The organism is Streptomyces sp. NPDC086519 (assembly GCF_040686075.1).
Lineage (GTDB): Bacteria > Actinomycetota > Actinomycetes > Streptomycetales > Streptomycetaceae > Streptomyces > Streptomyces shenzhenensis.
On record NZ_JBFBJL010000004.1, the window covers coordinates 1 to 56,363 of the forward strand.

Sequence of the window (56,363 nt, forward strand, 5' to 3'; positions counted from 1 at the left end):
ACTGCCAAGACCGGCGCCGGAGCCGACCGGGCACAGCATCCGGCCACGCCCCCGCGGGGCCCGCCTATTCCCGCCAGCGCGGCCAGCACCCCGCCGATCCCGGTCCACACCCAGCGGTCGCTCCACCAGCCGGAGGACCAGCCGCCGTCGGGCTCGATGCCGGACAGCACGGCCGACTTCGTGGACGAGGAACTGCCCTGGTCCGACCCGGACGTGACGGCGATCCCGGGCACCAGCGGCTTGGCCAGCGAACCGTCCACCGCCGCCGCGCCGCCGATGTCCTTGGAGTCCGCCTTCACCTCGGCGCTCACCGGCTGACCGAGGTCGGCCGAGGTCAGGTCCAACACGGTGAGCCGGATGTAGTACGTGCCGGGCAGCGGGTCGTCGGCCCACGGCTCCGACCAGGCCCGCACGGTACGCATCACGCAGGCCAGCTCCACCGACGTGGCACCCTGCGCCGCCGTGCGGGTCTGCGCGCCGTACTGGCAGGCCTGCCGGCGCCGCAGCCCGTCGTACACGTCGAGCTGCCAGGTCTGCGCGGCGTGCGAGCCGGGCAGCTTCACCGTCGCCTTGACGTCGGGGCGCTGCCCGGCGTCGGCCGGGAAGGACCAGTACAGGTAGTCGCCGGTCGATCCGCTCGCCGTCGCCTGCTGCCCCTGGTCGATCTCCGTCGCCGTACGGAAGGACGTGCCTGCCTGGGTGGGCGCGCCGCTGTCCGCCGAGGCGCTGGGGGAGGGGGAGGAGTCCGCGACCGCCGGACCCGCGGCCGGCCCCACCGCCAGCCCCACCGTCAGCAGGGCGGCGCTCAACACACGTGTGATCGACATCAGTTGGTCCTCCAGACCGCGATCCGCCAGCGCGACACCCAACCCCACACCAGACCCGCGAGGAAGCCGGTCAGCACCAGGGCGCCGAGCAGCCACCAGCCGCGGCCGAGGCCGAAGGAGGCGACGTCGGACGCCTGCGACGGCCCGTCCACCACGTCGACCGTCAGCTCGACCGGCAGACCGGGGCTGGTCTTCACCCCGGACGCGGCCGAGAAGGAGTTGGTCACCTGGAGGCAGACGGTCTCCGGGGTGGTGTCCTCGTCGTCGCTCTCGGCCTTCGGGTACCGCAGCCCGGTCGAGATCACGTCCGTACGCCCGAGGCCCGACGCCTCGCCGCGCACGATCTCCCGCCCGTGCACGGTCACCGCCCGCAGCAGCACCCCGTAGTCGGCGTTGACGGCCCGGTCGGCCGCGACGCTCACCGAAGCCCGCAGCTCCTGGCCCGGGTCGACGTCGACCTTGTACCAGCGCTGCTGCCCGAACTCCTCACGGTCGGTGTACAGGCCGGACTTCAGCGTGGGCGCGGACGAGCACTGGTCCGTCCCCTCGGTCGCCACCGGCGTGACCACGGGGTCCGCCGCCCGATGCACCAACTGGCCCACCCGGTCGGTCAGTTCCTCCTTGTGCTGGACGGAGGTGTACGTGCCGCCCGTCGCGTCCGCGATGCAGCTGAGCTGGTCGCGGGTCTTGGCGTCCGGCACCAGGCCGAGGGTGTCGATGGTCAGCCCGACGCCCTTGGCGGCGATCTCGCGGGCCACCTCGCACGGGTCCAGCGGCTGGCAGGTGTCCTCGCCGTCGCTGATCAGGACGATACGGCGGGTCCCGCTACCGCCTTGGAGGTCGTCGGCCGCCTTGAGCAGCGCGGGGCCGATCGGCGTCCAGCCGGTCGGCGTGAGCGTGGCGACGGCGGTCTTCGCCTCGGTGCGGTCGAGCGTGCCGACCGGGTAGAGCTGCGCGGTGTCCTTGCAGCCCTCCTTGCGGTCGTTGCCGCGGTAGTTGGCGCCCAGCGTGCGGATGCCGAGCTGGACCCCCTCGGGCGTCGCGTCCAGCACCTCGTTGAACGCCTGCTTCGCCGCGGCCATCCGCGTCCCGCCGTCGATGTCCGCCGTCCGCATGGAACCGCTGACGTCCAGCACGAGCTCCACCTTGGGAGCGGCCTGTTCGGTCTCGTCGGCGACCGCCTGGCCGGGGAACGCGATCCCGCCCGCCAGGGCGGCGAGCAGAGCGCAGACTCCTGCCGCCAACCGATGTGTTCTGATCATCGGCGGATCCTATTGATCAAAGGTGCCGGGCTCCAAAACGAGGTCCGGACCGGTGAACAGGAGTGACCGGCATGGTCAACGCAGGGCGGCGAGCGGGTTCGGCAGTACCGCCCACTGGTCTCCGGGCACCTGCGGGGACAGCCGCATCAGGGTCAGCGCCTTGGCCGGCAGCGGGCCTTCGAGGAGGGCCGTCAGATCGGGGGTGGCCGGCAGATGCGGTACGGCCGCCTCCAGAGCCGTCGCCAGGGCCGGTCCCGAACCCGCCGTGCCCGCCAGCGCGCCCGCGACCAGGGAGCCGAACAGCTTGCGGCGCAGCGCCGTCTCGTCGTCCGTGACCAGGCGGCCGGTCAGTCCCGGCGGGGTGATGCCGTGGCGGGTGAGACGGGCGGGGCTGAGGCGGATGTCGGCCAGGTCGCGGTAGACCAGGCGCAGCGGCGCGCCGCTCTCGGAGAGCACGACCAGGAGGTTCTGGCCGTGCGCCTCCAGGGCCACCCCCAGGTCCAGCAGCCGCAGGCCCACCGTCAGGGTGAGACGCGTGAAGTCGGCCAGCCAGGACGCCGATTGAGGCAGAGCGGTGGTGGCCAGGGCCGCCACCGGGAGGACCTGCTCCCCCGGTGCCGCGTACACCTGCGGCGACTCGCGCAACAGGGCCGCCAGATCAGGGGAGTCGGCGGTCGCCGCGCCCAGCGTGCGGGTGATGTGCAGGAGTCCGTCCGTCCGGGACGCCAGGTCCGTCGCGAACGACGACAACGTCATCGCCGCGCCGACCGAGTACGCCGAGATGTCCCGCACGGAGGAGGTCAGCCGGGCGCTGAGCGCGGTCTTCACATGCGGTCCACCGGGAAGCGCGAGGGTGCGCAGGGACATCAGCGGGTGCGCGTCGCGCCAGGGCCGGGCGGGGCCGCCCTTGAGGACGTGGGCGCTCTGCCAGGGGTGCACCGGAATCAACAGCCGCCCCCCGTCACGGAGTTCGTCCGGCCAGTCACCGGTCAGCAGGCACTCCCCGGCCGCGACCGGAACCGTCCCCAGCCGCACCACCGGCCGGTGCTCCGGCCCGTACGCCAGCTGCTCGACCGCCGAGAAACCGGGCCGGGAACGGCAGTTGGGGTGGAAGGGGTGCCCGTCGACGACCCGCTGCTCCCACTCCCAGTCGTGCTCCGGCCACTCCTTCCCGGAAGACTCCTGATCGGCCCGCGACAGCGCCGTCGACGCGACGCTGTGCCCGAGCTCGGCCGCGAACCCGTCCGCGTGCGGCCACCCCAGGGCCGTCATCAGCCGTGCCGGATCGTCGTACGCCACCGAGTCCAGACGCACGGCGGTCGCATACGCGCCGGTGGCGTACGGATCCGCCCGCGGGCCGTGCAGCGCCCGGCCGTCGGCCAGCCACAGGGCCAGGCTGTGCGCCCCGCGCACCCGGCGCGCCACCCACGGCAGCGGCTCGTGCGCCAGCGCCCGCCACAGCCGGGTCAGCACCGCCGCCCGCGCACCGGGCAGCTCGGCCGCGTACCGGTCGGCCAGGTCCGGCCGCGCCTCGGCCAGCTCCGCGGCGAGCCGGGTCTCGATGGGTGAGGGACGGTGCACGGGAGAGCTCCTCGGAGACGGGTACGACGGTCATGATGACCCGTGACAAGCGACATACTGATCACGATCGGACTGTGTGGACACAGAGAACGAATGGAACGCGTGGACCTCATGCCCCTCGGCGACACCGTCGGCGAACGTGCCGACGCGTACGCTGCCGCGCCCCTGCTCAACTGCCTGCTGCGGGAGGTGGCCCAGCCGCTCCCGGACAGCGGGCAAGGGGCGTCGCGGGTCTACCGGCTGCCCGGCGGCGGACGGCTGCTTCGGGTGCGCGGCGAGCGCCGGCCCGCCGCGCCCGAGGTGTACGCGGACGGCGCCTGGCACCGCATCGGCCACGCCGAACTGGTGAAACTCGTCGCCGAGGAGCTGCGCGGCCACACCGGCCTGTCCAACGGCGACCTGCCGGCCGAGATGATCGACAGCCGGGACGCGGTCGCCGCGCTGCTCACGGCACGCGCCCGGGCGACGGCGCCGGACGACCCGTATCTGCGTTCGGAGCAGTCCCTCATCACCGGCCATCCCTACCACCCCGCCCCCAAGGCGCGCGGCGGCGGCCCGGTCACCGCCTGGCTGCCGTACGCCCCCGAGGCGCACGCCCGGTTCCCGCTGGTGCTGCTCGCGGTCCGCGAGGACGAGGTGGCGGAGGAAGGCGACACGGCCGCGCTGGACGCACTGGCCGCCCCGGCCGCCGTACCGCGGGGCTACCGGCTGCTGCCCGCCCACCCCTGGCAGCTCGACCTGGTCGCCCGCGACCTCGCCCCGGCCTTCGCCGACGGGCGGCTGCTGCGCCTCGGCGAGACGGACTTCGTGACCTGGCCGACGGCCGCGGTCCGCACGGTGTACGAGCCGCGGCGGGACCTCTTCCTGAAGTTCAGCCTGGACGTCCGGATCACCAACGACGTCCGCCGTCTGTGGGCGCACGACCTGCGAAAACTGCGCCGTACGGACGCCGCCGCCGGCGCCGCGTTCACGGCGATGGACGGGCCCGCCGGCTGGCTCGGCGACCGCGGCTACCGCACGGCCCGCTTCGCCTTCGAGGAACTCGCCGTGCTGGTCCGGGACGGGCTGCGCGGGCCGCTGCTGCCGGGAGCCACCCCCCTGCTGGCCGCCGGCCTGGTGGAGGGCTTCGACGGCGACCCGCTGGCCACGGCGCCGGAGCCGGGTGCCTGGTGGGAGGCGTATCTGCGGGCGGTCGTACCCCCGGCCCTGACCGCCTTCGCCGAGCACGGCGTCGTCCTCGAAGCGCATCTGCAGAACACCCTGGTCGCCGTCGACGCCGACGGCATGCCGGTGCAGGCGCTGTACCGGGACGCCGAAGGGGTCAAGCTGCTGGCCGACGTGGACCGCGCCGCCGGCTGGGAGCGGCTGGTGTACTGCCTGGTCGTCAACCACCTGACCGAGGTGGCCGCCGCGCTCGCCGAGCACCACCCCGGCTTCGATCCGTGGCCCGCGGCACGGCGGGAGCTGGCCCGGCATCCGCTCCCGGAGGCGACCGGCCTGCTGACGTCCCCGACCCTGCCCGGCAAGACGAACCTGCTGCTGCGCTGGACCGGTGCGGACGGCGCCGACGCGCGCTACCTGCCGCTGCCGAACCCCCTGGCCCGGAGCGGCGAGGGCACAACGGCACCGGGCCGGGATCACGGCGCCTGAGGAGAGGCCAGGGGCACGCGCTTGCCTCGCGGGGGCGGCCGGGGGTGCGGAAACGGCCGTCAGAACGCCTTCGGCCGGCAGGGCGAATATCCGGAGCCGCCGAGCGGCGGAATTACCCCGGTAAATGGCGGGGGCCGGCCCTGCGGCTCTCCATGATCTCGTGCCAGGTGGCGGAATTTGCCTGAGAGGCACATTCCCTCACTCCGTGCCGGGCCCGGCACGGAGTGAGGGTTCCGTAACTCCGCTTTAGTCCGGATGACTTGGTTCGGTAATCGCCGCTGGCTGAAGTGGTGGTCACACGCAGCGGCGAGGTGCGAAGACCTCGGCGCCAGGCATGGAGGATGTCATGCCCGAGATGTATTTCGATGTGCGCTGGCCCGACGGTGGCATCCAGCGTTGCTATTCCCCCTCCACAGTAATCGAGGACTACTTCACGGTGGGCACCGAGTACGAAGTGGCCGACTTCCTGGAGCGGAGTCGGACGGCGCTCGGAATCGCCGGTGAGAGGGTACGGGAGAAATTCGGTTTCTCCTGCACCGGCGCCTCAGGTCAGCTGGAGCGGATCGAGGAGACGGCACGCGTCCGGGCCTTCCCGGCCGACGGCAAGGTCACCGTCGAGGCGCTCCTCGACGCCGACGGGAGCGCACGGTGACCCCCGCACCCCGGCTCTCGGGAACCCACTACACGGTGGCCGTGGTCGGCGGCGGCCAGGCCGGCCTGTCGGCGAGTCACTGCCTGGGCGAGCGCGGCGTCGACCACGTGGTGATCGAGGCCCATCGGGTCGGGCACGAGTGGCGCGAGCGCCGCTGGGACTCCTTCTGCCTGGTGACCCCCAACTGGCAGTGCAGGCTGCCCGGCCACCCCTACGCGGGGACCGACCCCGACGGCTTCATGGTCCGCGACGACATCGTGCGCTACCTGGAGGAGTACGTCGCCGCCTTCCAGCCCCCGCTGGTGGAGGGCGTGTCCGTGACCCGGCTGCGCCGCGCGGCGAGCGGAGTCTTCGAGATCGGCACCACCGCCGGGGAGTTCACCGCCGACCAGGTCGTCGTGGCCACCGGCCCGTACCACACCCCGAAGCTGCCCCGAATGGCCGAGCGGCTGCCCGTCGGCGTCGCACAGCTCCACTCCTCCGGCTACCGCAACCCCGACCAGCTCCCGGACGGCGCGGTCCTCGTGGTCGGCACCGGCCAGTCCGGCTGCCAGATCGCCGAGGACCTCCACCTCGCCGGCCGGCAGGTGCATCTCGCGGTCGGCAGCGCGCCCCGGGTCGCCCGCTTCTACCGCGGCCGTGACTGCGTGGCCTGGCTGGACGACATGGGCCACTACGACAAGAGCATCGACGGCTTCGACGACGCCGACGCGGTACGCCTGCGGGTCAACCACTACGTCACCGGGCGCGACGGTGGCCGCGACATCGACCTGAGGGCCTTCGCCCGCGACGGGATGCGCCTGTACGGCCGCCTCAAGGACGTCGAGGGACCGGTCCTGGAGTTCGCCGACGACCTCAGGACCAACCTCGACCACGCCGACGCGGTGGCCGAGAGCATCAAGGACGCCATCGACGCGTATATCGAGGCCCATGGTGTCCAGGCGGTCACCGAAGCTCGCTACCGGCCCGTATGGCAGCCGGACGGGCAGCCGGGCGCCCTCGACCTCGCCGAGGCCGGTATCACCTCCGTCGTCTGGGCCACCGGCTTCACCCGCGATCACCGCTGGATCGAGATTCCCGCCTTCGACGGCCGCGGCTACCCCATGCACTGGCGGGGCGTCAGCAACGTCCCCGGCCTGTACTTCCTGGGCCTGCCCTGGCAGTACACCTGGGGTTCGGGCCGGTTCGAGGCGGTGGGCCGGGACGCCGGGTTCCTCGCGGACCACATCGACGCCTCGCGCCGCCTGGCCGACGTGTGCGGCACCCTCACCGGCGCGCCCAACGCCCTCGCGGCCGCCCTCCCGATCGGCTGACGGCCATGGTCTTCGACGCCCACCGGCACATCGGTGTCCTGCCCGCCTACCCCTTCTACGGCGGGCCGCCCGTCAACCCCGACACCACCGCCCGCGCCACCATCAGGCAGTTCGTCGCCGACCTGGACGCCGAGGGCACCGAACGCGCCCTGGTCATCCCCAACTACGGCGTCCCCGACCCGGCCGTCGCCTTCTCCTTCAACGAGCTGGCGATCGAGGCCGCCCAGTCCGACGACCGGATCCGCGCGGGCCTGTGGGTCTCGCCGCGCCCCGAGGACGAGCAACGCACCGGCCAGGCACTGGCGTTGGCGGGCGAGCCCGGCGTGAAAGCGCTCAAGCTGAGCTTCCTGCTCGGCGGCCGCCCCACCGACCCGGCCTGCCGTCCGCAGCTCGACCGGATATTCGCCACCGCTGCCCGGCACGACCTGGTGGTCCACGTCCACACCTCTCCCGGCGCCGCCTCCGACATCGACGAGGTCGGCCACCTCGTCGACTGGTACGCCGACCGGGTTCCCGTCCATCTCGTGCACTTCGGCGGCGGGATGAGCGGGCACATCAAGCTCGCCGGTGCCCGTTTCTTCGACTGGATCGCCGCCGGCAAGCGCGTCTACACCGACCTCTCCTGGGCCATCGGCTTCCTGCCGCTCTGGCTCGCCCGGGAGATCGAGCAGCGCGGCATCGGCCACGACCGCGTGCTCTTCGCCAGTGACCAGCCGTGGGGCGACTTCACCGGCGAATACGCCCGTCTCGCGCAAGCCACCGGCGGCGGCCGACTCGCCGACCTCGTCTTCCGCGACACCTTCGCCGCCCTCTACGACTGACCGCCCCCTGCCCAACCCCCGCCTCGCACAAGGAGCGAACCATGTCCCATGCCGCCCAGCTCAGCGACGTCGAGCAGAAGTCACTCGACGAGATCCCGCACCCCTCCCTCCCCGAGGGCTCCAGCATCTACGGCTCCACCAAGGTCTTCCCCGACTACCAGGCCGAGGACGGCGAGACCTACTTCACCCTCGTCCACGGCATCGCCCACGAGTCGTCCGTGTCCTTCGTCGCCGTCCTCCAGGCCACCCGCGCCCTGCGCAAGGGCTTCGAGACCGCCATCTACTTCTACGGCCCCGGCTCCCTCAACTGCCTGGCCACCCGCGGTTTCCCCACCGTCGGCAACTCCGCCTTCCCCGGCGAGCACAACATCAACAACCAGCTCAAGACGTTCATCGCCGAAGGCGGCAAGGTCTACTGCTGCCGCTTCGGGCTGTCCCTGCACGGCGCCCGCGAGGAGGACCTCATCGAGGGCGTCATCCCCACCCACCCCCTCGACGTCCAGGACGCGTTGATCCACTACGCGCGCAAGGGCGCCGTCATCAACTCCACCTACCAGCTGTAGGGAGACCGCCATGAGCACCGGCACCGGAACGACGGTGGATGTGCGGATCACGACCCGCGCCGAACTCGCCCTGCACGGAGTGGCGTCGGATGCCCCCGTACGGCGGCCGGACGGCGCGGGGCCGAGCGACGACGGCCACGTCCTCGTCGACGGTGCCGGTGCCGCGCTTCCCCGCAACCCCGACAGCCCCTACCGGGTCCGCGACGGCAGGGTGTGGCTCGGTGACGAGGACACCGGCCTCACCCTCACCGCCGTACAGCGCCCGAGGTTCTACGACCTCACCACGGCCGACGGCATCCCCTACGAGCACATCGCCCGCCTGCACGGCGCCGACGTCCTCGCCACCACGGTCGTCCAGACCTGCGTCCGCTACGCCGAGTCCGACCGCTGCCGGTTCTGCACCATCGAGGAGTCCCTGCGCGCCGGCGCCACGGTGGCCGCCAAGACACCGGCGCAGCTCGCCGAGGTCGCCGAGGCCGCCGTGCGGCTCGACGGGGTCCGGCAGATGGTCATGACCACCGGCACCACCACCGGCCCGGACCGCGGCGCCCGCACCCTCGTACGCTCGGTGCGCGCCGTACGCGAAGCCGTCCCCGGTCTGCCCGTCCAGGTGCAGTGCGAACCGCCCGCCGACCTCGCCTGGATCCGCGCCCTGCACGACGCCGGCGCCACCGCCATCGGTATCCACGTCGAGTCCCTCGACGACGCGGTGCGCCGCCGCTGGATGCCCGGCAAGTCGACCGTCCCGCTGTCCGCGTACGAAGCCGCCTGGGACGAGGCGGTACGCGTCTTCGGGCCCAACCGGGTCTCCACCTACCTCCTCGTCGGCCTCGGCGAGGACCCCGACGAACTCATCGCGGGAGCAGCGGACTTGATCGACCGGGGGGTGTACCCCTTCGTCGTCCCCTTCCGCCCGATGCAGGGCACCCTGGCCGCCCGCGACGGCGTCGCCGCCCCGAGCGCCGAACTGCTGCGGTACGTCACCGAGGGCGTCGCCGCCAAACTGCGTGCCGCCGGGATGCGCGGTGCCGACCAGAGGGCGGGGTGCGCGGCCTGCGGAGCGTGCAGCGTGCTGTCGACGGCGGGCGGGTGAGGGGAGTGCTCCTCGACGGATCCGCGGCATCGGCGGCGGCCGAAGGGCCGTACGACATCCTGGCCCTGCTGGGCGACCGCAGCACCCTTGCCCGCGCGGCCTCCTTTCACGTCGAAGAGGCGCGCACGCGGGGCGAGCTGGCCGACTACCGGCGGCTGCGGCAGGACGTGTTCGTCCACGAACAGGGACTCTTCGACGGCCATGACCTGGACGATCGCGACACCGACCCGCGCACGCTGGTGCTGGTCGCCAAGGACACCGCGGGCACGGTCCTCGGCGGGGTCCGGCTGGGACCGGTCGACGACGGTCCGGACCTCGGCTGGTGGGCGGGCGGCCGGCTCGTCGTCGCACCGGGCGCCCGCGGCTCCTGGGGCATCGGTGCCGCACTGGTGCGAGCCGCGTGCGCGCGCGCCGAAGCGGCGGGCGTACTGCGCTTCGAGGCGACCGTCCAGGTGCGGGGCGAGCCCTTGTTCCGGCGGCTCGGCTGGCGTTCCGTGCGCCCGACCGAGGTCGCGAACACGCCGCACCTGCTGATGCGCTGGCCCATCGGCCGGATCGCGGAGCAGGCGGCGGCCACGAAGTCGGCCCTCGGCCCGCTGCTCACCGCCCCCTTCGGACCGGCGGGCCGCGAGGGCGCCCCGGACCCGGCCGGCGCTTCCCTCCGGGGCGCGTCGCGGGCCGTCCTCGGCGGGGCGGGGTTCGTCGGCGACGACGGAGCGCCCGTACCCGGCACGGACGTGATCGCCGCCTGCGACGCGATCGTGCCGTCCATGGTCGAGCGCGACCCCGAGTGGGCCGGCTGGTGCGCGGTCCTCGTCAACGTCAACGACCTGGCTGCGATGGGTGCTTCACCCCTCGGCCTGCTCGACGCCCTCGGCGCACGCGACGCCGCGCACGCCGCACGGATACTCGGCGGTCTCCTCCGGGCGGCCCGCGCCTACGCCGTCCCCGTCCTCGGCGGCCACACCCAGCTCGGCGTTCCGGCCGCCCTCTCCGTGACCGCGCTGGGCCGGACGGCGCATCCGGTGCCGGGCGGCGGCGGACGCCCGGGACACGAGGTGCGGCTGACCGCCGACCTCGGCGGTGGCTGGCGCGCGGGATACCGGGGCCGCCAGTGGGACTCGACGAGCCACCGCCGTGCGAACGACCTGCGCGCCATGACCGGCGCGGTGGCCGCCGCCCGGCCGGCCGCCGCCAAGGACGTGTCGATGGCGGGCGTCGCCGGCACCCTCGGCATGCTCGCCGAGGCGAGCGGCTGCCGGGCGGTGCTCGACGTGGCCGCCGTGCCGCGGCCGCCCGAGGCGACCGTCGGCGACTGGCTGACCTGCTTCCCCGGCTACGCGATGCTCACCGCCGACGCACCGGGCGCCCCGCCCCTGCCCGCCGGACCGGCCACGGGCGCCGTGTGCGGCGAACTGACCACAGGAGAAGGCGTCGGGCTGCGCTGGCCCGACGGCGAGATCACCGAAGCGGTCACCTCGACGGTGACCGGGATGGGAGCCGCATGAGCACGCTGCGGATGGCGGCCGTCGCCGCCGAGTTCAGCCGGGACCTGGAGGAGGACTTCCGCGTCGCCGAACAGCTGATCAAGGAGGCGCGGGAGCAGGGCGTACGGCTGCTCGCGCTGCCGGAGGCGTGCCTGGGCGGATACCTGCTCAGCCTCGACGACGCCGCGGAACTCGACGAGGGCCCGCCCGCCCTCGCCCTCGACGGCCCCGAGATCCGCCGACTGGCCGCCCTGGCCGGGGAGATGACGGTCGTCGCCGGCTACTGCGAGGCGGACGGGGACGGCAACCGCTACAACAGTGTCGTCTGCGTCTGCGGCGACGGCGTACTCGGCAACCACCGCAAGGTGCACCAGCCACTGAGCGAGGACGCGTCCTACGCCTCCGGGGACCGGTTCCACGCCTTCGACACCCCGGTCGGCCGGATCGGCATGATGATCTGCTACGACAAGGCGTTCCCGGAATCCGCGCGGGCACTGGCACTGGACGGCGCGGAGATCGGAGTGTGCGTGTCGGCCTGGCCGGGCGCGCGGACCAACGCGGCCGCCAACCTCGAAGAGGACCGCTGGAAGCGCCGCTTCGACCTCTTCGACCGGGCCCGCGCCCTGGAGAACCAGATCGTGTGGCTGTCGGCCAACCAGGCGGGCACCTTCGGGTCGCTACGCTTCGTCGGCAGCGCCAAGGTCGTCGACCCCGGCGGCGACGTCCTCGCCGACACGGGCGTCACGGCCGGCATCGCCGTCGCCGAACTCGACGTCGCCCAGGCACTCGGGACCGCCCGCCGGTCGATGGGGCACCTGCGCGACCGGCGGCCCGAGACCTACACGTACGCAGGAGCAGTCACCGCATGAGCACGATCCGGATCGCGGCCGCGGCCGCCCACTTCGGCCGCGACCTGGAGTTCGACCTCGCCCGCATCGCCAAGCTGATCGACGACGCGCGTGCCTGTGGTGCCGGACTGCTCGTGCTGCCGGACGCCGCGCTCGGCGGCTACCTCGCCGATCTGCGCCACCCCGACCCCGAGGCCCTGCCCCCGGCCCTCAAGCCCGACGACCCGCTGATCCACCGGGTCGCCCGCCTGGCCGCCGAGCTGGTGGTGTGTGTCGGCTACTGCGAGGACGCGGGCGACGAGCGCTTCAACGCGGCCGTCTGCGTCAGCGGCGACGGCGTCCTCGGCCGCCACCGCAAGGTCCACCTCCCGGCCGGGGAGACCGCCGCCTACACGCCGGGCGACCGCTTCGACGCCTTCGACACCCCCGTCGGGCGCCTCGGCATGCTCATCGACTACGACAAGACCTTCCCCGAGTCCGCCCGCTCGCTCGCCCTCGACGGGGCCGAGGTCCTCGCCTGCCTGTCCGCCTGGCCCACCTCCATCACCAACCGCGCCCCGCGCATGGCCCAGGACCGCCAGGCCAGGCTCTTCGACCTCTACGACCAGGCCCGCGCCGCCGAGAACCAGCTCGTCCTCGCCTCCTCCAACCAGACCGGCGCCATGGGCGGCATGCGCTTCCTCGGCCAGGCCAAGGTCGTCGGCCCCGGCGGCGACATCCTCGCCCGCACCTGGACCAAGGCCGGCCTGGCCGTCGCCGAGATCGACGTCGCCGCCGAGATCGACCGCGCCCGCCGGGTCCTGCGCCACCTGGACGAGCGCCGCCCCACCGCCTACCGCGAGCACCCGTCGCCCGCCGGCCCTCCGGGAGCAGCCTCGTGAAGATCGCCCTGCTCAGCTACTCCACCAAGCCGCGCGGCGGCGTCGTGCACACCCTCCACCTCGCCGAGGCCCTCGCCGCGCTGGGCGAGGACGTGACGGTGTGGACGCTGGGCCGGGGCGGCGACACGGGCTTCTTCCGGCCCGTCTCCCCGGCGGTACGGCTGCGGATCGTACCGTTCGCCGACGGTCCGGCCGACGAGACGGTCGGCGGGCGCGTCGTGCGCTCCATCGCCACCCTCCGCGACGCCTTCGACCCCGCCCCGTACGACATCGTCCACGCCCAGGACTGCATCAGCGCCAACGCCGTCGGCCGCTGCGTCCGCACCGTCCACCACATCGACCACTTCACGACGCCCGAGCTGGCCGCCTGCCACGAGCGGGCCATCGTCGAGCCGTACGCGCACATCTGCGTGTCCGCGGCGGTCGCGGACGAGCTCCGGACGGGCTGGGACCTGACGGCCGAGGTGATCCCCAACGGCGTGGCGTACGAGCGCTTCGCGACCACCGATGCGACGGCACGGGCGAGCCTGCGCTCCCGCCTGGGCCGCTACATCCTCACCGTCGGCGGCATCGAACCGCGCAAGGGCTCCCTGGACCTGCTGGAGGCGTACGCCCTGCTGCGCGCCGACCACGGCGACGTCCGGCTGGTCATCGCGGGCGGCGAGACCCTCTTCGACTACCGCGACTACCGCGCCCGCTGGGAAGCCAGGGCGGCCGAACTCGGCGTGGAACCACTCGTGCTGGGCCCGGTGCCCGACGACGAGCTGCCGGCCCTGGTCGCCGCCGCGGACGCCTTCGCCTTCCCCTCGCTCAAGGAGGGCTTCGGCCTCGCCGCCATGGAGGCCCTCGCCGCGGGCGTCCCCCTGGTCGTACGGGACCTGCCCGTCCTGCGCGAGGTCTTCGGCCCGGCAGCCCACTTCGCCGCCACGCCCGGCCGGCTGGCCACCGCACTCGGCCACGCCCTCACGGCCGAGGACCCGGCCAGGCGGGCCGCCGGACGGGAGCTGGCCGCCGCTCACACCTGGGCCGAGGCGGCCCGCCGCCACCAGGCCCTGTACCGCTCTCTGCGCTGACCGGACGCGTCACGCTCACGGCCTTCGTGCCGGACGTGTGCTCCTTGGCCGGGGCACCCCGGACGAGGAGCGCTACGACGCGAAGCGCGGCGCAGGCCCGACGGCGGCCCGAGGCCGCCCACCGGCTCGCCGGCGATCACCCTCGGTTACTATGCTCACTTCATACCGGAGGCCGGAAGCCGGATACCGTGGATTGCAGGACTGAAGGGTCGGGTGGCCTGGGGAAATGATGAGAGAGGTCATCGCGACCCGCTACGTCGAGCCCCTGCGCTCCGGCGGCTCCGTCCCCGGCGTCGTGGAGGCCGACGACGACGGCACCTACGTCGTGAAGTTCACCGGATCCGCGCAGGGCCGCAAGGCGCTGGTCGCCGAGGTGATCGTGGGGGAGCTGGCGCGGGCGCTGGGGCTGCGCTTCCCCGAACTGGTCCTGGTCCACTTCGACCCGGCGATCGCCGACTCCGAACCGCACCAGGAGGTCCGCGACCTGCACGCGGCCAGCCGCGGCCGCAACCTCGGGATGGACTTCCTGCCGGGGGCGCGGGACTTCACCCCTGAGGTCGCGAAGACCTTCCGGGTGGATCCGCTGGAGGCCGGCCGGGTCGTCTGGCTCGACGCCCTGACCGTGAACGTCGACCGTACGGTCCACAGCTCCAACCTGATGGTCTGGCCGACGCTCGGCGTCGCGCCCCCGCACCTGTGGCTGATCGACCACGGCGCGGCCCTCGTCTTCCACCATCGCTGGGACGGCACCGACCCGGCGAAGGCCTACGACTTCAGGCACCACGCCCTCGGCCACTACGGGCCCGACGTGCGGGCGGCCGACGCCGAGCTGGCGCCGAAGGTGTCGAAGGAACTGCTCCGGGAGATCGTCGCCGAGGTCCCCGACGAATGGCTCACCGAGGACTTCGCCACGCCCGGCGAGGCGCGCGAGGCGTACGTCGACCACCTGTACGCGCGTGTGCGGGCCTCCGAGGCCTGGCTGCCCACCGACTTCCCCAGCCGGGAGGAACTCGCCGCCGAGGAGGCCCTCCGGGCGGAGCGCACACAGCAAGGCCGGCCGAAGTGGCTGAAGCGGGTGCCCGACCTGCACGGGAAGCCGGCCGCGGAACAGGATTGGTCGGTACACCTGGGATGAGTGACAGCGGGCGTGTCGAGATCGAGTACTGCACCCAGTGCCGCTGGCTGCCGCGAGCGGCCTGGCTGGCGCAGGAGCTGCTGACCACCTTCGAGACCGAGCTGACGGAGCTGGCGCTGAAGCCGGGCAAGGGCGGCGTCTTCGTCGTACGGGTCGGTGACGAGGTCGTGTGGGACCGGCGCGAGCAGGGCTTCCCTGAGCCCACGGCGGTGAAGCAGGCCGTACGCGACCGAGTGGCCCCGGGGAAGTCCCTGGGCCACTCGGACAGCCCTAGCCCCTGAGCTGCTGGTAAGCGGGCAGTGTCAGGAAGTCCGCGTAGTTCTCGTCGAGGGCGACGGTGAGCAGCAGGTCGTGGGCCTGCTGCCAGTGGCCGGCCGCGAAGGCCTCCTCGCCGGTCTCCGCGCGGATCGCGGCGAGTTCCTCGGCGGCGATCTTGCGGGCCAGCTCCGGCGTGGCCTTCTCGCCGTTCTCGAACTCGACACCCGCGTTGATCCACTGCCAGATCTGCGAGCGGGAGATCTCGGCGGTGGCCGCGTCCTCCATGAGGTTGAAGATGGCCACCGCGCCGAACCCGCGCAGCCACGCCTCGATGTAACGGATGCCCACCTGGACGGCGTTGACCAGACCCGGGTAGGTCGGCTTCGCCTCCAGCGAGTCGATCGCGATCAGGTCGGCGGCCTCGACGTGGACGTCCTCGCGCAGCCGGTCCTTCTGGTTCGGCCTGTCGCCGAGGACCCGGTCGAAGGACTCCATGGCGATCGGGACCAGGTCGGGGTGGGCGACCCAGGAGCCGTCGAAACCGTCTTTCGCCTCGCGGTCCTTGTCGGCGCGGACCTTCTCGAAGGCGACCTTGTTGACCTCGGCGTCCCGGCGGGACGGGATGAAGGCCGCCATGCCGCCGATCGCGTGCGCGCCGCGCTTGTGGCAGGTGCGGACGAGGAGTTCGGTGTACGCCCGCATGAACGGGGCCGTCATGGTGACCGCGTTGCGGTCCGGTAGGACGAACCTGGGCCCGCCGTCACGGAAGTTCTTCACGATGGAGAACAGGTAGTCCCAGCGCCCGGCGTTCAACCCCGAGGCGTGGTCGCGCAGTTCGTAGAGGATCTCCTCCATCTCGTACGCGGCGGTGATCGTCTCGATCAGCACGGTGGCGCGGATGGTGCCCTGCGGGACGCCGACGTGGTCCTGCGCGAAGACGAACACGTCGTTCCAGAGCCGGGCTTCGAGATACGACTCGGTCTTCGGGAGGTAGAAGTAGGGTCCCTTGCCGAGGTCGAGCAGCCGCCGCGCGTTGTGGAAGAAGTAGAGACCGAAGTCGACGAAGGCGCCGGGCACCTGCTCGCCGTCGACCTCGACGTGCCGCTCGTTCAGGTGCCAGCCACGCGGCCGCATGACGACCGTCGCCAGCTCCTCGTTCGGGCGCAGGGCGTACGACTTGCCGCTCGCCGGGTCCGTGAAGTCGATGTTCCTGGTGTAGGCGTCGATCAGGTTCAGCTGGCCCAGGACGACGTTCTCCCAGGTCGGCGCGGAGGCGTCCTCGAAGTCCGCCAGCCAGATCCGGGCGCCCGAGTTGAGGGCGTTGATGGTCATCTTGCGGTCGGTGGGGCCGGTGATCTCGACGCGCCGGTCGTCCAGGGCCGCGGGGCAGGGGGCGACCCGCCAGGAGTCGTCCGCGCGGACGGCGGCGGTCTCCGGGAGGAAGCCCAGGGTCGAGGTGCGGGCGATCTCGGCGCGGCGCTCGGCACGGCGGGCGAGGAGTTCGGCGCGGCGCGGCGAGAACCGCCGGTGCAGCTCGGCCACGAAGGCGAGCGCCGCGTCGGTGAGGACCTCCTCCTGCCGGGGCAGGGGCTCGGCGTGGACGATGGCCGGCGGAGACGGCGCTGGTGCGGACATGAGCTGTCACTTCCTTCAGCGATGGCACCGGGTGCCAGTCGTTCCGGGGGGAGCGAGGCACGCCCGATCAGGGGTCGGGCGCTCCTGAACAGTGGATACTAGTTTCCTCATCGTGGAAGTTCAATGGTTTGTTGACGTCGAGAGACTCTGCGTCGAGCCAACGTGGCGCTCGGTACCGTTCACTCCAGGTGGTCCAGGTCCGCTTCCGTGTCGATGTCGTACGGCTCGGCCACATCCCCGCACTCGACGAGCGTGATCGCGTCCGCGTGGGCCTTGAGATAGGCGCGGGCACCCCGGTCCCCGGTCGCGCTCGCGGCGATCCCCGCCCAGTGGGCCGAGCCGAGGAGGACGGGATGCCCGCGCACCCCGTCGTACGCGGCCGACACCAGTGACGACTCGTCCCGGAAACCGGTGACGACCCGCGCGACGGCCGCCGAGCCGATCCCCGGCTGGTCCACCAGCGACACCACGGCTGCCCGCACCCCCGCCCCGGCGAGCGACTCCAGTCCCACCCGCAGCGAGGACCCCATGCCCGCGGCCCAGTCCGGGTTCTCCACGACCACACAGCCGCCCAGCTCGGCCCGCTCCCGCACGTCCTGCGCGCGGGCCCCCAGAACCACGTGCACCGGCCCGCAGCCGCCCGCGCGCAGCACCCCGACCGCGTACTCCACCAGCGGCCGCCCCCGGTGCGTCAGCAGCGCCTTGGGGCGCCCGCCGAGCCGTCTGCCACCGCCGGCGGCGAGCAGCAGCCCGGCGATCCGGTCACACGTGTCCGTCATGCGTCCTGCATACCCGACGCCGGAGCGGGCGGCCGCCTCCGAAGGGCTGAAATTCGGTCCGCGCTGTAGCGCTTTCCGCACGGAAGGGCGTTTACTGACCGGCGTCCCCGGGCGGCCGACCGCCGTCCTGGGACGCCTGCGAGGGGGGGGGAGAGCTGTGTTGCGGAGCTTGGGACAGAGGCCGGTGACCGGCAGCGACGAGGATCCGAGGGTGACGGAACTGCGCACGGCGGTCTCCCGGCTGCGCCGCGAACTGGCCGGCCATCCGGCCGAGTTCCCGGACCGGGCGATAGCCGAGGAGGAACTGGCGGCCCTGGCCGCGATGGCCGCGGGCGGCATCCCGGAGATCCCCCGCCTGCGCCGGTCGCTGTTACTGATCGCGGGCGCGATCGGTTCGATGAGCGCGCTGTCGCGAGGCCTGTCGGACGTGCGCCAGGCGGTGGACCTGTTCGGTGAGACGCCGAGACCCTGAGCGCCCCGTAAGGGGCGCGGAGCGCTCTTGAGGTGCGGCTCCGCCGCGCGGGCGCGACCGGCCTCGACACGACCCGCACCCGCCCACGGCGGGGCGGGCCCTGCCGCTCAGGCTCCCGAACTCGCCAACGCGTGGGACAACTCGACAGCCACCTGCTGCAGCACCGGCACGATCTTCGCCACCGCCGCCTCCGTGACCCGCCCCGCGGGCCCGGAGATCGAAATGGCGGCCGCGGTCGGCGAACCGGGCACGGACACCGCCAGGCACCGCACCCCCATCTCCTGCTCGTTGTCGTCCACGGCGTACCCCAGCCGCCGCACCTCCGCCAGGGCGTCGAGGAACCCCTCCGGAGTGGTGATCGTCTTCTCGGTGGCCGCCGGCATCCCGGTCCGCCCCAGCAGCGCCCGCACCTCGGCGTCCGGCACGTCCGCCAGCAACGCCTTTCCCACGCCCGTGGAGTGCGGCAACACCCGCCGCCCCACCTCGGTGAACATCCGCATCGAATGCTTCGACGGCACCTGCGCCACGTACACGATCTCGTCCCCGTCGAGCAGTGCCATGTTCGCCGTCTCCCCGGTCTCCTCGACCAGTCGCGCGAGATACGGCCGCGCCCAGGTGCCGAGCAGCCGGGCCGCCGACTCGCCGAGCCGGATCAGCCGGGGCCCGAGTGCGTACCGCCGGTTCGGCTGCTGCCGCACATAGCCGCAGGCGACCAGCGTGCGCATCAGCCGGTGGATCGTCGGCAACGGCAGTCCGCTGCTCGCGGACAGTTCGCTGAGGCCCACCTCGCCGCCCGCGTCCGCCATCCGCTCCAGCAGATCGAAGGCGCGCTCAAGGGACTGGACCCCGCCGCCGCTGGACTTGGCGGATTCGGTGGTGCTGGCGTCGGACGTCGGCACGGCGCGTTCCTTTCGGGACTGGCGGGAAGGCCAGCAGCCTACCCGGCAGTCGGTTGACTCCCTGGTCGCACATCACTACGTTCTGCTTGCCGGAATGATAATTCCGCTTTGTGGAAACGTCCAGGATGGGTGCCTGTGGGGTCGGGAGGGGGCGCCCTTGACGGCGCGGGGGCGGGAGTGAAGACTCCTTCAACAGAACGTTGAACTCCGTTACGTGGGTGTAAATCCCGTTTCCCGGAAGTAACCGGAAGCAGAACGGCGCAGAGAGAGGGGTCCGGGTGCCCGACGCTGAACTGGTGCTGCGCTCGACGCGCGTCATCACCCCGGAGGGAACGCGGGCCGCCTCGGTCGCCGTGTCCGCCGGGACGATCACGGCCGTACTGCCCTACGACGCCCCCCTCCCGGCCGGCGCCCGCCTGGAGGACTTCGGCGACGACGTCCTGCTGCCCGGCCTGGTCGACACCCACGTCCACGTGAACGACCCGGGCCGTACCGAGTGGGAGGGCTTCTGGACCGCCACCCGCGCGGCGGCGGCCGGCGGCATCACCACCCTGGTCGACATGCCGCTCAACTCCCTCCCGCCGACCACGACCGTCGACAGCCTCCGCGTCAAACGCGCGGTCGCGGCCGACAAGGCGCACATCGACGTCGGATTCTGGGGCGGCGCGCTGCCCGGAAACATCAAGGACCTGCGCCCGCTGCAGGAGGCCGGTGTCTTCGGTTTCAAGGCGTTCCTGTCGCCGTCCGGCGTGGACGAGTTCCCCCCTCTCGACCACGAGCAGCTGGCCCGGTCGCTGGCGGAGATCGCGTCCTTCGACGGCCTGCTGATCGTGCACGCCGAGGACCCGCACCGGCTGGAAACCGCCCCGCGGCGGGGTGGCCCGAAGTACGCCGACTTCCTCGCCTCCCGCCCGCGCGACGCGGAGGACACGGCGATCGCCCAGCTGATCGCCCAGGCGAGACGCCTGCACGCGCGCGTGCACGTCCTGCACCTGTCCTCGTCCGACGCGCTGCCGCTGATCGCGGCGGCCAAGGCGGACGGCGTCCGCCTCACCGTCGAGACCTGCCCGCACTACCTCACCCTCACCGCCGAGGAAGTCCCGGACGGCGCCAGCGAGTTCAAGTGCTGCCCGCCCATCCGGGAGGCGGCCAACCAGGACCTGCTCTGGCAGGCGCTGGCCGACGGCACCGTCGACTGCGTGGTCACCGACCACTCGCCCGCCACGGCCGACCTGAAGACCGCCGACTTCGCGACCGCCTGGGGCGGCATCTCGGGCCTCCAGCTCAGCCTCGCCGCCGTATGGACGGAAGCCCGTAAGCGCGGCCACGGTCTGGAGGACGTGGTCCGCTGGATGTCGGCCCGCACGGCCGCGCTCGTGGGCCTCGACGACCGCAAGGGCGCCATCGCGGCGGGCCGGGACGCCGACTTCGCCGTCCTCGCGCCCGACGAGGCCTTCACCGTGGACCCGGCCGGCCTCCAGCACCGCAACCGGGTCACCGCGTACGCCGGAAAGACCCTGTACGGCGTTGTGAAGTCCACCTGGCTGCGCGGCGAACGCATCGTCGCGGACGGCGAGTTCACGCCCCCGCGGGGCCGCCTCCTCACCCGCACCCCGTGACCTGCCTCTCTCCCGCACCCGCACCGGCCGACACCCGGAAGGAAGAACCTCTTTGACGGCGATCCCGACCTTCACCGGCGCCGCGCCCCCCTACTCCGGCGGCGACCCGTACGCCGACTACCGCACCGCCGACTTCCCCTTCACCCGGTACGCCGACCTCGCCGACCGGCGGCTCGGGGCCGGGGTCATCGCCGCCAACGACGAGTTCTTCGCCCAGCGGGAGAACCTGCTGACGCCGGGGCGGGCCGAGTTCGACCCCGAGCACTTCGGGCACAAGGGCAAGATCATGGACGGCTGGGAGACGCGCCGCCGCCGCGGGGCCTCGGCCGGCCACCCCTGGCCCACCGCCGAGGACCACGACTGGGCACTGGTCCGCCTCGGCGCTCCCGGGGTCGTCCGCGGGATCGTCGTCGACACCGCCCACTTCCGCGGCAACCACCCGCAGGCGGTGTCGGTCGAGGGCACCTCGGCCGCCGGCTCCCCGTCCCCGGAAGAACTGCTCGGCGACGACGTGAAGTGGACGACCCTCGTCCCGCGCACGCCTGTCGGCGGCCACGCGGCGAACGGCTTCGCGGTCTGCCTGGAACAGCGCTTCACCCACCTCCGCGTCAACCAGCACCCCGACGGCGGCATCGCGCGCCTGCGCGTCCACGGCGAGGTCGTCCCCGACCCCGGGTGGCTCGCCGCGCTCGGCACCTTCGACGTGGTCGCCCTGGAGAACGGCGGCCGGGTCGAGGACGCGTCCGACCTCTTCTACTCGCCGGCCACCAACACCATCCAGCCGGGCCGCTCCCGCAAGATGGACGACGGCTGGGAGACGCGCCGCCGCCGCGACCAGGGCAACGACTGGATCCGCTACCGGCTCGCCGCCCAGTCCCAGATCCGCGCGATCGAGATCGACACGGCGTACCTGCTGGGCAACAGCGCGGGCTGGGCGTCGGTGTCGGTCCGGGACGGCGCGGACGGCGCGGACGCCGACTGGCACGAGATCCTCCCGCGCACCCGCCTCCAGCCCGACACGAACCACCGTTTCGTCCTGCCCGACCCGGTCGTCGGCACCCACGCGCGCGTGGACATCTACCCGGACGGCGGCATCTCCCGCCTCCGCCTGTTCGGAACGCCGACGGCGGCAGGAGCGGCGGCCCTGACCACGACCCACCGCGCACTGTCCTGACGTTCCCTCCCGCGCACCCACGGTTCGGGTGGGCGGGCGAGGGGAACCGCCGGACCGTCGGCTACGTTCTTCTGCCGTGACTCTTCAGCAAGAAATCGTCGGCAACGCCATGCAGATGGCGGTCGTCAACCTGCACCCCGGCCAGACCGTCTACTGCGAGGCCGGCAAGTTCCTGTTCAAGACGACGAACGTGACCATGGAGACCCGGCTGAGCGGACCGTCGGGCAACGGCGGCCAGCCGCAGGGCGGCGCCGGTGGCATGGGTGGCATGCTGCGCCAGGCGATGGGCACCGCCATGCAGGTCGGCCAGCGCATGCTCGTCGGCGAGTCGCTGGCGTTCCAGTACTTCACCTCCCAGGGCGGCGAGGGCACCGTCGGCTTCGCCGGTGTGCTGCCCGGCGAGATGCGCGCCCTGGAGCTCGACGGCGGGCGCGCCTGGTTCGCCGAGAAGGACGCCTTCGTGGCGGCCGAGTCCACCGTCGAGTTCGGCATCGCCTTCCGGGGCGGCCGCACCGGCATGAGCGGCGGCGAGGGCTTCATCCTGGAGAAGTTCACCGGCCACGGCACGGTGATCATCGCCGGCGCGGGCAACTTCATCGACCTCAATCCCGCCGACTTCGGCGGCCGTATCGAGGTCGACACGGGCTGCGTCGTCGCCTTCGAGGAAGGCATCCAGTACGGCGTGCAGCGCGTCGGCGGCCTCAACCGCCAGGGCATCATGAACGCGGTCTTCGGCGGCGAGGGCCTCTCCCTGGCCACCCTGGAGGGCAACGGCCGGGTGATCCTGCAGTCCCTCACCATCGAGAGCCTCGCCAACGCCCTGAAGAAGGCCCAGGGCGGCGACAAGCAGGGCCCGACGGGCGGACTGTTCTCGACCAACGCGGGCTGAGCGCACACCGGAGGCCGGCCGACCGATGACGAAGCCCCGGCACACCGGCGGCCGGGGCACCGCGGCGGGCGTGGCCGTCCAGTCGTACGACATCGCGGGCCGCCCCGAGTACGGCTCGTACCGCGCCGAGGCGCACGCCTGGCCACGGTGCTGAGCCTCCCTGCGGGGCGACACTCTGTCGCGTAAGCGATAGAGTGCAACAGTCGCAAGGACGAATGACGATCCGGGACGGCCGGAGCCGGAGCCGGAGCCGGAGCCGGACCGCCGGGCACCCCCCGGTGTGAGCCCGCAGGAGGACCGGTCATGGCAGCCCAGACGCGCAGTCCGCGTGAGCGCTACCGGGAACAGACCCGCTCGGAGATCAAGGAAGTGGCCGTGCGCCAGCTCGCCGCCGGCGGCGTCGAGGGCGTGGCGCTGCTGCGGATCGCCAAGGAGATCGGCCTGTCGGGCCCGGCGCTCTACCGCTACTACGCCAGCCGCGACGACCTGCTGGCCGAGCTGGTCCTGGACGCCTACACGGCCGCGGCCGAGGCCGTCCACGCGGTGGACACCGACGGTGGAGGGCGCGCGGCACTGCTCGCGCTGACCAGGGCCTACCGGGCGTGGTCGGTGGCCCATCCGCACCTCTACCTGCTCATCCAGGGCACCCCGGTGGCGGGCTTCACGGCGCCGCCGGAGACCGTGATGAAGGCCCGGTCGGTCCTCGGGCCGTTCCTGTCGGTCTTCGCCCAGGGCCGGCCGCTGGCCGGTCTGGACCCGCTGCTGGCGGAGTTCCAGGCCTGGCTGCGCGACGAGCCCGAAGTCGCCGCGTGGGTCCAGCAGTGGACGGGCCTGTCCGCCACCGATCCGGCGGCGGCGGTGGCGCTGACCGGCGCCGTCATGGCCTGGCCGCAGTTGCACGGCACGGTGGGCCTGGAGGTCGCGGGCCAGTTCACGGGGATGGGCCACAGTCCCGCCACCCTGCTCGACGTGCAGACGGCCATCCTGGCCGACGCCTTCCAGCTCCGCTGACGGCCGTCCGGCACGCCCGCTCTGACGAGGACCTTTCAGCCCTGTCGGCAACCGCCGGCAGGGCTTTTCCGTGGTGTGCCTAGCGTCGACGGTGACACCGACAGCCGACAGCCGACAGCCGACAGCCGACAGCCGACCGCCGGCCCCTGCCGTCGCGGTGGGGCGCGGCCCTGCGCCCGCGCTGTTGGTGACCCCGTCACGCCGGTTAGACACTGTCACTATTGCGTGCCGCCATCGCGATTGCTAGGGTTCATTCTCGTCAGAGCCTCTCGCTGAAGCGATGCGGGCCAATCCATCCGGGATGTCACGGAGGTCGCCATGAGCGCCGAGCAACTCACGCGGGTCGTTCTGCCGGGCAAGGTCGAGCCGGAGGGGCTGCTGATCCGTCACGGGGCGGTCCCGGTACCCGGACCGGGCCAGGTCGTGATCCGGATGGAGGCGACCGGTATCTCCTTCGCGGAGCAGCAGATGCGTCGCGGCAAGTACTTCGACCAGCCGCCGTTCCCCTTCTCGCCCGGCTACGACCTGGTCGGTACCGTCCACGCCACGGGCCCCGGCGTCGATCCGGACCTGACCGGAACCCGGGTCGCCGCACTGGTCAAGGTCGGCGGCTGGGCCAGCCACGTCGCCGTGGCCGCGGCGGACGCGGTGCCGGTACCCGACGGGGTCGACGCGGCCGAGGCGGAGACCCTCGTCATCAACGGGCTCACGGCCTGGCGGATGCTGCACCGCATGGCGCGCGTCAAGGCCGGCCAGACCGTCCTGGTGCACGGCGCCAACGGCGGTGTCGGCTCCGTCCTGGTCCAGCTCGCCCGGCTCGCCGACGTGAAGGTGATCGGCACGGCCTCCCCCCGCCACCACGCCGCCCTGCGGGAGCGGGGCGTGGCCCCGGTCGACTACCGGTCCGAGGACGTCCCGGCCCGCGTGCGCGAGATCGCCCCCCACGGTGTGGACGCCGTCTTCGACCACGTCGGCGGCCGCGGCATTCTCGACTCCTGGCGGCTGCTGGCCCCCGGCGGCACCCTCGTCTCGTACGGCTCCGCGTCCACCCGGGACGTCGGGGGCTCCAAGATGTGGCCGGTGCTCAAGCTGGTCGGCCGGCTGATGCTCTGGAACGCGCTGCCCAACGGGCGCCACGCCTACTTCTTCAACGTGTGGGCCGGGGCCAGGAGGAAGGACAGCTTCCGGGCCCGGCTCCGCGCCGACCTCACCGAAGTCCTCGACGTCCTGCGGCGGGGCGACATCGACGCGCCGATCGCCGCCCGGATGCCGCTCGCCCGGGTCGCGGAGGCGATGCGGCTCGCCGAGTCCGGCACGGTCGCCGGGAAGGTGATCCTCACGCCGTGACGGCAGCACCGCGAACCGCGTCGCCGTGCCGCCGCCCTGTGGGGCAGGAGATCCGGGCCGGCGGGACACGGGACCGGCACCGGTGGTCGGGCGACCGGTGCCGGTACGCGTGCGACGGATCCGTCCTCGACCGGTGGTCGGCCGATCGGCCGGGTCTCACTCCGTGTTGTGGGGGGTGCGCGGGGCGAGGGGCCGGGCGCCGGTCCTCAGCAGCCGAAGTCGATCAGGTCGAACGAGGCGTAGTGATCGGCGGTGTAGTAGTCCTCCTGGGTCTGCTCGCCGGTGATGATGCGGCGTGCGCCGCGCGTGGAGGAGCCGGGTGTGATCACGGTGTACTCGTGGTAGTAGCCGGACGGCTCGCTGGGCAGGAGGCCCTCCTGGTTGCGGAAGACGGTCCCGTCCTGTGAGTACGGGAAGGGGCCGTCCGACGCGATCAGGTCCAGCGTGTCGTACGCCTGCGAGGGCAGGTCGCTGTAGCAGATGCTGCCGACCGAGGTGGCAGCCGCGTCCGCCGTGGAGACGGCGACGGTGCCGCCGACGAGGAGGGCGGACAGAAGGGCGCCCGCGGCGCCGATGCGGGTGATCCGTGGGGGGAATCTCATGGCTCCATGATGACGCGCGTAGAGTGTGGCATGTCAATGACAACTCCGCAGAATTTCCCGTCAAGTCCGATGAGTTTTCGCGGAGTTAACCGAACGCCTGGTGGCCTCAACGGCCCCACGATGGGCGGGGCCGGGGGCATCGAGATCGTCGCCGCGCGATGGGACGCTCCCGCGTGGCCGCGCCGGCCTCATCGGGTGCGCAGGCTCCGGTGCGCTGGTGGCCGCCGTCCGCGGCCGGGCACGGCCGGCCCGGCCGCGGACGGGAAGGGGTCAGGCCGGCTGGTCCGGGATCTCCGCGAGTGCCACCGGCCTGCGCTCGCGCCGGGAGATCTCACAGGCCTCCGCGATCCGCAGCGCCTGCAGCGCCTCGCGCCCGTCGCAGGGGTTGGCCAGCTCGCCGCGCACCACGTCGACGAAGGCGCACAGCTCGGCCTCGTAGGCCGGCCCGAACCGCTCCAGGAAACCGGGCCACGGCTTGTCCGCGGGCGGCGGCCCGGTCGGCTCGGTCGAGGCCACCGGCGTACGGTCGTCCAGCCCGACCACCACGGTGTCCCGCTCGCCGGCCAGCTCCATCCGCACGTCGTATCCGGCGCCGTTCAGCCGGGTCGCCGTCGCCGTGGACAGCGTGCCGTCGTCCAGGGTGAGCACCGCCGCGCCCGTGTCGACGTCCCCGGCCTCGCGGAACATCGCGGGACCCGCGTCCGAACCGGTCGCGTACACGTCGACGACCTCGCGGCCGGTCACCCAGCGCAGCACGTCGAAGTCGTGGATTAACGTGTCCCGGAAGAGCCCGCCGGACAGCGGCAGCCACTCCGGAGGCGGCGGCGACTGGTCGGAGGTCAGCGCCCGTACGGTGTGCAGCCGCCCGAGCCGGCCCGAGCGCACCGCCTCCCGCGCACCGGCGTACCCCTTGTCGAAGCGCCGCTGGAAACCCATCTGAAGCACCGTTCCGGCCGTCTCCACCTCGGCCAGGGCGTTCAGCGTGCCCGGCAGGTCGAGGGCGATCGGCTTCTCGCAGAAGACCGGCAGCCCGGAGCGCGCCGCCCGGCCGATCAGGTCGGCATGGGCGGAGGTGGCGGCGGTGATCACCACCGCGTCCACGCCCCACTTGAAGATCTCGTCCGTGCCCGGTGCCGCCGTCTCCCCGAGCCGGTGCGCCAGATCCTGGGCCCGCTGGGGATCCACGTCCGTGAGGATCAGCGATCCGACCTCGCGATTACGGCTGAGCGTGTTCGCGTGAATGGTGCCGATGCGGCCCGTCCCGATGACCCCGATGCGCATGGGAACAAGGTGCTGGTGCACCCCGCGCGCTGTCAATCCGTATGTCCGGACAATCGAACTACACAACTTCCCGTCAACCCGTCACGGGGATACGCTCGGCCCCGTGCCGAAACCAGACGTGGACCCGACCGTGACGCTCGACCTCCATGTGGACCGGAGTTCCCCGGTGCCGTTGTACTTCCAGCTCGCCCAGCAGCTGGAAGCGGCCATCGAGCACGGCTCGCTCACCCCCGGCAGCCTGCTGGGCAACGAGATCGAGCTCGCCGCTCGGCTCGGCCTGTCCCGCCCGACCGTCCGCCAGGCCATCCAGTCCCTGGTCGACAAAGGCCTCCTCGTCCGCCGCCGGGGCGTCGGCACCCAGGTCGTGCACAGCCAGGTCAAACGCCCGCTGGAACTCAGCAGCCTCTACGACGACCTGGAGTCGGCCGGCCAGCGTCCCGCGACGAACGTGGTGGTCAACACCGTCGTCCCGGCGTCCGCCGAGGTCGCGGCCGCGCTCGGGGTCGCCGAGGAGACCGAGGTGCACCGGATCGAGCGGCTGCGGCTCGCGCACGGCGAGCCCATGGCCTACCTCACCAACTACCTGCCGCCCGGTCTGCTCGACCTGGACACCGCCCAGCTGGAGGCGACCGGCCTGTACCGGCTCATGCGGACCGCCGGGATCACCCTGCACAGCGCCCGCCAGTCCATCGGCGCGCGCGGCGCCACGGCCGCCGAGGCCGAGCGGCTCGACGAGCCGGAAGGCGCCCCGCTGCTCACCATGCAGCGCACCACCTACGACGACACCGGCCGCGCCGTCGAGTTCGGCGACCACATCTACCGGCCCACCCGCTACTCCTTCGAGTTCCAGCTGCTCGTACGGTCCTGAAGACGCCGCCGTCCTGGTCGTAATGTCCGGACAACGTGACCGTGCGCGTGCCGACCGCGGACTGAAGGCGGAGGTGACCTGGACTCTCGACGCCACCAGCCGGCACCCGGCAAGGGCGCGCACCCTTCCTTATCTCCCCCGAACGGCACCCTTTCTCACGGTGAGGCACAATCGAGCCCGATGAGCACCTACCGCGACCTCACCGCCCCCATCGGCTCCCGCCGAGCCCCGGTTCTGCGAACCGTCGGCACCCGGGAGCGCCGGTCCCACCTGACGGCCCCGCGCGTCCCCACCGTCGGTATCGACATCGGCGGCACCAAGGTCATGGCGGGCGTCGTGGACGCCGACGGCAACATCCTGGAGAAGCTCCGCACGGAGACCCCGGACAAGTCCAAGAGCCCGAAGGTCGTGGAGGACACGATCGTCGAACTGGTCCTGGACCTGTCCGACCGGCACGACGTGCACGCCGTCGGCATCGGCGCCGCCGGGTGGGTGGACGCCGACCGCAACCGCGTGCTGTTCGCCCCCCACCTGTCCTGGCGCAACGAACCGCTGCGCGACCGCCTCTCCGGCCGGCTCTCGGTCCCCGTCCTCGTCGACAACGACGCCAACACCGCCGCCTGGGCGGAGTGGCGCTTCGGCGCAGGCCGCGGCGAGGACCACCTGGTCATGATCACGCTCGGCACCGGCATCGGCGGCGCGATCCTGGAGGACGGCCAGGTCAAGCGCGGCAAGTACGGCGTCGCCGGCGAGTTCGGCCACATGCAGGTGGTGCCCGGCGGTCACCGCTGCCCGTGCGGCAACCGCGGCTGCTGGGAGCAGTACAGCTCCGGCAACGCGCTGGTCCGCGAGGCCAAGGAGCTGGCCGCGGCCGACTCCCCGGTGGCGTACGGGATCATCGAGCACGTCAAGGGCAACATCAACGAGATCACCGGCCCGATGATCACCGAGCTGGCCCGCGAGGGCGACGCGATGTGCATCGAGCTGCTCCAGGACATCGGCCAGTGGCTGGGCGTCGGCATCGCCAACCTCGCCGCCGCCCTCGACCCGTCCTGCTTCGTGATCGGCGGCGGGGTCTCCGCCGCCGACGACCTGCTGATCGGCCCCGCGCGGGACGCGTTCAAGCGCCAGCTGACCGGCCGCGGCTACCGCCCGGAGGCCCGTATCGCGCGCGCCCAGCTGGGCCCCGAGGCGGGCATGGTCGGGGCCGCCGACCTCGCCCGCCTGGTCGCCCGCCGGTTCCGGCGCGCCAAGCGCCGCCGGGTCGAGCGGTACGAGCGCTACGAGCGGTTCGCGGAGGCCCGCCGTACCCGGGACACCGCATGACCGCTGCGCTGCCCCGTCAGGCCGCGTCCCCGGAGGAAGGGCGGCGCCGGCCCGAGACACCGGGGCACAAGGCCCGCCGCCGGGGGCTCACCCTGCTCATCATCGTGCTGCTCATCGGCGTACCGGCCGGCTATCTGGTGATCTCCGCCAACCAGAGCCGCAACAGCGGCAAGGACAAGGAGTCCAAGTACTCGGCGATCGGCCTCACCATGGGCTGGCCGTCGAAGGTGCAGCGGCGCCTCTACCAGGTGCCGGTCCCGCACCCGGCCGACACGATCGCCTACTACGAGACGAACAACTGGAAGACCAGCCGCCTCTACGTCCAGTTCCGCACCAACAGCGCGGGCCTGGACAGCTTCCTTGAGGGCATGGGCATCAACCGGGACGCGCTCAAGAAGGACGACATCAGCATCAGCTCCCGGGACCAGAAGATCTCCGGCTGGAAGTTCACCGGCCCCGGACCCTGGTCGGGCCTGACCCGCAAGCAGAAGAACCCGGCGCCCACCCAGGACGTGGTGGTGAACACGGCCGACCCGAACTACCCGATGATCTACGTCGTCTCGCGCACCGTTCCGTGAGCCGCCGCCCCGGCCGGTCGCCGGGGCCGACTGTCAGACCCCGCCCGTACAGTCGAAGACGTCTGATCCGACATGAGGGCGGGAGGTGGCAGAACGTATGAGCGGCACCACGGCCGAGGCCGACGTCGGCGTCCCGGTGCGCCTGGCGGCGGTCTACCTGCCCGCCGACCTCCCCCGCCAGGGCCGGATGGCGTTCTGGGACCCCGAGGGGGACCCGCTGCCCGGCACCGCGACCGAGGAGCTGACGGTCGTACGCCGGCACGGCGCCACCGGAGTCCGCCGCCGGCAGGTGCCCGCGCTCACCCTGCCGCTCGCCGACGCCCTCCCGCTGCTCGTCCGGGCCCGCCGCGACCCGGCCGCCCATCCCGCCACCGCCTGCTGGGGCGCGGCCGCCCTGCACGCGCTGCGGCTCGCCGCCCGCGGCCGGCTGCTGCCCGGCCTCACCCCGGCCGGCCACGACGCCTGGCGGGCCGGCCCCCTGGAGCCCGCCGACATCGCCCACCTGCGCGCGGTGGCCGCCGCCCTGCCCGCCGAGGGGCACGCCGTCCCGCTGCCCGGCCCCGGCCCGCTCCTGCTGCCCCAGCCGGAAGCGCTGATCCGTTCCTTCCTGGACGCCGTCGCCGACACCCTGCCCCGCACCCCGGCCGCCCCGCACACCTCGGGCCGGCCCTTCGCCGCCCGCGAACCCCAGCGGCTGCCCGACGCCCACGAATGGGCTGCGGAGGTCGCCGCCGGCATGGACGCGGGCGTGCGGATCTCACTGCGCCTGGACCTGTCGGCGTCCGACCTCTTCGACGACGGCGAGGGCGCGCACCGCGCGGGAGCGGCGATCGTCCAGGTGCACAGCCTGGCCGACCCGACCCTGGTGACCGACGCGGCGGCGCTGTGGGCCGGCCGGTCCGACGCGGCCTTCGGCCCCCGCGCACGGGTGGACGCGGCGCTGGCCGTGCGCCGGGCCGCGCGGGTGTGGCCGCCGCTGGACCGCCTCGCAGAGCAGGACGTGCCGGACGTGCTCGCGCTCTGCGAGGAGGAGCTGGGGCAACTGCTCGGGGTGGCGGCGACCAGGCTCGCGGCGGCCGGGGTCGCCGTGCACTGGCCCCGGGACCTGGCCCAGGACCTGACCGCCGCGGCCGTGGTCCGGCCCGCCCCCGGCTCGGCCACCGACGGCACCGGCTTCTTCGAGAGCGAGGAACTGCTCCAGTTCCGCTGGCAGCTGGCGCTCGGCGGCGATCCGCTCAGCGAAGCCGAGATGGACGCCCTCGCGGAGGCCCACCGCCCGGTCGTACGGCTGCGGGACCGCTGGGTGCTCGTCGACCCCGCCCTCGTCCGCAAGGCCCGCAAGCGCGAACTGGGCCTGCTGGACCCGGTCGACGCGCTCTCCGTGGCGCTCACCGGCGAGGCCGAGGTGGACGGCGAGCGGGTCGAGGCCGTCCCCGTCGGCGTCCTCGCGGCCCTGCGCGACCGCCTCACCGCCGGCATCCGGCCGGCCGAGCCGCCCGCCGGTCTGCACGCCACCCTGCGCGACTACCAGCTGAGGGGCCTGGCCTGGCTCGACCTGATGACCTCCCTGGGCCTCGGCGGCTGCCTCGCCGACGACATGGGCCTCGGCAAGACGATCACCGTCATCGCCCTGCACCTGAAGCGGGCCCGTACCGAGCCGACCCTCGTGGTCTGCCCCGCCTCGCTGCTCGGCAACTGGCAGCGGGAGATCGCCCGGTTCGCGCCCGGCGTGCCGGTCCGCCGCTTCCACGGCCCCGACCGCACCCTGGACGGCCTCACCGGCGGCTTCGTCCTCACCACGTACGGCACCATGCGCGCCACCGCCGCCAGACTCGCCGACCAGCCCTGGGGCATGGTCGTCGCCGACGAGGCCCAGCACGTCAAGAACCCCTACTCGGCCACCGCCAAGGCACTGCGTACCATCCCGACCCGCGCGCGCGTGGCCCTCACCGGCACCCCCGTGGAGAACAACCTCTCCGAACTCTGGGCCCTCCTCGACTGGACCACCCCCGGACTCCTCGGCCCGCTCAAGTCCTTCCGCGCCCGGCACGCGCGCGCCGTCGAGAACGGCGGGGCCGACGAGAACGGGGCGGCGGTGGCCCGGCTGGCCCGCCTGGTCCGCCCCTTCCTCCTGCGCCGCAAGAAGTCCGACCCGGGCATCGTCCCCGAACTCCCGCCGAAGACGGAGACCGACCACCCGGTCCCGCTCACCCGCGAGCAGGCCGCGCTGTACGAGGCGGTGGTGCGTGAGTCGATGCTCGCCATCGAGACGGCGGACGGCATCGCGCGCCGCGGCCTGGTGCTCAAGCTGCTCGGCGCCCTCAAGCAGCTCTGCGACCACCCCGCGCTGTACCTGAAGGAAGAGACCGGTGCCGAGGGCCTGGCCGCCCGCTCCGGCAAGCTCACCCTGCTCGACGAGCTGCTGGACACCGTGCTCGCCGAGGACGGCTCGGCGCTCGTCTTCACGCAGTACGTCGGCATGGCCCGCATGATCACCGCACACCTCCAGGCCCGCGCGGTCCCGGTCGACCTCCTGCACGGCGGCACCCCGGTCCCGGAGCGGGAGCGCATGGTGGACCGCTTCCAGAGCGGGGCGACCCCGGTCCTCGTGCTGTCCCTGAAGGCCGCGGGCACCGGCCTCAACCTCACCCGCGCCGGCCATGTCGTCCACTTCGACCGCTGGTGGAACCCGGCGGTGGAGGAACAGGCCACCGACCGCGCGTACCGCATCGGCCAGACCCAGCCGGTCCAGGTGCACCGACTGGTGACCGAGGGCACCGTCGAGGACCGTATCGCCGAGATGCTGGAGTCGAAGCGGGCCCTCGCCGACGCGATCCTGGGCTCCGGCGAGTCCGCGCTGACCGAGCTGACGGACCGTGAGCTGTCCGACCTGGTGTCGTTGCGGAGGACGTCATGAGCGGCGAGGGCGAGCAGCGGCCCGGGGACGCGGCACGGCGTGCGCTGCGGGCGGCGCGGGAGCACGGGCCGGAGACCGGGGGCGACGGGGCGGCTCCGGGTGGGGGAGCGGGGGAGCGCGCGGAGCGGGCGCCCAGGCCGGGGGACGCCGCGCGGCTGGCGCTGCGGGCGGCTGCCGCCGCGAAGGAGGCGGAGCAGCGGGATGCCGAGGCCGAGCCCGGGGGCAGGCCCGAGGCCGGTCCCGAGTCCCGCGCCGACGCCGACCGGGCGGACCAGGCCGACACCGGCGCCCGCGCTGCCGTCAGGCCGGGCAGTCGTCCCGGCGACCTCGCGCGGGAGGCGCTGCGGGCGGCGCGTGCGGAGGCGAGGCGAGCCGAGGAGGCGGCTGCGGCGCAGGCTTCGCACCAGTCACCGGCCCGCCCGGCACGGCGATTTCCCTCGCCGGCCCCGGCGACCGCGGCACGCGGTCGCACCGCCCGTGACCTTCAGCAGTTCCTGGCGACCGCGTTCCGGATGCCGAGGGACGAGGCCGAGCTGAACGCCGCCGAGCCCGACGCGGGGCCGAACGCTGTCGAGCCTGAGGTGGAGTCGAATGCTGTCGAGCCGAACGCTGTCGAGCCCGACGCGGGGCCGAACGCTGTCGAGCCCGAGCCCCGGTCCGCCACGGCCGCCACGGCCCGTCCGGAGCCGAGCGCCCCGGCCTCAGCCCCGGCTCCGGGCCCGGCCTCAGCTTCGGGCCCGGCCCCGGCCTCAGCTTCGGGCCCGGCCCCGGCCTCAGCTTCGGGCCCGGCCCCGGCCTCAGCTTCGGGCCCGGCCCCGGCCTCAGCCTCGGGCCCAGCTCCGGCCCTGGCTTCGAGCCCGGCCCCGGCCTCGGGCTCAGCTCCGGCCCCAGCCCCCTCCGCGGCGCCTCGCCTCCCGCGCACCATGGCCACCCCGCACCGGGACGGCGAACTCCGCCGCACCTTCGCAGCCCTTCCCTCCCTGGTGCCTCGCGACCCCGCCGGCGCTTCCGGCTTCGCCGAGACCTGGTGGGGCAACGCGTGGGTGCGGGCGCTGGAAGAAGGGGCGTTGGACGTCAAGCGGCTTGTGCGCGGGCGGGGTTACGCCGAGCGCGGGCACGTGGACGCCATCACCGTGACCCCCGGACTGGTCCTGGCGTATGTGCAGGGCAGCCGGCCCCGGCCGTACCGCGTGCAGGTGCGGCTGCGGACCTTCGGCGAGGACGAGTGGGAGCGGCTGCTGGAGGCCGCCGCCGACCGGCCCGCCGACATCGCCGCGCTGCTCGACAAGGAGCTGCCGCAGACCCTCGTCGACACCGGGGTGCCGTTGCTGCCCGGGCCAGGTGAGCTCGACCCCCGGTGCAGCTGCCCGGACTTCGGTCACCCCTGCAAGCACGCGGCCGCCCTCTGCTACCAGACCGCGCGGCTGCTGGACGCCGACCCGTTCGTGCTGCTTCTGCTGCGCGGCCGCGGGGAGCGCGAGGTGCTCGACGCGCTGTCCCGGCGCAGCGCCGCCCGCGCGGCCCGGGAGCGGCAGCCGGTCTCGCTGCCGGGCGTCCGGGCGACCGAGGCTTTCGTGCCGCGTCAACTCCCGCCGCTGCCGCCTCCGTTGCCGGTACCGGCACATCCCGAGCAGCCCCCCGTCTATCCGGGGGTGCCCGGCGGCCCGGACCCGTTCGCGCTGGACCAGCTGGCCACCGACGCGGCGGCCCGCGCCCACGCCCTGCTCGCCACCGGACGCGACCCGGTCGGCGCACTGACCCTCTGGCAGGACGCGGTGCGGCTCGCCGCTGCCCGCCCGGGGTCCGGTCTCACCGCGTCCACCCGCGCCCTCTACGCCACGCTCGCGGACGCCGTCGGCCGCGCCCCGGGCGACCTGGCGCGCGCGGTCGCCGCCTGGCGGCAGGGCGGACTGGAGGGGCTGGCCGTACTGGAAGAGCCCTGGGACCCGCCGGCCGGCCGTTTCGACCGGGCCCGGCCGCTGCTGCTCGCCGCCGACCTCCCGGCCTTCCGGCCGTGGCGCAACCACCTCACCCACCCCGGCGGCCACCTCCAGCTCCGCTTCGGCCGGGACGGCCTGTGGTACGCCTACGAGTCGGAGCCGGGCCACGACGACTGGTGGCCCAGAGGCACCCCCGACCTCGACCCGGTCGGCGCACTGACCGGCCTCGGGGCGTCGGACGAGTTGTAGGGGGCGGAACCGTGGGCGCGCCGAGCAGCAGTGCTCAGGAGCCGAGCAGCAGTGCTCAGGAACTGCTCATGGCAACGCGGCACCCCCGCCCGGCTTGTCACGCCATGCGGTGCCGCCGGAGACCCGGCGGACGTCACGGGTGTTCCCCGCACGGCACCTCACACCTCCTCGGCCGACACGGCGACCGGGGTGCCCGCCTCGATCGTGCGGCTGACCGTGCACAGCCGGTCGTGGGAGACGGCGACCGCCCGGGGCAGGATCGCGCGGGCCCGGTCGCCGGCCGCGCCGTCCGGGAAGGCGACGGAGAAGGCGGCCGCGAGGTCCGTCATCCGGTTGCCGTCCTCGTCGCTCACCTTGTGGCCGCTGACGGTGACGGTGAAGGCGGTCGGCTCGACGTGCCGGCTCGTGGACACGTCCACGTCCGCCGCCGTACAGCCCCCGATCGCGGCGAGCAGCAGCTCGACCGGGGTGAATTCCGTGCCGTCGCCGGTACCGAAGGTGATCGTGCCGCCGCGGGCGTTCGTCGCGGTGAAGCGGCCGGTGCCGGTGCGCTCGACCGTGACCAGACGCAGGGAGTCCTCTTCGCTCATACCGGCGAACCTAAGGCAGCCCGGCCCTCAGCGCAGGATGTTGACGGCCCGCGCCACCACCAGGACCACCGTCACCAGGGAGACGGAGGACTGCAACATCATCAGCATCTTGGCCCAGCGCGACAACGGCATCACGTCGGTCGGGCTGAACGCGGTGGAGTTGGTGAAGGACAGGTACAGATAGTCGAGAAAGCCCGGCTCCCAGTCGGGCGGCGCCGTTTCCGGATTCTGCATCTGCACGAAGAGGAAGTCGGGAAACTGGTGTTGGCCGAGGACCCGTGCCATCGGCCCGCCCCGGTCCCACTCCCAGTACCAGAGGGCGAACACGATGATGTTCGTCAGCCAGATGCCACCGCCGGTCAGCAGCAGCGGCCCGGCGTCCATGCCCTCGCTGCCGTTCACGAGCCCCACCACCAGCCGGACCGCCGCCCAGCCGTTGGCCAGGCTGATCACGCCCATCAGGACCAGCCCCAGCACCCGCAGCCACCGGGTGCGGGGCTCGACCCGCCGGGGGTTGCCGGCGATGAGGCCGGCCAGCAGCACCACCTCCAGGACGGGCAGGGCCCAGTAGGGCTGGGGGGCGAGCCGGTGCGGCAGCATCAGCTGGAGGGCGATCGCCACGAAGATCACGGCGGTCACCGCCCACCGCGGCTCGCCCTGTGTCGCCCGGCGCCACGCCGGCACCACATCGCGCTCGCCGCTCTCCAGCAGCCCTTCGATCCTGGCCAGACGGCTCTCGGCATCGGACATTCGGTCGGTCATGGCCACGATTGTCCCGAGACCGTCCGCCGACACACCGACCGGCCCGGCCGTCAGCCGCCCGAGCGGAGCGCGGTTGCGAGCCGAGGGCGCGGAAAACGGATGCCGGCTCCTGTGCCCGGTGCCGGAAAGGCGCGCCGTTCCCGAGCAGCATGAGCGGCACATCGACGACGAGCGAGCGCCGACAGTGTGGGAACGCACCAGCGTTCGAGCAGATCGGCACCGCGACCTGTGCCTGCGTTTGCGAGCCGGGGCTCTCTCGCAGAACGGCGGTGTCGAGCCGTCCGGCGCGGGAAGGGCAGCGATCGACCGGCGCTCGCGCGAGCGCACCCGTCGGGGTCCCGGCCGGGCGCCGCATGGCACACTCGGTCAGGACGTCACAGGTGGCGGCAGCGGGAGGTAGCACCTTGCTGACATTGGATCTGCACCCGGTCTTCCGGAACAACCGTGACATCGAACTCTCGCTGCGGCAGATCGTCTTCCAGGCGAAACGCACGGGGGAGCCCGTCGTGCAGATCATTCACGGAAAGGGCACCGGGCAGCTCAAGGGACGCGTCCTCGCCTTCCTCGGCCAGAGGCACATCAGGAAGCTGTACGACCGTGTGGAGATCGACACGGTGAACACGGGCCGGATCCTGGTCCACTTCACGCCACTGACCTGACTCCCACGCCGACGGTCAGGCCCTTTCGCCGACGAGAAGGGCAGGCGAACCCCGTACGTGCCGCATCGACGGCTTCCACCCGGAGCGACGAACACCTGCCGAATTGCAAAATTTCGCAATTGGCTAGATGCTGTGTTTACCGTGTCTGTAGGTAGTCGGGAAGTCGAGGAGCCGTGTCCGTTCCGCTGTACCAGGCCAAAGCCGAGTTCTTCCGGATGCTGGGGCACCCCATGCGGATCCGGGTGCTGGAGCTCCTGCAGGACGGGCCGATGCCGGTCCGGAACCTGCTCACAGCCATCGGGGTGGAGCCTTCGGGCCTGTCGCAGCAACTGGCGGTGTTGCGCCGCTCGGGCATCGTCAGCGCCCGGCGCGAGGGCTCGACGGTGGTCTACGCGCTCGCGAGCGGGGACGCCGCCGGCCTGCTGGGTGCCGCACGGCGGATCCTGACCGAGGTGCTGGCCGGGCAGAACAAGCTGCTGGCCGAACTCCGGGAAGCCGAGGTCGCCGCGCGATGACGTCCGTGTTCACCCGGGTCCGGGGCCGGATCGCCGCTCTGCTGCCCGGCCGTGCCGACCTGGCGGAAATGGGCCGTGACCCGCGCCGGGACCTCCTTGCGGGGCTGACCGTGGCCATCGTCGCGCTGCCGCTCGCGCTTGGTTTCGGTGTCTCCTCGGGGCTCGGCGCCGAGGCGGGGCTCGCGACCGCGGTTGTCGCCGGTGCGCTCGCCGCGGTGTTCGGCGGTTCGAATCTTCAGGTGTCCGGGCCGACCGGTGCGATGACCGTGGTGCTGGTGCCGATCGTCGCGCAGCACGGGCCGTCCGGGGTGCTCACGGTGGGCCTGATGGCCGGCGTGATGCTCGTCGTGCTCGCCCTGCTCAAGGCCGGCAAGTACATGCAGTACATTCCCGCGCCGGTCGTGGAGGGCTTCACGCTCGGCATCGCCTGCGTGATCGGCTTGCAGCAGATTCCGAACGCGCTCGGGGTGCCCAAGCCCGAGGGCGATCGCGTACTGGTGGTGACCTGGCGGGCGGTGGAGGAGTTCGCCGGATCCCCGAACTGGACCGCCGTCGGCCTCGCGGTCGCGGTGGCCGTGGTCATGCTGGTGGGTGCCCGCCTGCGCCCGACCGTGCCGTTCTCCATCGTCGCGGTGATCGGGGCCACCGTCGTGACGCAGGTCGCCGGCCTGGGCGCCGCCAAGCCGATCGGTGATCTGCCGGCCGGGCTCCCGGCTCCCTCGCTGTCCTTCCTCGACCCCGGGGCGCTCGGCTCCCTGCTGGCCCCGGCCGTCGCGGTGGCGGCACTGGCCGCACTGGAGTCGCTGTTGTCGGCCTCGGTCGCCGACGGCATGACGGTGGGGCAGAAGCACGACCCGGACCGCGAACTGTTCGGGCAGGGCCTGGCCAACATCGCCGCCCCGCTGTTCGGCGGGGTACCGGCGACCGGCGCGATCGCGCGCACGGCGGTCAACGTCCGTACCGGCGCGAGCTCCCGGCTGGCCGCGCTCACCCACGCCGCGGTCCTCGCGGTGATCGTCTTCGCCGCCGCCCCCCTCGTCTCCAAGATCCCGCTCGCCGCGCTGGCCGGTGTGCTGCTGGCCACCGCCGTCCGCATGGTCGAGGTCGGCTCCCTGCGCGCCATGGCCAGGGCCACCCGCTCCGACGCCCTGATTCTCGTGCTCACCGCCGTCGCCACCCTCGCGCTCGACCTCGTGTACGCCGTGATCATCGGCCTGGCGGTCGCGGGCGCGCTCGCACTGCGCGCGGTGGCCGTGCAGGCGCGACTCGATCAGGTGCCCCTCGACCGCGGCGACCACAGTGCCGAGGAGCACGCGCTGCTCGCGGAACACATCGTGGCGTACCGGATCGACGGCCCGCTGTTCTTCGCCGGCGCCCACCGCTTCCTTCTCGAACTGACCGAGGTCGCCGACGTGCGCGTGGTCATCCTTCGTATGTCCCGGGTGACCACCATCGACGCCACCGGGGCCCTGGTCCTCAAGGACGCGGTGGCGAAGCTGCACCGGCGCGGCGTCGTCGTCATGACCTCCGGCATACGTCCGGGCCAGCGGCAGGTCCTCGACTCCGTCGGCGCGCTGGAGCTGCTGCGTCTGGAGGGGCGCGAGTACGCCACCACGCCCGAGGCCATCCAGGGCGCCCGCTTCTACCTGGAGAGCGCCGGTGTCGTGCCGCCGTTCCCGGCCCGCACGTCCCGGTCCGTCATCGAGGATGCGGAGGAGACCGCCGGATGAGCACTGCGCCCGCCCTGCTGCGCATGGTCGAGGTCTCCGGTGCCGAGGCCCTGTGGCTGCTGGAGGGCAGCGCGCTGGGCCGGCTGGTGTACAGCCGGCGGGACCTCACCGTCGTCCGGCCCGGCCGGCATCGGTGGGAGTACGGCCGCCTGGTGGTACGCGCGCCCGCGCCGGCCGCCGCGGTCCCCGCCACCGCGACCTACCAGGTGGACGAGGTCCGCGCGGCGACCGGCACCGGCTGGAGCGTCACCGTCGCCGGCCCGGTCGACGTGATCACCGATCCCGACGAGGTCGCCCACTACCAGCGCACCCTCGCCGGCTGGAGCCACGGCCCGCACGACACCCTGCTGCGCCTGCAACCCAAGACGGTGAGCGGATTCCGCCTCGCCCGTGCGGAGACCTGATGAACACCCGGCTCGAAGCCCTGCCCCACCGGCACGTGCTCACACTGCCCACGTTGCCGGCCGCGGTCCGCACCGCCCGTCAGACCGCCGAACAGGCTCTGAACGAGTGGGGCATCAGTGCGCGCCACCCCACCATCGGTCCGGCCCTGCTGATCCTCAGCGAGCTGGTCACCAACAGCGTCCGGCACGCCGCGGGACTCTCTCCGCAGATGACCGTGATCTTCGCGGCCGGTGGCGACTGTCTGGCCTTCGCCGTGCACGACCGCCACCCCTGTCAGCCGCCTCTCTACGGTTCGGTCACCGGCACCGGGACGGGCGGCCTGGCCACCGTCATGGAACTCACCCTCGGCCTGGGCGGCACCGCGATCGTGCGGGCGGATGCCGACGGCAGGGGCAAGAGCATCTGGATCACCCTTCCCTTATGAACCCCTTCTTCCGAACCGACAGGCGGCGCCGCGGCGGGAAGCCGATCCCGCGGGAGCCTGCCGCACCGCCTCCAAGGTTTCCGATCTTGGCAATTGGCGAGGTTGTAATATCTTCTGTCGGGTGGTCCGGGTTCTCGTGCGCGGATTCGGCTTGGCCGATGCCGCAGGCGAGGATGGGCCGCATGGGTGTGACGAGTGGGCGGATGCGACGCAGCGAGGACCGGCCGGCACGGCCGTGCTGCTCAGCCGGGAAGGGGACGGCACGATGAGCACGCCGCTGTACCAACTGAAGGCCGAGTTCTTCAAGACGCTGGGGCATCCCGCGCGTATCCGGGTTCTGGAGCTGCTGAGCGAGCGCGAGCACGCGGTGGCGGAGATGCTGCCCGAGGTGGGCATCGAGCCGGCTCACCTGTCGCAGCAGCTCGCGGTGCTGCGCCGCGCGAATCTGGTGGTCACCCGCAAGGAGGGCTCCACCGTGTACTACTCCCTGGTCAGCCCGCAGATCGCCGAGCTGCTCCGCGTCGCCCGCACCATCCTGTCCGGAGTGCTCGCCGGGCAGGCCGAACTTCTCGCCGACCTGCGGGCCGCTCAGACGCCGGCGAAACCGCCGTCGTAGCGACGGCCCTCGACCGGTGGCCGCCCGCAAGATCCGCGACACCGGGCAGGGTGGCCGAGGCCGCCCCGCCCGAGCCGGAGAGGGAACAGAGCCGAGCTCGCGGCGACCTTCAGCCCCGTCCGCGACGCCGAGCGGTGACCACGCGTCCCGGCGGCGCCCCGGCCGGCGGTCTCCGCGCCTCGTCCCGGCCCAGCCCAGCCGTGCGGACCCGAGGCGGCGTACCGGCCGTCATGACGGCTCCTGCGCCACCTCGTCCCGTACCCGCTCGGCGCCGGCGGGCCACAGCACCTCGACGTCGATACCGTGACTGCGCGCGTACGCCACCAGGTGCGCGGTACGGTCACGGCCGTTGGACGCGGTGCCGTCCCAGATCGCCAGCACCCGGGCGCAGGCCCGCAGCAGCCGCTCGTCGGCGCCCACACAGGCGTCCCGGTCCGCCGGGTCGTACTCCAGCAGCCGCACCTGCTCGGACAGCAGCAGCAACTCCCCGGCCGCCCGCCACTCCCGCTCCCGCAGCAGCGCGGGCACCCGGTTCAGCGTGGGCACCACGGTCACCAGCGCCAGCCCGGCCTGTTTCGCGGCTCGTCCGAACGCCACCGGCAGCCCCTGCCCGACCCGGACCAGACCCGTCCACCCGGCCTCCGCACACCGGGCCAGCCGCGCGCGCAGCTCTTCCTCCAGCAGGGCCAGGGTCCAGGGCGCGAGATCCTCATGCCCCACCACAGCAATCAACCTCGGCAGTCCTTTCTCCCTCATGCACGCCACTCACCGCACCTGGCCGAGCGAAGAATTCCGCACGCCGCGCCCAGGCCGGGCCGCCCAGGAGGAAGCGCCTGGGCGGCCCGGCCGCGGGAGAGGAACGGCCGTCCGCCGGCCGGTCCCCGCCACAGCTTCACCGGTGTCCCAGCGGTTGAACAGGGCCGTTCGGCCCCAGGCTCGGGGCGAGGACGCTCTGCTCGGGGGCGCCCGGAACCCCGGCGACGTGGCTATTTGTGCGCGTGCTCGCCGAGATAGAAGAGCAGCCACACGAACCCGGCGAACAGGTGAGTGCCGAAGATGTAGAAGCCCGCCCGGATCGCGACACCGCGCTCGATCCGCCACTCACGGTCCCTGACCTTCCCCCCGTCCTTCGTGTTCCCGGGCTGCTCGGCCGCCTCGGCTCCATCACTCACGATGCCGTCTCCCTGTCCTGCGCTCTGCATGTCCACCTGGCCTGTGACGGCATGCGAACCGGTGCCCACTCCTCACCGGGCCGCGTCCGCGGACCGGAGCTCTTCCAGCAGCTCCTGCTGGCCGGCCAGCAGCACGGACAGGATCCGGCGTGCCGCCGCCAGCAGGTCGGCCACGTCCCCGCCGGCCAGCTCGTACACGACGGTGGAGCCGGTCCGGGTGGCGGTGACGATCCCGGAGCGGCGCAGCACCGCCAGCTGCTGCGACAGGTTCGACGGCTCGACCTCGATGGCGGACAGCAGGCCGCGTACGGGCTTCGGCCCGTCGTGCAGCAGCTCCAGCACCCTGATCCGCACCGGATGCCCGAGCATTCGGAAGAACTCCGCCTTCGCCTCGTACAGCGGAACCGGCATCCCGATCACCCCTCGTGCGGTTCTGCCGACTCGACGTCGAGCCCGTGCCTGCGGGCGAACCGCACCGCGTCATCCAGCTCGTCCTGCGCGACCGCGACCGCGTAGGGGTCCTCGGCCTCCCGGGCGGCCGCCAGAGCGGACCGGGCCGCCCGCACCCGCGCCAGCAACGCCTCGACGACTGTTCCCACCCCGACCTCCACTCCGTGATCATCTGTCTGTCAACGCAACTAACCAATTGAAGAACTCTTCAATTATAGGACGGCGAGCCCCAACCGGCCCGTCCCGGGCACCGTCTCGGGGGCTCCACCCATGGCGTCGCCTCGTCGCCTCCGGGGATCAGCAGCGCGGTGGGTGCCGGTGGCCGTCGCCGAGCGCCTTGGACCACCGTCGTCACGGCATGGCCAGCCGGACCGCAGTGACCTTGTACTCGGGGCAGGACGTGACGGTGTCGGCGTGGTGGGACGTGAGGCGGTTCACCCCGCTCGCGGGGAAGTGGAAGGAACAGAAGACCTGGCCGGGAGCCGTCTGTTCACTGACGCGGGCGACGAGTCCGGCCCGGCCGTGCCGGCTCTCCACCGCGACCGGGACGCCGTCGCGCACACCGTACCGGCCGGCGTCGTCGGGGTGGACGTCGAGGAAGTCGACCGGATCGAGAGCGAGGTTTCCGCCGCGCCGGGTCATGCTCCCGGAGTTGTAGTGCGCCCAGCGCCGGCCGGTGACCAGGAGCAGGGGGTAGTCGTCGTCCGGTTCCTCGCCGGGCGGGAGGTAGGGGACGGCGGCGAGGCGGGCCCTGCCGTCCGGCGTGGCGAACCGCTCCGTGTACAGCTTGGCCTCACCCGGCCGGCCGGGGTCGGGGCAGGGCCACGGCACGGCGCCCTCGCGGTCCAGCCGGTCGTGGGAGAGACCGGCGAAGACCGGCGCGAGGCGGCCGCACTCGGCGAGCGCCTCGGCGGGAGTCGCGCAGCCGAGGTCGGTTCCCATGGCGGCGGCGAGGGCGCGCACGATGTCGAAGTCGGTGCGGGTCCCTCCGGGGGGCGGCACGGCGGGGCGGACCCTCTGGAACCGGCGGTCGAAGTTGACGAAGGTGCCGTCCTTCTCCAGCCACGAGGCGGCGGGCAGCACGGCGTCGGCATGCCGGGCGGTCTCGGACAGGAACAGCTCGTTGCAGACGACGAAGGGGCAGGTGTCCAGGGCTCGGGTGACCCGGTTCGTGTCCGGATCGGTGGCGCGGACGTCCTCACCGATGACCCACAGCGCCCGCAGGTCCCCGGCCCGTGCGGCGGTGAACATGTCCGGGATACGGAGTCCCGGCCGCTCGGGCACCCGTATGCCCCAGACGTCCTGCGCCCGCGCACGGACGGCCGGGTCGGTCACCTTGCCGTACCCGGGCAGGACGTCCGGCAGCGCGCCCATGTCCGAGGCGCCCTGGACGTTGTTCTGACCGCGCAGCGGGTTGACCCCGTACCCGCGGTCGCTTCCTACGGCGCCGCGCAGGATCGCCAGGTTGGCCAGGGCCCGCACGCCGTCGGTGCCGTGCAGGTGCTCGGTGACGCCCAGGCCGTAGACGATGGCCGGCCGCTCGGCCCTTCCGTACCGGCGGGCGGCGGCGACCAGGTCCGCGGCCGGTACGCCGGTGAGCTCCGCGACCCGTTCGGGCGGGTAGCCGGCCAGCAGCGCGGTCAGTTCCGGCAGTCCGGTGGCCCGCTCGCGCAGGAACTCCTCGTCGGTCAGCCCCTCGGCGAGCAGGATGTGGGCGAGCCCGTGGAAGAGCGCGACGTTGGTGCCGGGGCGGGGCCGCAGGTGGACGTCGGCGTGCCGGGCGAGGCCGACGGTGCGCGGGTCGGCGACGATCAGCGCGGCGCCGTGCAGCACGCGGTTGAGCAGTCGCGCTCCGACGACCGGGTGGGCCTCGACGGGATTGGCCCCGACCACCAGCAGACAGTCGGCCCGCTGGACGTCGTCGAAGCTGTCGGTGCCGCCGGCGAGGCCGAAGGACGCCGTGAGGCCGGCGGCCGAGGGGGAGTGGCACAGGCGGGAGCAGTTGTCGACGTTGTTGGTGCCGAGGACGACCCTCATGAACTTCTGGATCAGGTAGTTGTCCTCGTTGGTGGCGCGGGCGGAGGAGATGGCCGCCACGGCGTCGGGGCCGCCGGCGTCGACGGCCGCGCGCAGTGCCCGGGCGGTGTGGGCCAGTGCCTCGTCCCAGCCGACGGGTTCCAGGACGCCGCCGCGCCGCAGAAGCGGCCGGGTGAGCCGTTCGGGTGAGGTGCGGAAACCGTGGGAGAAGCGGCCCTTCACGCATGCGTGCCCGTGGTTGACCGGGCCGTCCCGGGCGGGCAGCACCGCGGCGATCCCGCCCTCCCGGACGACCACGTCGAGGGCACAGCCCACGCCGCAGTAGCCGCAGGTGGTGCGCGTCGGCGCGGCCGCGGGACGGATGCCGGAGGTGAGTCCGCGCGCGGGCCCCGGCTGGGTGATCGCCCCCGTGGGACAGGTGTCGACGCAGCCGCCGCACGCGACGCAGTCCGACTCGGCCCAGGGCCCGCCGGTGCCGGGGGCCACGACCGTGTCACCGCCTCTGCCGACCAGGGTGAGGGCGAAGGTGCCCTGCACCTCGGAGCACATCCGCACACATCGGCCGCAGGCGATGCACAGGTCCCGGTCGAGACGGACGTACGGGTGGGAGTCGTCCCCGCCGCGGCCTCCGGCACCCCGTGCCGTCTCGGGGGCGATGCCCATGGACCGGCAGATACGGGCGAGTTCGCCGGGGTTGCCGTCGGCCAGTGCCCGGGGCGGCAGAGCGGAGGCGATGAGTTCCACCGCGTCCCTGCGCAGAGCGTCGAGATCGGCGGTGGCGGTCTCGACGCGGACGCCGGGGGAGACGGGTGTGACACACGCGGCCACGACGCGGCCACCGGCCCGCACCAGACACGTACGGCAGGAACCGGCAGGGCTGAGCCGGTCGTCGGAGCACAGCGCGGGCAGCTCGACCCCGGCCGCCAGGGCGGCCGAGAGCAGGGACGTGCCCTCGGGCACCTCAAGCCCGGTGCCGTCGACCTCGATGCCGACCGCGGTCACGGGTCCCATCCCGCCGGCCGGTCCTCTCCGTAGGCGCGGGCGAGGCTGCGCACGGCCGGTGGGATCCGGCGCCCGAACGCGCACAGGCTGGCCTCGGCCAGCACCCGGGACAGCCGCGCCCACTCCCGGTCCGGCGGCGCGCCACCGGATGCCCACTCCAGGCCGCGGCGCGAGCCGACCCGGCACGGAGAGCACGCACCGCAGCTCTCGGCCGCGGCGAACTCCCAGACGTGCCGCAGCACCTCCCGCGGGGCTGTGCGCCGGTCGAAGGCGACCAGGCCGGCATGGCCGAGGGAGGCCCCCCGGGCCGACAGCCCCTCCTCCGACAGGGGGACGTCCAGTGCGTCCGGGGCGAGGAAGCCGCCCAGTGGCCCGCCGACCTGCAATGCGGCAAGGACGGCCCCGTCCTTGAGACCACCGCCGAGTTCGGTGACGATCCGCCGCACCGGTGTGCCGATCTCGACCTCGTGGCAACCCGGCCGGGCGAACCGTTCGGAGAGGCAGACCAGTTTGGTCCCCGTCTCGGCGGGTGTGCCGCGCCGGGCGTAGGCCGCGCCGCCGCGCCGCACGATCCATGGGACGGCCGCCAGCGTCTCGACGTTGTTGACCACGGTCGGCGCGTCCCACAGGCCGTGCTCGGTCGGATACGGAGGCCGGGCGCGGGCGCAGCCACGACCACCCTCCAACCCCGCGATGAGCGCCGTCTCCTCACCCGCGACGTAGGAGCCGGCGCCCGCGACGATCCGAATGTCCAGGCCGACGGCCGTACCGTGCACCTCCGGGCCGAGATGGCCCCCGGCGTACGCCTGACGCACCGCTTCGCGCATCCGCGCCAGAGCGGCCGGGTACTCGGAGCGCACCAGCACCACGCCCCGGCGGGCACCGCACGCGAAGCAGGCCAGGGCCAGCCCCTCCAGCACCCGCCCCGGGTCGGCCTCCATGAGCAGCCTGTCGGCGTACGACCCCGGATCGCCCTCGTCGCCGTTGGCGACCACCACGCAGTCAGGCGCGCGGCCGACCGCTTCCCACTTCGCCGCCACCCGGAAACCCGCGCCACCGCGTCCCCGCAGCCCCGACACGGCGACCTCCCGGCGGACGTCCTCCGCCGAGGCCGTCGTGACGGTCTCCGGCCACACCCGCCACGCGGACTCACCTGCCAGCACACCTCCCAGCAGGACCGGATCGCCGGTGTCGTCGCTCGCGGGGATCACCGGCGCCCAGGGCGGCTCCCGCGCCGCGAGCTGGGCGGCGAGGCCGGGACCTGTGCACGGCACGTCGCCGTCGAGCGCCGCGGGCCCCGTGTAGCAGTAGCCGAGACAACGGACCTCCTGCACCGAGACGGCACCGTCCGGCGAGCAGGTGCCGGGCGCGACCCCGAGCTCGTTCGCCACGTCGACGAGGTGCCGTCCGCACTGCGCCGCGAAGCACGCCGTCGCGGCGCACACCCGGACGTGCCGGCGGCCGTGCGGGGCCGCGAGGTCGGCGTAGTAGGCGGCCGGTCCGAGTCCGGCGGCGCCGGGCAGTCCGGCGCGGGCCGCCGTGGACGGTGCCCAGACCTCCGGGCCGTCCGAGGTGGCGGCCCGGGCCTGGGCCAACGACTCGATCAGCTCGTCTCCGGCCCGTCCGTGCCGGCCCGCCAGGGCCCGGAAGGCGTCGAAACGGTCGGCAGGGCCGACAGGAACCATGTCTTCATCGTGGTGGCGGCCCGACGAGACCGCATCCCGGCCCACGGCTCCCGGCCCACGGCACCCCTTGTCATCGGGCGGCGATGAGCGTGAACGGGGCCACCGGCCCCCTTTCTGAAGGCCGGGCGCGGCACAGGCGCTCGGGACAGGCGGCATCCTCGCTCAGCTCATCCGCGAACCGCGGTCACTGCGACGAGACGCGATGCCGACCCGTTCATGCAGGGCTTCCTCGGCCGCCGCGCCCCTTGCCGAGCCGTCTCGCGGCCGCTCTCGCCGGCAGCCGTGGTCCTGGAGCGTGCCGAGGACGACTGCGCCACGAAGCGGCCGTAGCGGGCCCCTGGAGACGCTCGCAGGGAGGCCACGGTAGGTGCCAGGTGGCCCTGGCAGCGGCCGTCAAGCCCCATGGCGGCGCGGGACGGCCGGGGTGAGCCTGGAGAAGGCGGGGCGCTGACATCTGGAGGCGGGAGACATGGTGACGAGTGGGCTGGTGGTCGTGGGCGTGGACGGGTCGGCATCGAGTCTCGTCGCAGTGGATGCGGCGGCCCGGGAGGCTCGGCTGCGCGAGGCGCGGCTGAGGGTGGTGCATGCGTTCGTCTGGCCCGCGATGCACGTGCCCATGGGCCCGTCGTCACTGGGCCCGCCGGAGGGCGGCATCCGGAACATGGTCGAACACCTGGTCGCCGAGGCAGTGGCTCGTGCTCGGGCGGCGGCACCGGAGGTCGATGTCAGTCATGCCGTCGTCAACGGTGAGCCGCTGACGGTCCTGGAGGCCCAGTCACGTGCCGCTGAGCTCGTGGTGGTCGGATCCCGGGGGATGGGCGGGTTCGTCGGGCTGCTGGTGGGGTCGACGGCGGTACATCTGGCGGCCTACGGCCGGTGTCCGGTGCTGGTGGTGCGTGAGCAGCCGAATGCCGCCGGGCCGATCGTGCTGGGTGTGGACGGCTCGCCCGCTGGTGAGCGGGCGGTGGATTTCGCCTTTGCCGAGGCGGCGCTGCGCAGGACCGGCCTGGTGGCGCTGCACGCCTGGACCACGTGGAACGCGCCGCTGCCTCCCCCGCAGGAAGCCTCGACGCCGTACGCGAATCCGCCGGGGGCACTGGCCCAGGAGGAGGAGCGCCTGCTGTCCGAGGCGCTCGCGGGCCGCCGGGAACGGTACCCGGAGGTGGCCGTGGAGCACAGAGCGGTGCACGGCAGGACACGGGAGACGCTGATCGAGGCGAGCCGGTCCGCCCAACTGGTGGTGGTCGGCGCGCGGGGGCGTGGCGGGTTCGCGGGGCTGCTGCTGGGGTCGGTCAGTCAGGCACTCCTGCATCACGCGTACTGCCCCGTCACCGTCGTCCGCGGCAAGGAGTGACCGTGTCTCAGCAGCCTCCCGTCACGGCCGGCCCCCACGCCCCGCCGGCGCGGACACCCCCGCAGCTGGTGGCGGACGCCTGCCGGCGGGAGGCCACCGAGGTGGCGGACCTGCTTCGCGTGGACCCGGCCACGGGCCTGACCACAGCGGACGTCGAGCAGCGGACCGGCGAGTGGGGGACCAACGAGTTGGCGGAACCGGCCCGCCGACCGCAGTGGCTCCGCCTGCTGGACCAGTTCCGCAGCTGGCTGATCGGCATCCTGCTGGTCGCCGCCGTAGTCGCCGGAATCATCGGCGACGTCAAGGACGCCCTCGTCATCGCCGTCGTCCTCCTCGTCAACGCCACCATCGGCTATCTGCAAGAACGCCGCGCCGAGCACAGCCTGGAAGCGCTGCGCCTGATGCTGGTCCCCACCGCGCGGGTCCGCCGCGACGGCCAGGTGAAGGTGACTGCGGCCGGCGCCCTGGTACCCGGCGACGTGGTCCTCCTGGAAGCCGGCGACCGAGTCCCGGCCGACGGGCGGCTGATGATCGCAGCCTCCGTGGAGGCCGCGGAGGCCGTGCTGACCGGCGAGTCCCGGCCGGTCGCCAAGACGGCCGCGCCCAGCACGGCCGGCGGCGACGAGCCCCTGCCGGTCGCCGAGCGCACCGGCATGCTCTTCATGAACACCGCGCTGACCCGCGGCCGCGCCGAGATGGTCGTCACCGCCACCGGCATGGGCACCGAGGTCGGCACGATCGCGGAGGCGCTGCGTACGGGCAGCGAACCGCCCAGCCCGCTGCAGGTTCAGATGGACAGCCTGGGCCGACGCCTGGCCCTGGTCAGCGGCGTCGCCGTAGCCGCCTACGCGCTGGTCGCCCTCATCCGCGGCGAAGACCTGGCCGACCTCGCGCTGCGGGCGGTGGCCCTGGCGGTCGCGGCGATCCCTGAAGGACTGCCTGCCGTTCTCGCACTCACCCTGGCCATGGGCGTCTACCGCATGGCCCGCCACGGCGCCATCGTCAAACGCCTGGCCGCCGTGGAGGCGCTGGGCTCGGCGACCGTGGTCTGCAGCGACAAGACCGGCACCCTGACCCTGAACCAGATGACCGCCCGCGCCCTGTGGGCCGCGGGGCGCCTGTACGACGTGACCGGCGAGGGCTACGACACCGCCGGCACCGTGCGCTCCGCCGACGGCCGGCACACCGCGGAACTGCACGACGCGGTGCGGCCGTTCGCCCTGTGCAACGACGCCCGCCTCACCCGGGACGGCGTCATCGGCGATCCCACCGAGGCGGCCCTGCTCTTACTGGCCGCCAAGACGGGCCTGGACATCGAAGCCCTGCGCACCGGTACGCCACGCCACGGCGAGGTGCCCTTCGACCCGGCCGCCAAGTACATGGCCACCTTCCACACCGACGCCGACGGCCGCACCCGCGTCCACGCGAAAGGAGGCGTCGACGTCCTCCTGGAGCGCTGCACCCAGGTCCTGACCGGACACGGCCCCGCCCCACTCGACGCGGAGCGCCGCCGTGAGGTCACCGACGCCGCCCGGCGGATGGCCGACCAGGGCCTGCGCGTCCTCGGAGCCGCCACCGCGGTCACCGAACAGCCGCACCCTGACGAGGTGACGGGGCTGACCCTGACCGCGATCGCCGGGATCACCGACCCGCCCCGCCCCCAGGCCCGCGACGCCGTCGCCCTCGCCCGGGCCGCCGGTGTCACCGTCAAAATGGTCACCGGGGACCATGCCGACACCGCCGTCGCCGTCGCCCGCGAACTCGGCATCGCCGGGCACGTCGTCACCGGCACCGAACTGGCCCGGATGAGCGAGCAGGACCTCGCGGACCGCATCGAGGACATCGGCGTCTTCACCCGCGTCGCCCCCGAGCACAAGGTCACCATCGTCCGGGCCCTGTCCGAGCGCGGCCACATCGTGGCCATGACCGGAGACGGTGTCAACGACGCCGCCGCCCTGCGGGCCGCCCACATCGGCGTCGCCATGGGCATCACCGGCACCGACGTCGCCAAAGAGGCCGCCGACATGGTGCTCACCGACGACGACTTCTCCACGATCGTCCACGCGGTGCGCGAGGGCCGCTCCATCTACGACAACATCGTCACCTTCGTCCGCTTCCAGCTGTCCACCAACATCGGAGCCATCCTCACGCTGCTCGCGACCGTGCTGGCCGGACTGCCCGCACCCCTGTCCGCGATCCAGCTGCTGTGGGTCAACATCATCATGGACGGGCCGCCCGCCATGGCCCTCGGCATCGATCCCCCACGGGCCGACGTGATGCGTCGCCCGCCCCGCCCGCCCGGTGAGCGCATCCTGAACGTCCGCCGCCTGGCCGCCGTCAGCCGCTCCGGCGCGGTCATGGCCGTCGGCACTCTGGCCGTCTTCGCCGCCGCCCGTCACCTCACCGGTGCCGCGACCGCGGCCACCATGGCCTTCACCGTCTTCGTCCTCTTCCAGCTCCTCAACGCCCTGACGGCCCGCAGCGAGGACGGTCCCGTCCTGGGCCGCCACCAGCTGCACAACCGCATCCTGTGGATCTGCCTGGCCGCGGTCCTCACCCTTCAGGTCATCGCCGTACAGGTGCCGTTCGCCCAGGGCATCTTCGACACCGTCCCCCTCAGCCTCGCTCAGTGGGCGATCTGCCTGGCAACAGCCACCACCCTGCCCCTGACCGAACACGCCTGGCGCGCCTTGCGGACGGCGTCCGCCGGCCCGGCCCACGAACGGCCCGCGCCCAGGGGGATCGGGGCAGACCGGATGCGGCCGCCGGGCGAGGCCGCGACGGTCGGCGGACAACAGGGGCGCCGTCCGGGCGACGCACCACACTGCCCGACGGCGGCGCACCCGGGTCGGCGCCGACCCGGCCCCTCCTGACGAGGCTTCAGCACCCGATCACCGCGCCCGCAGCGACGTGGGTGCGGACCTTGGTCCAGACGCGCTTGCGGCACACGCAGTCACCGCTTCCGGGGGACGAGGACGGGCTGAGCACGCACGACCGACCCGCACATCATCCGCTTCCGTGGCGAGGTGACTCCAAGCCCTGCCCGGATGCCGGACCGAGGCGTCCGGGGTACCGCCGTGGATTCACGACGGCGCCCTCGGACGTGCTGATCGTCGGCGCGGGACCCGGGCGCTCGCTCGCCGCGCCCCGGTCGACGGGTGATCGCCCGGCGGCTTCCGCGCCGCCGTGCGCCCTGGTGACGGATCCGGCGGCGGCGAGCTGGTCCGGCCCGAGACCGACGATCAGGTCGCACGCCTCCGGGGCGGTCTGCCGGCCCCGGCTCCCGCCGCCGCGGCCACGGACGTTCCTCGGTGTTCTTCGAAGCGGGCGGGCGGCGGCCGGTGCCTCCGGTCACCGCCCGCCCGCGGTGGATCAGACCTCGGCCGAGGCCATCAGGGCGAGCCACGCGCCGTAGCCGCCGAGCAGGTCGGAGACGTCGGTGCGGCCCTTGTGGCGCAGCAGGCTGGCCGCGATGGAGGAGCGGTGGCCGCCCGCGCAGTGCACGACCAGGGGCCGGCCGGCCGGTATCTCGTCGATACGGCGGGCCAGTTCGGCCAGCGGGATGTGCGACGACCCCTCGATGAAGCCCTCCTCGCGCTCGGCGGCGTTGCGCACGTCCAGGACCAGCGGAGGCTCGGCACCGTCGAGCAGCCGGCGCAGCTCGTCGGCGGTCAGGCGGCTGGCCTGTGCCATCTCGTCGGCCAGGGCGGGGAAGGCGCCCTCGGGTTCGCGCAGGTAGCCGCCGACCTTGTCGAAGCCGATCCGGGCGAGCCGGGTGACGATCTCCTCCTCGCGGTCCTGCGGCGCGATGACGACGACCTCCTGGTCGGGGGCGACGACGGTGCCCGCCTGCTCGGCGAAGCGGCCGTCCGCGGGCACGTTGACCGAGCCGCGCAGATGGCCGGGAGCGAAGTCCTGCGGCGAGCGGGCGTCGACCACGACCGCTCCCGCCGCGCGCCGCGCCATGAACTCCTGCGCCGACAGTGGCCGGGGCGCGGCGGCCGCGTCGAACAGGCCGTGCTCCTTGCGGTTGAGGATGGCGTCGTAGACGAAGTAGGCGGGCGCGGACGGCTGGCCTGCCGTCACCAGCTCCACGAACCGTTCCTCGCTCATCGGCCGGCAGGCGTAGTTGGTGGCGCGCTGCTCGCCGATGGTGGACTGACGCTGCGTGGAGAGGTTCTTGCCGCAGGCGGATCCGGCGCCGTGGGCGGGGAAGACCCGCACGGCGTCCGGGAGGGCCATCAGTTTGTTCTGGATGGTGTCGTAGAGCATCGTGCCGAGTTCGTCCGCGGTCACGCCGATCGAGGCCAGCAGGTCGGGGCGGCCGACGTCGCCGATGAACAGCGCGTCGCCGGTGAGGACCCCGTAGGGGACCGCGTCGTCGGCGTGCTCGTACACCAGGACGCTGATCGACTCCGGCGTGTGGCCCGGCGTTTCGAGGATCTGGAGCTGGACGTCGCCGAGGCTGACGCGCTCGCCGTCGGTCAGCTTGCGGATCGGGTACTCGGCCTCGGCACGCTGCCCGTAGCCGATCCAGGCGCCGGTGCGGTCGGCGAGTTCCAGGTGCCCGGCGAGGAAGTCGGCGTGGAAGTGGGTGTTGACGACCGCCTCGATGGTGAAGCCGTGGGCGGCGGCGTCGCTGAGGTACTCGGAGACGTCGCGGCGCGGGTCGACGACGACGGCCCTGCCGGTGGTCTCGTCGGCGATCAGGTACGACGCCTGGGAGAGGCAGTCGAGGTAGTACTGGGCGAAGAACATGGTCGGGTGACCTCCATGTCGGAAAGGCTGTATTACCCCAGGGGGTATGTGGAGGGGTCTGGTCCGCCCTTGCCGAAGGGCTGGGGTGGTGGCCGGCCCGGGCGGGGGATGCCCGGGCCGACCGGTCAGAGGCGGCCGGTGAGCATGCCGTGCCAGTACACGGGCGGCAGGCCGTACCGCTTGAACGCCCACATCGTGCGCCGCTCCTTGAACGGGCTGATCAGCGGGAAGCTGGGGGTCGGGTTGAGGTCGTAGTCGAACTCGGCGAGCAGCATCCGGTCGCGGGCCGTCACCAGCGGACAGGACGTGTAGCCGTCGTAACTCCTGGACGGGGAGCGGCCGTTCATCACGTCCAGCAGGTTCGCCGCGACCACCGGCGCCTGCTTGCGCACGGCCGCGCCGGTCTTCGAGGTGGGCAGGTTCGCCACGTCGCCGAGGGCGAAGACGTCTGTGTACGACGGGTGCTGGAGGGTGTGCTTGCCGGCGGCGACGAAACCCTGCGCACTGGCCGGGTCGGCGAGCGGGCTCGCCTTGACCCAGTCGGGGGCGCTCTGCGGCGGCACGGCGTGCAGGAGGTCGTAGCCGATGGTCTCCTTCGTGCCGTTCGCGTGGTCGGTGATCGTGACCTCGCGGCCGTCGCCGTCGACGGCGGTCATCTCCGAGCGCAGCCGCACCTCGATGCCGTACCGGTCGGCCACCTTCTCCAGGACCCGTGACCAGGCGGGCACCTTGAACAGTGCCGGATCGGGGACGACGAGAATGATCCGGATGTCGTCGAGGACCTTCTGCCTGCGCCAGTAATCGGCGGCCAGGTAGGCGATCTTCTGCGGGGCGCCGCCGCACTTCAGCGGAGACGCCGGGTGCGTGAAGACGGCCGTGCCCGAGCGCATCTGCTTGATCAGTTCCCAGGTGCGCGGGGCGTACTCGGGTGCGTAGTTGCTGCTCACCCGGTCGTGGCCGACGGCTTCGGCGAGGCCCGGCACGCCGTCCCAGTCGAGTTGGAGGCCGGGCGCCATGACCAGGTGCTCGTAGGTGAGTTCGGCGCCGCCGGACAGGGAAACCGTGCGGGTCTCGGGGTCGACCGCCAGGGCGCGGCGGCGGATCCAGCGCACGCCGTCCGGTATGACCGAGGCCTCGGGGCGGCGGGTGGCGCCGAGGGGGGCCTGGCCGCCGCCGACCAGGGTCCACAGGGGCTGGTACCAGTGGGTGTCGGACGGTTCGATCACGGTGATGTCGGTGACGCCGGCGCGCCGCAGGCGGGCGGCGACGCTGATACCGGCGCTGCCGCCGCCGACGACGGCGATTCGGTGACGACCGGAGATCGGGGCGTCGGAGGGAGAGGGCGTTGCGGCCAAGGCGGGGCTCCTTTCCGGCTGGCCGGTGTGCGGGGGCGGGCGGAGGTCAGGCGGCGTGCTCGGGCGAACCGATCGCGACGGGGCGGCCGCCGCGAGCCCAGGCGCTGGTGCCGCCGGTGACGGAGTAGGCGTCGATGCCGTGGGAGTCCATCCAGTCGGCTGCGGTCCTGCTGCGGTTGCCGCTGGCGCAGATCACGTACACCGGCTGTCCGGCGGGCAGTTCGTCGTACCGGGTGGGCACGGTGCGCAGCGGCATCAGCCGCGCGCCGGGGACGTGCCCGGCCGCGTACTCGTCCGCCTCCCGTACGTCGACCACGAGCACTCCGTCGGCCCATGCCGCCGCGAACACTTCCTGGGTCACTTCGCGAGCCACTTGGTTGCCTCCTCAATTACCCCCGGGGGTATCTCTCCGGCGAGAGTATGACCGTGGGTAGAGAGGCGTCAAATACCCCTAGGGGTATTTGCCTGCGAGGTAAACCGCGGCGCCGCGATGGCGAGGGCGACGGCGCCGGCGGCGCCGGGAACGAGCCGGGCGCCTGTGCCGCGGCCCTGGGGAGCGCGCCGCCGGGTCCGGAGGCCGCCGTGACCGTGCCGCCGTGGGCGGTGACCGGTGCCATGCCGCCGCGATGCCGATGCCGCCGTCTTCGGAGCGGGCGCGGGCTCCGTGCCGCGGACGGTCGAAACCCGGCCGCACGATGAGGTGCCCGTAGGGCTGGTTCGGGGGAGGGTCGCCGCCTCGGCTGCCCGAGCCGGATGCCGGAATGCGACTCTCGGGCCACAGGGCGCATCGGCCGCCGGGCGGCGCGGACACCGACGGGGTGAGGGGTGCCATGGACTGGCCATGGGTCCGTCGTGCGGTGAGGGCGAGGGCGTCGAACTGGTCCGTACCCTGGCCGGCGGGCGCCGGAGTGAAGCACCGGTGCGGCTGCGCAGGGGAACACGCCGACCCGGCTCTTCCGAGGCGGTCAGGGGATTCGGATGGACCGGCCGCCGCGCGGACGCCCGCGGTGACCGTCTTGATCCCCGCCGTGGGCCTTCGCGGTCGTCGCCGGCCCGGGTCTCCTGCGCGTCGGCCCGGACAGCCCCTTCACCCGATGGCGGACGGCAGGGTCCGGCAGGGCGAGCTCGGGAGGCGGCAGGTCGGTCAGGGCCGGGGGTGCGCCGAGGGGCCCGGGCGGGTGCGGGCCTGCGGCGGCGTCAGCGGTCCGTGGTCCTCCCCGCAGACGACCACGGCCCGGACCGGTTCGCCGCAGTCCGCATGGTGAACCTCCAGTGGCGGGCCCTCGGGGTCCGCGGTGTACCGGTCGCCCCACTGCTTGAGCGCGATCATCGCGGGCCACAGGTCCCAGCCCTTGCGCGTGAGCCGGTACTCGCGCCGGGTACGGCTGCCCGGCTCGCGGTAGGCGACGGTCTCCAGGATTCCGGCGGCCACCAGCTTGCGCAGCCGGTCCGCCAGTACGGCCTCGGAGAGCCCGATGTGCCGCCGGAAGTCGTCGAAGCGCCGGACACCGTTCATGGCGTCCCGAAGCAGCAGCAACGACCACTTCTCGCCGACCAGGTCCAGCGTCCGCTGAACCGTGCAGTTCTCGGTGCTCGTCTCCAGCCAGCCCATGCACCCATCCTAGGCTGGCTTCGGCATTGACAGCCAGAGGTCCGGCCATCTAGCTTCGACATATGAAGCCAGAGCAGCAAGGGGTGAGCATGCGCAGGTCACGGACGTTCGACTGGGGAGACCCCGCGGTCTCCGCCGACGCCGTCCCCCATCACAGCGGTCTCGACTTCCTCCGCGAGATCCTGGCCGGCCGGCTGCCCGCCCCGC

53 protein-coding genes and 1 pseudogene (1 of these 54 running past the window's edge) are annotated in these 56,363 nt (G+C 73.2%); 33 read left to right on the forward strand and 21 right to left on the reverse strand.

Annotated elements, in window-relative coordinates; translation table 11 throughout:
* From AB0P24_RS05720 to AB0P24_RS05730, 3 genes are all read right to left on the reverse strand, one after another.
* Positions 1-827, reverse strand: an 827-nt coding sequence (locus AB0P24_RS05720) for a hypothetical protein (RefSeq protein ID WP_365790944.1), incomplete at its 3' end; no start/stop codon positions are given.
* A complete protein-coding gene (locus AB0P24_RS05725; RefSeq protein ID WP_365790945.1) occupies positions 827-2,089 on the reverse strand; it encodes a VWA domain-containing protein in 1,263 nt (420 codons plus the stop codon). The genes AB0P24_RS05725 and AB0P24_RS05720, both read right to left, overlap by 1 nt.
* Before the next feature lie 75 nt (positions 2,090-2,164).
* The gene (locus AB0P24_RS05730; RefSeq protein ID WP_365790946.1) at positions 2,165-3,670 is read right to left on the reverse strand and encodes an IucA/IucC family protein; all 1,506 of its coding nucleotides are present in this window, start codon (positions 3,668-3,670) and stop codon (positions 2,165-2,167) included.
* Between the two features lie 93 nt (positions 3,671-3,763).
* Between AB0P24_RS05730 and AB0P24_RS05735 the strand changes: the two genes are divergently transcribed.
* From AB0P24_RS05735 to AB0P24_RS05790, 12 genes are all read left to right on the forward strand, one after another.
* Positions 3,764-5,320 carry an IucA/IucC family protein gene (locus AB0P24_RS05735; RefSeq protein ID WP_365790947.1) on the forward strand — a complete coding sequence of 519 codons (1,557 nt, stop codon included), beginning with the start codon at positions 3,764-3,766 and terminating at the stop codon, positions 5,318-5,320.
* A 346-nt stretch (positions 5,321-5,666) separates the two neighbouring features.
* Positions 5,667-5,972, forward strand: a complete 306-nt coding sequence (locus AB0P24_RS05740) for an MSMEG_0570 family nitrogen starvation response protein (RefSeq protein WP_365790948.1) — start codon at positions 5,667-5,669, stop codon at positions 5,970-5,972.
* Positions 5,969-7,285, forward strand: coding sequence for an MSMEG_0569 family flavin-dependent oxidoreductase (locus AB0P24_RS05745; protein ID WP_365790949.1), 1,317 nt, complete (start codon positions 5,969-5,971; stop codon positions 7,283-7,285). Before AB0P24_RS05740 ends, AB0P24_RS05745 begins: the two co-directional genes overlap by 4 nt.
* 5 nt (positions 7,286-7,290) lie before the next feature.
* A complete protein-coding gene (locus AB0P24_RS05750) occupies positions 7,291-8,106 on the forward strand; it encodes an amidohydrolase family protein (RefSeq protein WP_365790950.1) in 816 nt (271 codons plus the stop codon).
* 41 nt (positions 8,107-8,147) lie between these two features.
* Positions 8,148-8,669, forward strand: a complete 522-nt coding sequence (locus AB0P24_RS05755; RefSeq protein ID WP_365790951.1) for an MSMEG_0572/Sll0783 family nitrogen starvation response protein — start codon at positions 8,148-8,150, stop codon at positions 8,667-8,669.
* Positions 8,670-8,679: 10 nt separating this feature from the next.
* The gene (locus AB0P24_RS05760; RefSeq protein ID WP_365790952.1) at positions 8,680-9,762 is read left to right on the forward strand and encodes an MSMEG_0568 family radical SAM protein; all 1,083 of its coding nucleotides are present in this window, start codon (positions 8,680-8,682) and stop codon (positions 9,760-9,762) included.
* Positions 9,732-11,270: an MSMEG_0567/sll0787 family protein gene (locus AB0P24_RS05765; protein WP_365790953.1), complete on the forward strand. Its 1,539-nt coding sequence runs from the start codon at positions 9,732-9,734 to the stop codon at positions 11,268-11,270. The genes AB0P24_RS05760 and AB0P24_RS05765 overlap by 31 nt, the downstream gene beginning before the upstream one ends.
* Complete coding sequence (locus AB0P24_RS05770) at positions 11,267-12,118, forward strand: carbon-nitrogen hydrolase family protein (protein WP_365790954.1); 852 nt, start codon at positions 11,267-11,269, stop codon at positions 12,116-12,118. The genes AB0P24_RS05765 and AB0P24_RS05770 overlap by 4 nt, the downstream gene beginning before the upstream one ends.
* Positions 12,115-12,978 carry a carbon-nitrogen hydrolase family protein gene (locus tag AB0P24_RS05775; RefSeq protein ID WP_365790955.1) on the forward strand — a complete coding sequence of 288 codons (864 nt, stop codon included), beginning with the start codon at positions 12,115-12,117 and terminating at the stop codon, positions 12,976-12,978. The genes AB0P24_RS05770 and AB0P24_RS05775 overlap by 4 nt, the downstream gene beginning before the upstream one ends.
* Positions 12,975-14,051, forward strand: a complete 1,077-nt coding sequence (locus tag AB0P24_RS05780; RefSeq protein WP_365790956.1) for an MSMEG_0565 family glycosyltransferase — start codon at positions 12,975-12,977, stop codon at positions 14,049-14,051. Before AB0P24_RS05775 ends, AB0P24_RS05780 begins: the two co-directional genes overlap by 4 nt.
* Positions 14,052-14,277: 226 nt before the next feature.
* Positions 14,278-15,186, forward strand: coding sequence for a HipA family kinase (locus AB0P24_RS05785; RefSeq protein WP_365790957.1), 909 nt, complete (start codon positions 14,278-14,280; stop codon positions 15,184-15,186).
* Entirely contained in the window at positions 15,183-15,467 is a 285-nt protein-coding gene (locus AB0P24_RS05790) for a SelT/SelW/SelH family protein (RefSeq protein ID WP_365790958.1), read from the forward strand. The genes AB0P24_RS05785 and AB0P24_RS05790 overlap by 4 nt, the downstream gene beginning before the upstream one ends.
* Here the strand turns inward: AB0P24_RS05790 and aceB are convergent.
* Positions 15,457-17,079, reverse strand: a complete 1,623-nt coding sequence (aceB, locus tag AB0P24_RS05795) for a malate synthase A (RefSeq protein WP_365790959.1) — start codon at positions 17,077-17,079, stop codon at positions 15,457-15,459. The genes AB0P24_RS05790 and aceB overlap by 11 nt on opposite strands.
* 179 nt (positions 17,080-17,258) lie before the next feature.
* Positions 17,259-17,858 carry a nucleotidyltransferase family protein gene (locus tag AB0P24_RS05800; RefSeq protein ID WP_365790960.1) on the reverse strand — a complete coding sequence of 200 codons (600 nt, stop codon included), beginning with the start codon at positions 17,856-17,858 and terminating at the stop codon, positions 17,259-17,261.
* A gap of 157 nt (positions 17,859-18,015) precedes the next feature.
* Here AB0P24_RS05800 and AB0P24_RS05805 point away from each other — a divergent pair, with 157 nt between their 5' ends.
* Positions 18,016-18,330, forward strand: coding sequence for a DUF5955 family protein (locus tag AB0P24_RS05805; RefSeq protein ID WP_365790961.1), 315 nt, complete (start codon positions 18,016-18,018; stop codon positions 18,328-18,330).
* Positions 18,331-18,437: 107 nt separating this feature from the next.
* Here AB0P24_RS05805 and AB0P24_RS05810 read toward each other — a convergent pair whose 3' ends face one another.
* Positions 18,438-19,229: an IclR family transcriptional regulator gene (locus AB0P24_RS05810; protein WP_365790962.1), complete on the reverse strand. Its 792-nt coding sequence runs from the start codon at positions 19,227-19,229 to the stop codon at positions 18,438-18,440.
* Positions 19,230-19,507: 278 nt separating this feature from the next.
* Here AB0P24_RS05810 and allB point away from each other — a divergent pair, with 278 nt between their 5' ends.
* The 6 genes from allB to AB0P24_RS05840 all read left to right on the forward strand — a co-directional run bounded on the left by allB (position 19,508) and on the right by AB0P24_RS05840 (position 25,269).
* Positions 19,508-20,848 carry an allantoinase AllB gene (gene allB / locus AB0P24_RS05815; protein ID WP_365790963.1) on the forward strand — a complete coding sequence of 447 codons (1,341 nt, stop codon included), beginning with the start codon at positions 19,508-19,510 and terminating at the stop codon, positions 20,846-20,848.
* 52 nt (positions 20,849-20,900) lie between these two features.
* Positions 20,901-22,022: an allantoicase gene (alc, locus tag AB0P24_RS05820; protein ID WP_365790964.1), complete on the forward strand. Its 1,122-nt coding sequence runs from the start codon at positions 20,901-20,903 to the stop codon at positions 22,020-22,022.
* A 76-nt stretch (positions 22,023-22,098) separates the two neighbouring features.
* The gene (locus AB0P24_RS05825; RefSeq protein WP_365790965.1) at positions 22,099-22,911 is read left to right on the forward strand and encodes an AIM24 family protein; all 813 of its coding nucleotides are present in this window, start codon (positions 22,099-22,101) and stop codon (positions 22,909-22,911) included.
* 25 nt (positions 22,912-22,936) lie between these two features.
* Positions 22,937-23,065, forward strand: coding sequence for a hypothetical protein (locus AB0P24_RS05830; RefSeq protein ID WP_365790966.1), 129 nt, complete (start codon positions 22,937-22,939; stop codon positions 23,063-23,065).
* A 149-nt stretch (positions 23,066-23,214) separates the two neighbouring features.
* On the forward strand, positions 23,215-23,922 hold the full coding sequence (locus tag AB0P24_RS05835) for a TetR/AcrR family transcriptional regulator (protein ID WP_365790967.1): 708 nt from the start codon (positions 23,215-23,217) through the stop codon (positions 23,920-23,922).
* Positions 23,923-24,240: 318 nt separating this feature from the next.
* The gene (locus AB0P24_RS05840; RefSeq protein WP_365790968.1) at positions 24,241-25,269 is read left to right on the forward strand and encodes a medium chain dehydrogenase/reductase family protein; all 1,029 of its coding nucleotides are present in this window, start codon (positions 24,241-24,243) and stop codon (positions 25,267-25,269) included.
* Between the two features lie 206 nt (positions 25,270-25,475).
* Here AB0P24_RS05840 and AB0P24_RS05845 read toward each other — a convergent pair whose 3' ends face one another.
* The gene (locus AB0P24_RS05845) at positions 25,476-25,871 is read right to left on the reverse strand and encodes a ribonuclease (protein WP_365790969.1); all 396 of its coding nucleotides are present in this window, start codon (positions 25,869-25,871) and stop codon (positions 25,476-25,478) included.
* Positions 25,872-26,141: 270 nt separating this feature from the next.
* On the reverse strand, positions 26,142-27,152 hold the full coding sequence (locus tag AB0P24_RS05850; RefSeq protein WP_365790970.1) for a Gfo/Idh/MocA family oxidoreductase: 1,011 nt from the start codon (positions 27,150-27,152) through the stop codon (positions 26,142-26,144).
* Between the two features lie 130 nt (positions 27,153-27,282).
* On the opposite strand from AB0P24_RS05850, the gene AB0P24_RS05855 reads away from it, so the two are divergent.
* The 5 genes from AB0P24_RS05855 to AB0P24_RS05875 all read left to right on the forward strand — a co-directional run bounded on the left by AB0P24_RS05855 (position 27,283) and on the right by AB0P24_RS05875 (position 35,030).
* A complete protein-coding gene (locus tag AB0P24_RS05855) occupies positions 27,283-28,020 on the forward strand; it encodes a GntR family transcriptional regulator (protein ID WP_365791136.1) in 738 nt (245 codons plus the stop codon).
* Positions 28,021-28,200: 180 nt separating this feature from the next.
* Positions 28,201-29,346 carry an ROK family glucokinase gene (locus tag AB0P24_RS05860; protein WP_089106885.1) on the forward strand — a complete coding sequence of 382 codons (1,146 nt, stop codon included), beginning with the start codon at positions 28,201-28,203 and terminating at the stop codon, positions 29,344-29,346.
* Entirely contained in the window at positions 29,343-29,924 is a 582-nt protein-coding gene (locus tag AB0P24_RS05865; RefSeq protein ID WP_365790971.1) for a sugar kinase, read from the forward strand. The genes AB0P24_RS05860 and AB0P24_RS05865 overlap by 4 nt, the downstream gene beginning before the upstream one ends.
* Before the next feature lie 97 nt (positions 29,925-30,021).
* Complete coding sequence (locus AB0P24_RS05870) at positions 30,022-32,841, forward strand: DEAD/DEAH box helicase (RefSeq protein ID WP_365790972.1); 2,820 nt, start codon at positions 30,022-30,024, stop codon at positions 32,839-32,841.
* Positions 32,838-35,030 (forward strand): SWIM zinc finger family protein, encoded by a 2,193-nt coding sequence (locus AB0P24_RS05875; protein WP_365790973.1) that lies wholly within the window; start codon positions 32,838-32,840, stop codon positions 35,028-35,030. The genes AB0P24_RS05870 and AB0P24_RS05875 overlap by 4 nt, the downstream gene beginning before the upstream one ends.
* A gap of 158 nt (positions 35,031-35,188) precedes the next feature.
* On the opposite strand, the gene AB0P24_RS05880 is transcribed toward AB0P24_RS05875, so the two are convergent.
* Both AB0P24_RS05880 and AB0P24_RS05885 read right to left on the reverse strand, forming a co-directional pair.
* Positions 35,189-35,620 (reverse strand): OsmC family protein, encoded by a 432-nt coding sequence (locus AB0P24_RS05880; protein WP_365790974.1) that lies wholly within the window; start codon positions 35,618-35,620, stop codon positions 35,189-35,191.
* A gap of 27 nt (positions 35,621-35,647) precedes the next feature.
* Complete coding sequence (locus tag AB0P24_RS05885) at positions 35,648-36,382, reverse strand: hypothetical protein (RefSeq protein ID WP_365790975.1); 735 nt, start codon at positions 36,380-36,382, stop codon at positions 35,648-35,650.
* 404 nt (positions 36,383-36,786) lie between these two features.
* On the opposite strand from AB0P24_RS05885, the gene AB0P24_RS05890 reads away from it, so the two are divergent.
* From AB0P24_RS05890 to AB0P24_RS05915, 6 genes are all read left to right on the forward strand, one after another.
* Positions 36,787-37,041: a Smr/MutS family protein gene (locus AB0P24_RS05890; RefSeq protein WP_181806563.1), complete on the forward strand. Its 255-nt coding sequence runs from the start codon at positions 36,787-36,789 to the stop codon at positions 37,039-37,041.
* A 173-nt stretch (positions 37,042-37,214) separates the two neighbouring features.
* Complete coding sequence (locus AB0P24_RS05895) at positions 37,215-37,556, forward strand: metalloregulator ArsR/SmtB family transcription factor (protein ID WP_365790976.1); 342 nt, start codon at positions 37,215-37,217, stop codon at positions 37,554-37,556.
* Positions 37,553-39,286 carry a SulP family inorganic anion transporter gene (locus AB0P24_RS05900; protein WP_365790977.1) on the forward strand — a complete coding sequence of 578 codons (1,734 nt, stop codon included), beginning with the start codon at positions 37,553-37,555 and terminating at the stop codon, positions 39,284-39,286. The genes AB0P24_RS05895 and AB0P24_RS05900 overlap by 4 nt, the downstream gene beginning before the upstream one ends.
* Positions 39,283-39,690 (forward strand): pyridoxamine 5'-phosphate oxidase family protein, encoded by a 408-nt coding sequence (locus tag AB0P24_RS05905; RefSeq protein WP_365790978.1) that lies wholly within the window; start codon positions 39,283-39,285, stop codon positions 39,688-39,690. Before AB0P24_RS05900 ends, AB0P24_RS05905 begins: the two co-directional genes overlap by 4 nt.
* Positions 39,690-40,115 carry an ATP-binding protein gene (locus AB0P24_RS05910; RefSeq protein ID WP_365790979.1) on the forward strand — a complete coding sequence of 142 codons (426 nt, stop codon included), beginning with the start codon at positions 39,690-39,692 and terminating at the stop codon, positions 40,113-40,115. Before AB0P24_RS05905 ends, AB0P24_RS05910 begins: the two co-directional genes overlap by 1 nt.
* A gap of 265 nt (positions 40,116-40,380) precedes the next feature.
* Complete coding sequence (locus tag AB0P24_RS05915; protein ID WP_181806559.1) at positions 40,381-40,731, forward strand: metalloregulator ArsR/SmtB family transcription factor; 351 nt, start codon at positions 40,381-40,383, stop codon at positions 40,729-40,731.
* Positions 40,732-40,959: 228 nt separating this feature from the next.
* Here the strand turns inward: AB0P24_RS05915 and AB0P24_RS05920 are convergent, their stop codons facing one another.
* From AB0P24_RS05920 to AB0P24_RS05945, 6 genes are all read right to left on the reverse strand, one after another.
* Positions 40,960-41,463 carry a hypothetical protein gene (locus tag AB0P24_RS05920; RefSeq protein WP_365791137.1) on the reverse strand — a complete coding sequence of 168 codons (504 nt, stop codon included), beginning with the start codon at positions 41,461-41,463 and terminating at the stop codon, positions 40,960-40,962.
* Positions 41,464-41,717: 254 nt separating this feature from the next.
* Positions 41,718-41,903, reverse strand: a complete 186-nt coding sequence (locus AB0P24_RS05925) for a DUF6126 family protein (RefSeq protein WP_365790980.1) — start codon at positions 41,901-41,903, stop codon at positions 41,718-41,720.
* Positions 41,904-41,975: 72 nt separating this feature from the next.
* On the reverse strand, positions 41,976-42,314 hold the full coding sequence (locus AB0P24_RS05930; protein ID WP_365790981.1) for a metalloregulator ArsR/SmtB family transcription factor: 339 nt from the start codon (positions 42,312-42,314) through the stop codon (positions 41,976-41,978).
* A 5-nt stretch (positions 42,315-42,319) separates the two neighbouring features.
* Positions 42,320-42,502: a hypothetical protein gene (locus tag AB0P24_RS05935; RefSeq protein WP_365790982.1), complete on the reverse strand. Its 183-nt coding sequence runs from the start codon at positions 42,500-42,502 to the stop codon at positions 42,320-42,322.
* Between the two features lie 202 nt (positions 42,503-42,704).
* Positions 42,705-45,401 carry a formate dehydrogenase subunit alpha gene (gene fdhF / locus AB0P24_RS05940; protein ID WP_365790983.1) on the reverse strand — a complete coding sequence of 899 codons (2,697 nt, stop codon included), beginning with the start codon at positions 45,399-45,401 and terminating at the stop codon, positions 42,705-42,707.
* Entirely contained in the window at positions 45,389-47,077 is a 1,689-nt protein-coding gene (locus AB0P24_RS05945) for an NAD(P)H-dependent oxidoreductase subunit E (protein ID WP_365790984.1), read from the reverse strand. The genes fdhF and AB0P24_RS05945 overlap by 13 nt, the downstream gene beginning before the upstream one ends.
* Positions 47,078-47,546: 469 nt before the next feature.
* On the opposite strand from AB0P24_RS05945, the gene AB0P24_RS05950 reads away from it, so the two are divergent.
* Positions 47,547-48,431, forward strand: a complete 885-nt coding sequence (locus AB0P24_RS05950; RefSeq protein ID WP_365790985.1) for a universal stress protein — start codon at positions 47,547-47,549, stop codon at positions 48,429-48,431.
* A 2-nt stretch (positions 48,432-48,433) separates the two neighbouring features.
* Entirely contained in the window at positions 48,434-51,304 is a 2,871-nt protein-coding gene (locus AB0P24_RS05955; RefSeq protein WP_365790986.1) for a cation-transporting P-type ATPase, read from the forward strand.
* Between the two features lie 271 nt (positions 51,305-51,575).
* On the opposite strand, the pseudogene AB0P24_RS05960 reads toward AB0P24_RS05955, so the two are convergent.
* The 5 genes and pseudogenes from AB0P24_RS05960 to AB0P24_RS05980 all read right to left on the reverse strand — a co-directional run.
* Positions 51,576-51,713: pseudogene (locus AB0P24_RS05960) on the reverse strand (IS5/IS1182 family transposase); the annotation flags it as partial.
* 90 nt (positions 51,714-51,803) lie between these two features.
* Positions 51,804-53,189, reverse strand: coding sequence for an MBL fold metallo-hydrolase (locus tag AB0P24_RS05965; protein WP_365790987.1), 1,386 nt, complete (start codon positions 53,187-53,189; stop codon positions 51,804-51,806).
* A 125-nt stretch (positions 53,190-53,314) separates the two neighbouring features.
* Positions 53,315-54,544 (reverse strand): FAD/NAD(P)-binding oxidoreductase, encoded by a 1,230-nt coding sequence (locus AB0P24_RS05970; protein WP_365790988.1) that lies wholly within the window; start codon positions 54,542-54,544, stop codon positions 53,315-53,317.
* Positions 54,545-54,590: 46 nt separating this feature from the next.
* On the reverse strand, positions 54,591-54,917 hold the full coding sequence (locus tag AB0P24_RS05975; RefSeq protein ID WP_365790989.1) for a rhodanese-like domain-containing protein: 327 nt from the start codon (positions 54,915-54,917) through the stop codon (positions 54,591-54,593).
* A gap of 771 nt (positions 54,918-55,688) precedes the next feature.
* A complete protein-coding gene (locus AB0P24_RS05980; protein WP_365790990.1) occupies positions 55,689-56,156 on the reverse strand; it encodes a helix-turn-helix domain-containing protein in 468 nt (155 codons plus the stop codon).
* A gap of 89 nt (positions 56,157-56,245) precedes the next feature.
* Between AB0P24_RS05980 and AB0P24_RS05985 the strand changes: the two genes are divergently transcribed.
* Positions 56,246-56,363: the beginning of a PaaI family thioesterase gene (locus AB0P24_RS05985; protein ID WP_365790991.1), read on the forward strand. 377 nt of this gene lie beyond the right edge of the window; only the first 118 of its 495 coding nucleotides appear in the window; its start codon is at positions 56,246-56,248; the stop codon falls past the right edge of the window.

Bases quoted from the DNA above. Each gene is read 5' to 3' on its own strand.
- AB0P24_RS05750 (WP_365790950.1), top strand. From the start codon at position 7,291: ATGGTCTTCGACGCCCACCGGCACATCGGTGTCCTGCCCGCCTACCCC.
- AB0P24_RS05965 (WP_365790987.1), bottom strand. From the start codon at position 53,189: ATGTTCTTCGCCCAGTACTACCTCGACTGCCTCTCCCAGGCGTCGTAC.
- AB0P24_RS05755 (WP_365790951.1), top strand. From the start codon at position 8,148: ATGTCCCATGCCGCCCAGCTCAGCGACGTCGAGCAGAAGTCACTCGAC.
- AB0P24_RS05800 (WP_365790960.1), bottom strand. From the start codon at position 17,858: ATGACGGACACGTGTGACCGGATCGCCGGGCTGCTGCTCGCCGCCGGC.
- AB0P24_RS05725 (WP_365790945.1), bottom strand. From the start codon at position 2,089: ATGATCAGAACACATCGGTTGGCGGCAGGAGTCTGCGCTCTGCTCGCC.
- AB0P24_RS05865 (WP_365790971.1), top strand. From the start codon at position 29,343: ATGACCGCTGCGCTGCCCCGTCAGGCCGCGTCCCCGGAGGAAGGGCGG.
- AB0P24_RS05875 (WP_365790973.1), top strand. From the start codon at position 32,838: ATGAGCGGCGAGGGCGAGCAGCGGCCCGGGGACGCGGCACGGCGTGCG.
- AB0P24_RS05950 (WP_365790985.1), top strand. From the start codon at position 47,547: ATGGTGACGAGTGGGCTGGTGGTCGTGGGCGTGGACGGGTCGGCATCG.
- AB0P24_RS05790 (WP_365790958.1), top strand. From the start codon at position 15,183: ATGAGTGACAGCGGGCGTGTCGAGATCGAGTACTGCACCCAGTGCCGC.
- AB0P24_RS05840 (WP_365790968.1), top strand. From the start codon at position 24,241: ATGAGCGCCGAGCAACTCACGCGGGTCGTTCTGCCGGGCAAGGTCGAG.
- AB0P24_RS05770 (WP_365790954.1), top strand. From the start codon at position 11,267: ATGAGCACGCTGCGGATGGCGGCCGTCGCCGCCGAGTTCAGCCGGGAC.
- AB0P24_RS05785 (WP_365790957.1), top strand. From the start codon at position 14,278: ATGATGAGAGAGGTCATCGCGACCCGCTACGTCGAGCCCCTGCGCTCC.
- AB0P24_RS05835 (WP_365790967.1), top strand. From the start codon at position 23,215: ATGGCAGCCCAGACGCGCAGTCCGCGTGAGCGCTACCGGGAACAGACC.
- AB0P24_RS05910 (WP_365790979.1), top strand. From the start codon at position 39,690: ATGAACACCCGGCTCGAAGCCCTGCCCCACCGGCACGTGCTCACACTG.
- AB0P24_RS05860 (WP_089106885.1), top strand. From the start codon at position 28,201: ATGAGCACCTACCGCGACCTCACCGCCCCCATCGGCTCCCGCCGAGCC.
- AB0P24_RS05740 (WP_365790948.1), top strand. From the start codon at position 5,667: ATGCCCGAGATGTATTTCGATGTGCGCTGGCCCGACGGTGGCATCCAG.
- AB0P24_RS05930 (WP_365790981.1), bottom strand. From the start codon at position 42,314: ATGCCGGTTCCGCTGTACGAGGCGAAGGCGGAGTTCTTCCGAATGCTC.
- AB0P24_RS05880 (WP_365790974.1), bottom strand. From the start codon at position 35,620: ATGAGCGAAGAGGACTCCCTGCGTCTGGTCACGGTCGAGCGCACCGGC.
- AB0P24_RS05760 (WP_365790952.1), top strand. From the start codon at position 8,680: ATGAGCACCGGCACCGGAACGACGGTGGATGTGCGGATCACGACCCGC.
- AB0P24_RS05845 (WP_365790969.1), bottom strand. From the start codon at position 25,871: ATGAGATTCCCCCCACGGATCACCCGCATCGGCGCCGCGGGCGCCCTT.
- AB0P24_RS05885 (WP_365790975.1), bottom strand. From the start codon at position 36,382: ATGACCGACCGAATGTCCGATGCCGAGAGCCGTCTGGCCAGGATCGAA.
- AB0P24_RS05905 (WP_365790978.1), top strand. From the start codon at position 39,283: ATGAGCACTGCGCCCGCCCTGCTGCGCATGGTCGAGGTCTCCGGTGCC.
- AB0P24_RS05900 (WP_365790977.1), top strand. From the start codon at position 37,553: ATGACGTCCGTGTTCACCCGGGTCCGGGGCCGGATCGCCGCTCTGCTG.
- AB0P24_RS05735 (WP_365790947.1), top strand. From the start codon at position 3,764: ATGGAACGCGTGGACCTCATGCCCCTCGGCGACACCGTCGGCGAACGT.
- AB0P24_RS05850 (WP_365790970.1), bottom strand. From the start codon at position 27,152: ATGCGCATCGGGGTCATCGGGACGGGCCGCATCGGCACCATTCACGCG.
- AB0P24_RS05945 (WP_365790984.1), bottom strand. From the start codon at position 47,077: ATGGTTCCTGTCGGCCCTGCCGACCGTTTCGACGCCTTCCGGGCCCTG.
- fdhF (WP_365790983.1), bottom strand. From the start codon at position 45,401: ATGGGACCCGTGACCGCGGTCGGCATCGAGGTCGACGGCACCGGGCTT.
- AB0P24_RS05870 (WP_365790972.1), top strand. From the start codon at position 30,022: ATGAGCGGCACCACGGCCGAGGCCGACGTCGGCGTCCCGGTGCGCCTG.
- aceB (WP_365790959.1), bottom strand. From the start codon at position 17,079: ATGTCCGCACCAGCGCCGTCTCCGCCGGCCATCGTCCACGCCGAGCCC.
- AB0P24_RS05830 (WP_365790966.1), top strand. From the start codon at position 22,937: ATGACGAAGCCCCGGCACACCGGCGGCCGGGGCACCGCGGCGGGCGTG.
- AB0P24_RS05915 (WP_181806559.1), top strand. From the start codon at position 40,381: ATGAGCACGCCGCTGTACCAACTGAAGGCCGAGTTCTTCAAGACGCTG.
- AB0P24_RS05980 (WP_365790990.1), bottom strand. From the start codon at position 56,156: ATGGGCTGGCTGGAGACGAGCACCGAGAACTGCACGGTTCAGCGGACG.
- AB0P24_RS05775 (WP_365790955.1), top strand. From the start codon at position 12,115: ATGAGCACGATCCGGATCGCGGCCGCGGCCGCCCACTTCGGCCGCGAC.